The following is a 57,671-nucleotide window of genomic DNA, read 5'->3' as shown; positions in this document are numbered from 1 at the left end:
TCATTGAAGCCGATGATGAGGTTTTCTTTGTGGCAGCGAGTAACCACATCCGCTCAGTAATGAGTGAGCTTCAGCGTCTAGAGAAACCGTATCGTCGCATCATGATTGTTGGCGGTGGTAACATTGGTGCAAGCTTGGCAAAACGCCTTGAGCAAAGCTACAGCATCAAGCTTATCGAGCGCAGCTATACTCGCGCCGAGAAGCTATCTGAAGAATTAGAAAACACCATCGTATTCTGTGGTGATGCAGCCGACCAAGAACTGCTGACCGAAGAGAACATCGATCAAGTTGATGTGTTCATTGCTCTAACCAATGAAGATGAAACCAACATCATGTCAGCGATGCTGGCGAAGCGAATGGGTGCCAAGAAAGTAATGGTGCTGATTCAGCGTGGCGCTTATGTCGACCTTGTTCAAGGTGGCGTGATTGATATTGCGATATCTCCACAGCAAGCGACGATTTCTGCGTTGCTTACTCACGTTCGTCGTGCTGATATTGTTAACGTATCCTCTCTACGTCGCGGCGCTGCAGAGGCGATTGAAGCCATTGCTCACGGTGACGAGACCACATCTAAAGTCGTTGGCCGAGCGATTGGCGACATCAAACTGCCACCGGGCACCACTATTGGTGCGATTGTTCGCGGAGAAGAGGTGCTTATCGCGCACGATAGAACCGTAATCGAACAGGATGACCACGTAGTGATGTTCCTAGTGGACAAGAAATACGTACCGGATGTTGAGTCTCTATTCCAACCGAGCCCGTTCTTCTTATAGCCTTGTTCTCGTGAGCTTCTTCTCGCAACTTTCTTTTGTGAGAACGGCGCTCCGGCACAAAGCTGTAATCAATTAAAGCTATGGTCTATTAAGCTATGGTCAACTTTCGTCCGATATTATTAGTGATAGGGTTAGTGTTATCAAAACTCGCCCTTTTCATGTACATCCCCACATTGGTTGCCTTTTTTACTGGCACCGGTGGCTTCCTCGAGTTTGGTCAATCGGTAGTGATCACGCACATTGTGGCGTTCATCTGCTTGAGCTTGGGCCGCTCCGCTAAGTTCCGACTTGGGGTGCGGGACATGTTCCTTATCACCTCTTTGGTTTGGACAATTGCCAGCGCCTTTGCCGCCCTGCCCTTTGTCTTCATTAACCACATCAGCTTTACGGACGCCTACTTCGAAACCATGTCAGGTATCACCACGACAGGCTCAACCGTATTAAGCGGCTTAGACAGCATGGCACCAAGCATTCTGTTGTGGCGTTCTATACTGCAATGGTTAGGCGGCATCGGCTTTATCGTGATGGCGGTAGCAGTTCTACCAATGCTCAACGTTGGTGGTATGCGCCTGTTCCAAACCGAATCATCCGATTGGTCAGATAAAAGCAGCCCACGAGCAAAAACCGTCGCGAAGAACATCGTAGCGGTTTATCTGGTTCTGACTGGTTTATGCATCATTAGCTATTTGTTTGCAGGCATGGGCATCTTTGACGCGATCAATCACGCGTTCACAACACTGTCGACGGGGGGTTACTCAACCTCAGATGGATCGATGAACCACTTCTCCAACAGTGCTCACTGGGTGGGAACACTGTTCATGTTCCTTGGTGGACTGCCATTCTTACTGTTTGTTAGCGCACTGCGAGGCCGAAAACTCTCAATCCTCTACAAAGACGCGCAAGTGAGAGGTTTCACGTACCTGTTCTTGTTCACCAGCGCCGTAATATCAACATGGTTGGTGGTTAGAGATGGCTACACTGTTATGGATGCGATGCGTGTTTCGATGTTCAACATCGTATCAGTCGTCACCACAACCGGTTTTGGCTTAGAAGACTTCACCGCCTGGGGTGCACTGCCAACTACTTTGTTTGCATTCCTAATGATGGCGGGCGCTTGCTCGGGTTCAACCTCTGGCGGTATTAAAATCTTCCGTTTCCAGATCGCGATGACCATGCTCCACAAACAAATGATGAAGCTAATTCACCCATCAGGCGTGTTTGTTCAACGCTACAATCAGCGACCGGTGAATGACGATATTGTGCGTTCACTCGTGGCATTTGGTTTGATGTTCTTTATCACGATTATCTTAATTGCAGGCGGCTTGAGCGCGATGGGACTTGATCCTGTGACCAGTATATCTGGCGCTATCACAGCCGTTGCCAATGTAGGCCCAGGCATGGGCAGCGTGATCGGTCCAACCGGGAACTTTGCTCCACTGCCAGACGCCGCTAAATGGTTGCTAAGTTTAGGAATGCTAATGGGACGACTCGAGATACTGACGCTCATTGTTCTATTTTTCCCAGCCTTTTGGCGACGCTAACCAAGCAAAAAAATCAAGGAAACACAGATGAAATCATACGTACTTCTCGCTAGCGCATTGCTCGCAAACTCAGTATTCGTAAGTTCTGCCTTTGCTGATCAAATGGTCACATTGCCTGATGGCAAGCAAGTGTTACTAAAAGACGATTTTACTTGGCAGTATGTGGCAGAAAATAAAACAGAAGAAACAACAACGACAGAGATAACTTCAGCGGTAGCGACGGCGCCAGTCGCAGCTGTACCCGTAGTCGCAATCCCAGTTGCAACCAGTACACGTGGTACTACGATTGTGGTTAATAGTAAAAAGCCAAGCTTGCAACTGTCTCAATCAGGAGTGGATGTCGTATTAGGCGCGAGCCGCTATGAAGGTGGTGAGCTTATCATTCCGACAGCCATCACCAACCAAGGCACTCAAGCTGTCATTTTGGTATCACTTAACATCAGCGTATTTACCGCAGAAGGTGAGTTACTGGCACAACAAGAAGTCGCGGTCTGGAAATCAATCAAACGAATGGCTGACACTTACCTGCGACCAAAGACAGCTGAAGAAGGTAAGTTGATAGAACTCGACCTAGCAGAGCACCCTGAATATCAGATTAAAGCCGAGATTATCGAAGTCGTTGCCCGCTAAACTGGTGTCACGAACAGATAGATAGCGAAGAAGTGGCAAGCGCAGCCCGCCAACACAAACAGGTGCCAGATGGCATGGTTATAAGGGATGCGTTTTGCCACATAGAAAATGACACCCAGCGAGTAAATCACCCCGCCAACCGCCAGTAACACCAAACCACCTATATCGATGTTCATCGCTAATTGATAAACAACAATCAAAGATAGCCAACCCATCGCTAAGTAAATGAACAGCGATAAGCGCTTGAATCGGTAAACAAAGGCAATCTTCATGATGATGCCCACCAGCGCAATCCCCCAGATCACCGCCATCAAGCCCATCGCTAATGGGGTTCTTAAGCCCACCAAAAGAAACGGCGTGTAACTGCCCGCGATCAGCAAATAAATAGCACAGTGATCGAGCGTTTTGAGTAAGCGCTTGGTTTTCTCAGTGGTGATCGAGTGGTACAACGTGGAAGCAAGAAAGAGCAGAATAATACTGCTGCCATACACCGCCATACTGGCAACAGTAAGCATGTCGGCTTGGTAATCAAACGCACGAATCAGTAACAGGATCAGGCCCACTACGCCAAGTACGACGCCCAAACCATGGGTTATCGCATTAGCGCGTTCTTCGATGTCACTGTATTCGCTGGCTGATGATGCAGACATGAGTATCCTACTAGAGTAAATGTTCGATTGACCCAGTATTACACATTAAGCTTACACGTGTAAGCTTAAATTTTTATGACAAAATGACTTATAAAATGTGCGATTCAGCTAAGACGCGTTTTCTAAATACTCGACCACCATCTTACCGGCGTCTTCTGGTGAGGTATCAAGCGGGACACTCAATTGACGCTGTAGTTGACCCATTCCCAGCAAGCTCGCCAACATACCTTTTGCGCCATCGCGATTGCGGTCTATCTCAAACCACAACTTAAGTTCGGTCTCACCACGATGAGCAACAACCTCAAGCTCACGCCAGCGACCATGATAAGGGCCAGTAGTCGGCACAAACTCAAACTCTTGGACAAACGGCAGTTCAAAGCCATCGACCGCTTCACACTCCACTTGGCGTATCCGCAACCCTTGAGCTTCAAGCTCGTTAAAGATGCCGTCGAGGAGTGCATCAGGACGAACCGTTAAGGTGTCTTTATCCGATGGGTCAATCGCCATCGCAATATCCAACCCGGTTTCCAGCCACACCTTTGAATCACCAATCGTGACTGGTGTATTCAGCGGTACATCAAACTCACATTCAAAGTCACGGGTTTCTCCCGGCTGAATCACAAAGGCATACGGCAGGCTCCATTTAGCCAACGAGTACGTCTGGTGCATTCGGCGTTTATGACCGCCCTCTTGCCTTTGCGAGTTCATGGTGACTTCTTTGACGTAACGACAGCACAAGTTGAGATCGATGTTGTCGATTTCTTGTGGCTGAGCGCCACCATAGACATACACAATAATGCTCGCCTTCTTGCCTGGGTAAAGCACTTCCTGTTGCAATACAGAATCCACTTTGGCAGATCCAATACCAAAACTAGCTAACGTTTTCTTTAAGAACGACATATGCACCTCCTTTAAAGCATCATCTTAAGCCTGAAAGAGGTTCAAACTCAAATATACTGCTCACACTATTTTAGCTCTAATATCGTTTAATTATCACTCAGGCGTCGATCGATAACTTAGATAGTGATAATCTAAGCCTTGATATGCATGCATATCATTATCCTGATTTATTTTTCGGATTGGCGAAAGCCAGACGAGTGACTCTTCAAGTAATTGAAGCGAAGCTCATGATAAGTCAGGCCATTAGATTGGCAATGGATATGCCTGACCGTTAGGTAAATTAATGCGCCCAACAGCTGTCAGGTTCTCGCACACCAACCGTAGTGCGATGCGTCGTCGTAGTGGCTTTGTTGCTGCTCCAACGGCTAAGAAATTGGCTCCTACAATGACTCTCGTTCAGAAGACTGCTTTATTAGCACCGACTGCAACAAAAGTAATTAAAGCCGCTTAACGAAAAGCGCAGTTTTTACTGCGCTTTTTTCTTGCCCAGTCCCGTCTTGAAATGCCTTTACACATTGGTATTCCCTACCCGATTTGATACCTTAACCACAAATCATTATAAAATTTGTGGAGAAGTAAAGTATGAAGTGTCACCGCATTGAGGAACTGCTTGAACTGATGGAGCCTGAGTGGCAGAAAGATCAAGAGCTTAACCTATTAGAGTTCATCATTAAGCTATCAAACGAAGCAGGCTACCAAGGCAAGCTAGAAGAGCTGACTGACGATGTTCTTATCTACCATCTAAAAATGCGTAACAGCGAAAAAGATGAAATGATCCCAGGTCTTAAAAAAGACCAAGAAGATGATTTCAAAACGGCAATTCTAAAAGCGCGTGGCCTTCTTTAATCGCCTATTTGGTTAGAACTCAATTGCCGTATAAATAAAACAATCAATTTCGAAAAGCGACCACTCGGTCGCTTTTTTGTTTCTGTTCGCTATTTTTTCGTCACAACTGTTATGACTTTTGTTGTTAAAGGTTGATAGCGTTAAAGAAATGAGAACAAGATTGTCGTTATAATCGCCATCCATAAGAATCTTCTAAAATAATAAGAGTGAGTGCGATACCAACAAATGCACCAAGCTCAATTTCTACAGGTTCTCTAAACCATACTTTCAAGTAATGTCGTCATGCCCGACTTAACCGGGCAAACAAGCCACAAAAAGGATAGTCCATGAGTCAGGATAAAATCGACATCAAAGATGTGACTCCTAAAACCTTTAACCCAAAAACACATAAAGGTAATGGAGATCGATTTAACCCAAGTAACCGAATCTATGTTCGAGAAAGCAAAGGTAAATTCCAACAACTTCGTCGTTACGGCGGTTGGTTCTTACTTTTACTTTTTGCGCTTATCCCATGGATTCCATTTGGTGAACGACAAGCGATCTTGCTCGATATCGGTAGCCAGCAGTTCAACTTCTTTGGCACCACGTTATACCCACAAGATCTGACCCTACTCGCCATCCTATTTATGATTGCTGCGTTTGGCTTATTCTTCATAACCACCTTCTTAGGGCGAGTCTGGTGTGGTTATTTATGCCCGCAAACCGTCTGGACCTTCATGTACATCTGGTTCGAAGAGAAACTGGAAGGTGCAGCCAATAAGCGAAGAAAACAAGACTCGGGCAAACTGACGAGCAATTTAATTCTAAGAAAAACCATCAAACACATCGCGTGGTGGGCGATTGCGATTGCGACGGGCTTAACCTTTGTCGGTTATTTCATCCCGATCAAAGAGCTGGTGGTTGGCTTCTTTACCTTTAACTCGACTTTCTGGCCGGTGTTTTGGGTATTGTTCTTTGCTGGGTGTACTTATGCGAATGCGGGATGGATGCGTTCTATTGTTTGTCTGCACATGTGTCCTTACGCGCGTTTCCAATCGGCAATGTTCGATAAAGATACCTTCATCGTGGGTTACGACACTGAACGAGGTGAAAGCCGCGGCCCTCGCTCTCGTAAAGCCGATCCAAAAGAACTTGGTCTAGGCGACTGTATTGACTGTAATTTATGCGTTCAAGTGTGCCCAACGGGTATCGATATCCGTGACGGCCTGCAATACGAGTGTATTAACTGTGGCGCGTGTATTGATGCCTGCGACAACACCATGGAACGTATGGGTTATGACAAAGGCCTGATCAACTACACCACCGAACACAGGCTCGATGGTCACACAACCAAGGTGATGCGTCCTAAGCTGCTAGGTTATGGCGCTATATTGATCGTCATGCTGGGTTTGTTCTTCGCACAGATAGCGAGTGTTGATCCTGCAGGCTTAAGTGTTCTACGAGATAGAAACCAGCTATTTAGAATCAATAGCCAAGGGCTTGTCGAAAATACTTACAACTTGAAAGTAATCAACAAAACTCAGCAAGAGCAAGAGTACAAGCTTGATGTCAGCGGGCTACCAGATTCTATCTGGTACGGTAAACAAACGATTACCGTAGACCCAGGTGAGGTTTTAAACCTTCCTATCAGCTTAGGCGTCGATCCAGAAAAACTGAGCTCACCAGTTTCGACAATTCAGTTTATACTCTCGGATAATGAAGAGTTTACGATGGAAGTCGAAAGCCGCTTTATCAAGAAGCTCTGATACCAGCCACCTTAGTGCTTGGTATAACACCCCAATAAATGGAAAAAGGCTCAGTAATGAGCCTTTTTTATTCTATGACGATGCAAGCCTTTAACTTTGATAACCTGACTCCTGACTTCATGTGGTACGCACTGGAGAGCATTGGAGTTCGTGCTGAATCCGGGCTTCTCGCTCTCAACAGCTACGAAAACCGGGTGTATCAATTCACCGATGAAGACCGTAAACGCTACGTCGTTAAGTTTTATCGTCCGCAGCGTTGGAACACCGCACAGATCCAAGAAGAGCACGACTTCGCGTTAGAGTTGATCGAACAAGAGTTACCGGTTGCTCCACCTATGCGAATCAACGGCGCAACCTTGCATGAATATCAAGGCTATCTATTTGCACTGTTTGAAAGCGTCGGTGGCAGACAATATGAAGTCGACAATCTAGATCAATTGGAAGGCGTTGGACGCTTCCTTGGTCGTATTCATAAAGCCAGTGCTGGAAGAACATTTCAGCATCGCCCGACCATCAGCTTAGATGAATACCTTTATCAGCCACGTAAGATTCTAGAGAACTCTCAGTTTATCCCAACGCACCTAGAGAACGCGTTCTTCAATGACGTCGACCTTCTGATCAAAGAGCTAGAGAGCCAGTGGCCAAGTAACATTGACAACATTCGTCTCCATGGCGACTGCCACCCGGGCAATATCTTGTGGCGCGACGGGCCAATGTTCGTCGATCTTGATGACGCGCGTAATGGTCCTGCTGTTCAAGATCTGTGGATGCTGCTTAACGGCGAACGCCAAGATAAAATGATGCAACTGGATATTCTGCTAGAGAGTTATCAAGAGTTTTGCGATTTTAATACCGCGCAACTGAAACTAATCGAACCTCTGCGCGGTCTACGTATGGTGCATTACATGGCATGGTTGGCGAAACGATGGCACGATCCGGCGTTTCCTTTGGCCTTCCCATGGTTTAATGATCCGAAATATTGGGAGCAACAAGTACTTGCTTGTAAAGAGCAAATTGCTACCCTGCAAGAGCCACCACTTTCGTTAATGCCTCAGTGGTAACAGCAATCGCAACATACAACTAGATAAAAATTCAAACATAATGGAGATTGGATAAATGAAAAAGCTATTCGCATTTTTCTCATTGATCATGTTGAGCCTTTCAGCTCACGCTGCGAAATTTAACGAAGGTGAACACTACAAAGTTCTCGATCTAGAAGCATCAAAAAAACCAATGGTGACAGAGTTCTTCTCTTTTTACTGCCCACACTGTAATAGCTTTGAGCCAATCATCCAGCAGCTAAAACAACAGCTACCTAAAGACGCTAAGCTACAGAAGAACCATGTATCATTCATGGGTGGCAACATGGGTCTGCCAATGAGCAAAGCTTACGCGACCATGATTGCACTGAAAGTTGAAGATAAAATGGTGCCAGTGATGTTTAACCGCATCCACACCATGAACAAGCCACCACGCGATGAAGCAGAACTGCGTCAAATCTTCCTAGATGAAGGCGTTGATGCTAAGAAATTCGATGCGGCATACAACGGCTTTGCAGTAGATTCTATGGTTCGTCGTTTCGACAAAGCATTCAAAGACAGCGGCTTGTCAGGCGTTCCAGCAGTTGTAGTAAACAACCGCTACCTGATTGACGCTCAAGGCATTAACTCTCTCGATGAGTACTTCGAACTGGTTAACTTCTTATTAAAGAAGTAAGGTAATGATTAAAGGAAGCTTCGGCTTCCTTTTTTTTGCTTGTTCAAAAATCATCATTGATAAATAATTAACCTGGAAATTTAAAGCTTTACTGCTATTAATAACCCGTCCTAAGAACCGGTGGGCAAGGAGCCCTTGAATGAAAATAAAAATAACTCTTCTCGCATTGAGCGTTGCAGCCTCTCCCGCTTTTGCCAAGCTTGCAGACGAACAAGGTTTCAGTGGTGAAATATCTATCAATACCGGGGTTGCCTCTTCCACCTCAAACTTTAATACCGATGCTGATAGCACCATTTCGTCAAATACACAGAAAGCCTCATCTGAGAGCTCATTTCTTGTCGCACCTTTAGGCAGTGTCGCTTACACCTTTGGTGAGAAGCTAAATCACCAGGTGTACACAGGTACTGCTCGTGATGATGTGGCAACCGGTACTGTAGTGCTGGAGGTTGGCTATAAATACCAACTAGAGTCAGGCATGACCATCGACGCGTCACTTCTGCCAACCATCATGTCAGGTGAGACTTGGGCAAACCCTTACGCTGAAGGCATTTCTCGCACCAAAACTGATGAGACCGGCAACGCCTTTCGTTTGAAATTAAGTAGCATCGCAGGTTCTGCATTCTCGCTAGACATGGCTTACGCGACTAAAGACGTGGAAGAAGATCAGGTTGAAGAAGCTCTCAAACGAGATGCCAATACGCTCTACTTGAAAGGTCAATATCGCCTGCCACTCAGTCGTACCATGATGCTTATTCCATCCGTTATCTATCAAACACGTGATGCTGATGGTAAAGCTGAGTCTTACGACCAATTCGGTGGTGAGGTAAGCTTATTTGGTGGCATGGGGCGTCACCAGTACGCACTAACAGCGGGTTACAACCAACGCTCTTACGATGCCAGCAGCATTACTTTCCAAAAGAAACGCAGCGACGACAATATCAACCTATTCGCCGCGTATGAATATGAGCAATTCATGAACTGGGACAACTGGTCATTTGTTTCACTGGCGGGCTACGGCACCAGCGACTCGAACATTACCTTCTACGACGAGTCTCAATATATCGTTTCAGTTGGCCTGAACTACAAGTTCTAGTTAGGCATCACTACTCGCTCATAACCATTAGTTCATAACAATTGGTTCATAACAACGAAAGCCTGCATAAAAAGCAGGCTTTCTTGTTTTTATACCAATCACAGTAAATAAATGACCCGTTGTTTACTACGATTGGTATGACTACACAGCTTGAGCTGAAAGTTGTTTCAGCAAGCGATCCATCGCTCGATAGCCAAGCGCCTCCGATAAATGCTTCTTTTCAATCTGCTCATTACCCTCTAAGTCTGCAATAGTTCGCGCTACCTTGATGATTCGATGATAGGCACGAATCGATAAACCTAATCGATGCAGTGCGGTCTCGAGAAACTCCGCATCTTCGCGTCGCAATGGGCAATACTTTTCAATTTCTCGGCTACCTAACAGTGCATTCGACTTATGGTTTCGAGATAACATCAACTCACGAGCATGCTTAACCCTTTGCTTCACGACTTGAGTGGTTTCTCCACGATCGCCTCCTTCGGCTAACATACCTTTGGGCAATAGAGGGATCTCCAATGACATATCGAATCGATCCAGCAAGGGGCCGGATAAACGATTGAGATAACGCAGGATAATTTGCGGGTTCGCTCGAGCTTGATTGCCCTCGTAATAACCTGTTGGGCTTGGGTTAAGTGCACCGACTAATTGAAAGCGAGCCGGAAAACGAGTCTTACCCGCGACACGGGAGATAATGATTTCACCCGACTCTAGCGGCTCTCGCAGTGAATCAAGCACCTTACGCTCAAACTCTGGCATCTCATCAAGAAACAATAAGCCATTATGCGCCAAAGATATCTCACCGGGGCGAGGTATCGAGCCACCACCGACCAATGCTGCCATCGAACTCGAATGGTGTGGAGAACGGAAAGGTCGTTGTTTCCAGTTGTATTGATTGATCTCTTGTTGCGTTAAAGAAGCCACCGAAGCCGTTTCCATCGCCTCGTCATCACTCATCTCAGGTAACAAATCGCGCAATCGAGAAGCCAACATGGTTTTTCCAGTTCCGGGCGGGCCGAGAAAAAGCAGGTTATGGTTGCCCGCTGCGGCGATCTCCAGTGCTCGCTTACCTTGCTGCTGGCCAATAATATCTTGTAAGTCACGATTATCAGACACATCGACATGATGATGCTCGGTTCGATATAAACCAAGCTGAGCCTGGCCACACATATCCGCACAAACCTCTAGCAAGGTTTGCGCTGATTTATGAGCCCCCTTGCCGACTAAGGCTGCCTGATCACCATTGTGGTGTGGAACCACTAAGCATCGTTCGACACTATCGGCGGCTAACGTCGCAGGCAGAACGCCCTTTACCGAGCGAAGTTCTCCTGACAATGCCAACTCACCGATAAATTCATGTTGAGCTATTTTTGATGTCGGAAGCTGATCTGACGCCACCAAAATCCCAAGCGCGATTGGCAGATCAAAACGGCCTCCCTCCTTAGGTAAATCAGCAGGCGCGAGGTTGACCGTGATCCTTTTCGATGGAAATTCAAAGCGAGAATTGATGATGGCACTCCTGACTCGATCTTTAGATTCCTTGACCGTCGTTTCAGGTAGCCCCACCAATGTAAACCCAGGCATACCGTTGCTTATATGCACTTCAACGGTCACTTCTGGTGCCTCTACTCCCACACTAGCCCGGCTGTGAATTATCGCGAGTCCCATAACTTTCCTTTGTCTTTGATTTAAAAGTATTCGCTCTGGGTATTCGTTGCTCACCAAAGCGATAAGGTTGTTATATAGCTTGGTGGAATGGTGTTTTAATGTGAAAAAAGAATGACATTTTCCTTGTCATACTGCAGATTTGTGTGATAACACTAGAGATGTAGACTTTTACTGAAGACAATAAACGAGAAAACTCGAATATTATGATTTTTAACGCTCGCATTTACGCACTGATTAACCTGATTATCGTAGTCATTATTAAGACTGCGCGGGGGCGAGTGGGAAGAAAGTAACCACGAATTAGAAAAAACCCCCGCACTGAAAAGTCCGGGGGTTTTTTCTAATTTAGCGATTCGATTTTTATAATTTTTATTATTTTCGGCCTTGCCGATTTACAGGAAGAATGGGAGCACAAGATGTGCAAAGACAACGGAAACAATGACCAAAATAAAGGTAATACGGAGGGATTACGATGAAAGGCGCAGAACTAGTCGTATCCGCACTCAAGCAACAAGGCATTGAGATCGTATTTGGTTACCCAGGTGGTGCCATCATGCCAATCTACGATGCACTTTATGACGGCGGTGTTGAACACATCCTTTGTCGCCATGAACAAGGTGCTGCAATGGCTGCCATTGGTATGGCGCGTGCAACACAAGACGTGGCTGTTTGTATGGCAACATCAGGCCCAGGCGCGACTAACCTAGTAACAGGTCTTGCTGATGCCTTTATGGACTCCATCCCACTCGTCGCTATCACTGGTCAAGTTGCTAGCTCCCACATCGGTACCGATGCATTCCAAGAAATGGATGTGATTGGTATGTCTCTGTCATGTACTAAACACAGCTACCTCGTTACCGATATTGAAGATCTTGCGCCAACATTGGCTGAAGCATTTATCGTTGCAAAAGCAGGGCGTCCCGGTCCGGTTATTGTCGATATCGCTAAAGATGTTCAACTAGCCGAATCCCCTGTAAAAATTCTTCCTGAATTTACACCACCAGCCATTCCTGTTGTGACAACGGATGCTATTGAACAAGCTCAATACTTCCTGTCTCAAGCGACTCGTCCTGTTTTATACGTAGGTGGTGGCGTTCAACTGGCGAAAGCAACCGATGCAGTTCGCGAGTTTTTACGCCTTAACCCAATGCCGGCCGTAAGCACACTGAAAGGCTTAGGCACTATCGAACGTGACGACCCGCACTACCTTGGCATGCTTGGTATGCACGGCACTAAAGCCGCTAACCTAGTGGTTCAAGAAAGTGACCTGTTGATTGTTGTTGGCGCTCGTTTTGATGACCGAGTAACAGGTAAGCTTGATACTTTTGCTCCTCACGCAAAAGTTATCCATATCGATATCGATGCGGCAGAGTTCAGTAAACTGCGCCTTGCTGATGCGCCAATTCGCGGTGACATCAACAAGATCCTGCCTCAACTAGAACTGAGCCAAGACATCTCATCTTGGGTTCACCACTCAGAAGGCCTTCGTAGCTCATTCAAGTGGCGCTATGACCACCCTGGTGATCTGATCTTTGCTCCACTACTGCTAAAGCAGTTATCAGACATGATGCCAGCAAGCTCTATCATTTCGACGGATGTTGGCCAACATCAGATGTGGGCCGCTCAGCACATTCAGCCTCGCGATCCTCAAAACTTCATCACCTCAGCCGGTCTAGGCACTATGGGCTTTGGTTTACCAGCCGCTATGGGTGCATCGGTTGGCCGTCCTGATGACCAATCGATTCTTATCTCTGGTGACGGTTCATTCATGATGAATATACAAGAGCTTGGCACGCTAAAGCGTCGTCAGATCCCAGTGAAGATGGTGCTTCTGAATAACTCTCGCTTGGGCATGGTTCGCCAATGGCAATCTCTGTTCTTTGATGGCCGACACAGTGAAACCATCTTGGATGACAACCCTGACTTCGTCATGCTCGCGAAAGCATTTGATATCCCGGGCAAAACCATCACGCGTAAAGAAGAAGTAGAGCCAGCATTGAAAGAGATGCTAGAAAGCAAAACCGCTTACCTACTTCATGTTCTTATCGATGAAGAAGAAAACGTATGGCCATTAGTACCGCCAGGTGCTTCAAACAGTGAGATGTTGGAGAACACATAACATGAAAAGATACCTATTAGACATCAAAGCCGATGATAAGCCAGTACTACTAGAGCGTGTTCTTCGTGTTATCCGTCACCGTGGCTTCATCGTTAAGCAAGTCGCGGGCACTCAAAACCACGAAAGCAAGGTGGCGAGTGTAGAGATCATTGTCGACAGTGACCGTCCGATCTCTTTTTTGGTAAACCAAATCGAAAAGCTGTGGGATGTACGTTCCGTTGACGTTATCTCTATCAGTCGTAATGAATTGCCAAACAACAACTTACAGCAAAAGATAAACGCATAAGGAACCGCAAACATGACAGCTAAAACAGCAGACTATATTTGGTTTAACGGTGAAATGGTTCCTTGGGCAGAGGCGAACGTTCACGTCCTGACTCACGCAATGCACTACGGTACTTCTGTGTTTGAAGGCGTTCGTTGTTACAACACGCCAAAAGGGCCGGTAATCTTCCGTCACCCAGAGCATGCAAGACGCCTAAAAGACTCAGCGAAAATCTACCGCTTCCCTATTCCTTTTACTGAGGAAGAAATTATGGAAGCGACTCGCGAAACGCTACGCCAAAATAAGCTACAGTCTGCGTACATACGCCCACTGGGCTTTGTCGGTAACGTTGGTTTGGGTGTCTGCCCGCCAGAAAATACTGAGATGGATCTGATCATCGCTGCGTTCCCTTGGGGTTCTTACCTAGGTGAAGAAGCGCTAGAGAATGGTGTAGATGCGATGATTTCAAGCTGGAATCGTGCCGCGCCAAATACTATCCCTACCGCTGCGAAAGCTGGTGGTAACTACCTATCTTCATTACTGGTTGGTGGTGAAGCTCGTCGTCATGGTTACGATGAAGGTATCGCACTGAGCGTCGATGGTTACCTTTCAGAAGGTGCTGGCGAGAACATCTTTGTGATTCGTAATGGTGTGTTATCAACGCCACCAGCAACCAGCGCGATTCTACCGGGCATCACCCGTGATTCAATCATGACACTAGCAAAAGACATGGGTTACGAAATCCGTGAAGAGAACATTGCTCGTGAAGCGCTATACCTTGCCGATGAAGTATTCATGACAGGCACAGCTGCAGAGATCGTTCCGGTTCGCAGTGTAGACAAAATTACAGTAGGTGAAGGCAAACGCGGTCCTATCACTGAAAAAGTTCAAGCAGCTTACTTTGGTTTATTCAATGGAACCACTGAAGATAAATGGGGCTGGTTAGACTACGTTTATCCAGCAGACCATGCGTCAGAAAGCCAAACACAAACAAATAAGTAAGCAACAGCCAAATATTTTATAAGGATTTAAACAATGCCAATCTATCGTTCAGCAACGACAACCCACGGACGCAACATGGCTGGTGCGCGCGCTTTATGGCGTGCAACTGGCGTTAAAGATGATGACTTCGGTAAGCCGATCATCGCGGTTGTAAACTCTTTCACTCAATTTGTTCCAGGCCACGTTCACCTTAAAGATATGGGTCAGCTGGTTGCGGGTGAAATCGAGAAAGCGGGTGGTATCGCAAAGGAATTCAACACCATCGCAGTCGATGATGGTATCGCAATGGGCCACGGCGGCATGCTGTACTCACTGCCATCACGTGAGCTTATTGCAGACTCAGTAGAATACATGGTCAATGCACACTGTGCGGATGCAATGGTGTGTATCTCTAACTGTGACAAAATCACTCCGGGAATGATGATGGCAGCAATGCGCCTTAACATCCCAGTGATCTTTGTATCAGGCGGCCCAATGGAAGCAGGTAAAACCAAGCTTTCAGATCAAATCATCAAGCTCGACCTTGTTGATGCGATGATTCAAGGTGCCGATCCAACGATTTCAGACGAGCAAAGTGAGCAAGTAGAACGTTCTGCATGTCCAACCTGTGGTTCATGTTCAGGTATGTTCACAGCAAACTCAATGAACTGTCTAACAGAAGCTCTAGGTCTATCTCAACCGGGTAACGGTTCTATGCTGGCGACGCACGCAGACCGTGAAGAGCTATTCATCAACGCCGGTAAACGCATCGTTGATCTAACTAAGCGTTACTACGAGCAAGATGACGAGTCAGCACTGCCACGCAACATCGCAAATCGCGCTGCCTTTGATAATGCGATGGCGCTTGATATCGCAATGGGTGGCTCAAGTAACACAGTACTTCACCTTTTAGCAGCCGCTCAAGAAGGTGACATTGATTTTGATATGGATGATATCGATGAGATGTCTCGTCGCGTTCCGCACCTTTGTAAGGTTGCTCCTTCAACACCGAAATACCACATGGAAGACGTTCACCGTGCTGGTGGTGTAATGGCGATTCTAGGTGAGCTTGATCGTGCTGGCCTACTGAATAATAAAACTCGCACCGTACTTGGCCTAAGCATGCAAGAGCAGCTCGCTCAATACGACATCATGCAAACAGAAGACGAAGCCGTGCTTAAGTTCTTCCGTGCAGGTCCTGCGGGCATCCGTACCACCAAAGCTTTCTCACAAGATTGCCGTTGGGATCGTCTAGATGACGACCGCAAAGAAGGTTGTATTCGTACCAAAGAAAACGCGTTCAGCCAAGAAGGTGGCCTAGCGGTACTTTCAGGTAACATCGCCGTTGATGGTTGTATCGTTAAGACCGCGGGTGTTGATGAAGAAAACCTTAAATTCCAAGGCCCTGCAATCGTATTCGAAAGCCAAGATACGGCAGTAGAAGGCATCTTAGCGGGTAAAGTAAAAGCAGGCGAAGTGGTTGTCATTCGTTACGAAGGTCCTAAAGGCGGCCCGGGTATGCAAGAAATGCTCTACCCAACGACTTACCTAAAATCGATGGGTCTAGGCAAGTCTTGTGCTCTTCTAACCGATGGTCGTTTCTCTGGTGGTACATCAGGCCTTTCTATCGGTCACGCTTCTCCAGAAGCAGCAAGCGGCGGCGTAATTGGTCTAGTGAACACAGGCGATATCATCACTATCGATATCCCTAACCGCTCAATCACGCTTGATGTGGCTGAAGATGAACTAGCAGCACGTCGTGAAAAACAAGATGCATTAGGCTGGAAACCAGAAAACCGTCAACGTGAAGTGTCTTTCGCACTGAAAGCTTACGCAAGCATGGCGACCAGTGCCGACAAAGGCGCTGTGCGTGATAAGTCTAAGCTTGAGGGCTAACTATGAGTGATGACACCTCCAGTCCCAAAAAACAAAGTGGCGCAGATTATCTGCGCCAGATCCTGAGAGCACCGGTTTACGAAGCGGCAATCGTGACACCTCTGCAAGATATGCCACGCTTAAGCGCTCGTATCGGTAATCAGGTTCAGCTAAAACGAGAAGACCGTCAGCCGGTACACTCGTTTAAGCTGCGCGGTGCTTACAACATGGTTTCAAGCCTTTCTGAACAACAGAAAGCAGCCGGTGTTATCGCAGCATCCGCAGGGAATCACGCACAAGGTATGGCGTTATCTGGCTCTAAGTTAGGTATTCAAACCACAATCGTGATGCCGAAAACGACACCGGATATCAAGGTTGATGCAGTACGCGGATTTGGCGGTAAGGTCGTTTTACACGGCAGTAATTTCGATGAAGCGAAAGCGGAAGCGGAACGTCTGTCGGCTGAACATGGCTTCACCTTTGTTCCTCCTTTCGATCACCCACTGGTGATTGCTGGGCAAGGCACTATGGGTATGGAGATGCTGCAGCAAAACGGCCACATGGATTATATCTTTGTGCCGGTTGGTGGTGGTGGCTTAGCCGCTGGTGTTGCAGTGCTTATCAAACAACTGATGCCAGAGATTAAAGTGATTGCGGTAGAGCCTGAAGACTCGGCTTGCTTGAAAGCAGCACTGGATGCGGGTGAACCAGTGGTACTGGATCAGGTCAGCATGTTTGCTGATGGTGTTGCGGTTAAACGCATTGGTGAAGAAACCTTCCGTCTTTGCCAACAGTACATTGATGGTCATATTACCGTCTCTAGCGATGAAATCTGCTCTGCGGTAAAGGACATCTTTGAAGACACCCGTGCGATTGCTGAGCCTTCAGGAGCGCTTGCTCTGGCTGGCCTTAAGAAGTTTGCAGAACAAAACCAACTGCAAAATAAGCAACTAGCAACGGTACTGTCTGGTGCGAACACCAACTTCCACGGTCTACGTTATGTCTCTGAGCGTTGTGAATTGGGTGAGAAGCGAGAAGGTCTACTTGCGGTAACTATTCCAGAGCGACAAGGTGCGTTCCTAGAGTTCTGTAACATTATTGGTGGTCGAGCGGTGACTGAGTTTAACTACCGCCACAACGACGAAAGCCTGGCGAATATCTTCGTTGGTGTACGTCTACAAGGTGGACAAGAAGAACTCGAACACATCATCAATGACTTACGTGAGGGTGACTACGCGGTTGTCGACTTGTCTGATGACGAGATGGCAAAGCTGCACATTCGTTACATGATAGGCGGTAAACCATCGAAGCCATTGAAAGAACGTCTTTACAGCTTTGAGTTTCCTGAATACCCAGGTGCATTGATTAAATTCCTTGATACCTTAGGGACTCACTGGAATATCAGCCTGTTCAACTATCGTAACCATGGTGCCGACTACGGTCGAGTGCTGTGTGGCTTCGAACTCGGTGATGATGATTTAGCTCAGTTCTCTACACACTTAGAAGAACTTGGCTACCAGTGCAAAGATGAAACAGACAACCCTTCCTACAAGTTCTTCTTGTCTTAAGAGTTAAGCTATCGAACCAAAAGAGCGAGTATTTACTCGCTCTTTTTATTTGAACGCTTTCAGGTAAAACCTCACACGATCCTATTTCAAATAGATCATTAAAGTGCTTTACGATGATCCAACCAATCTTGGTGCAGCTGTTCACTTGATCCTAGATATTTGACCATCCATTCGATCAATTTATGGTTGTCATCTTTTCTCCAAACCAAACAACAGTGACTCTGCGGGCTAGGCTCCGGTAGTATTTTTTCCACAAGCAAGCCTTGCTCGATAATAGGCGCGGCAATATGCCTTGGCATGTAACCCACCCCAACACCATTCTTGAGGCACTCTATCGCACTGTACCAATTAGGTAATAGAAGACGTCTCTGACTCGCATAGTGGCCAGTATGACGCTTAGGCAGTACGCTAGAAGTATCATCCAAACAGATCGCGGGATACTGGCTAACAAAGGCTTCATTAAGGTTTTGCTCTCGCACACACGGGTGACTGGGTGACATCACAAATGCCCAATCTAACCGCCCCATATCCTTAACTTCAAAGTCACCGCCAACCGGAATCGCCGAAGTGGCTCCAATGACGACATCGGCCCTGCCCTGTGCAATGGCTTCCCAAGAACCATTAAACACTTCCATGTTGATCTGCAGCTCAGCGAACTCAAAGGTTTGATAAAACTCTTCAATCATCGGCTTCATCTTGTCGAGCTTAACCACGTTATCAAGGGTTAGACGTAAGGTTTTCTTCCAACCACGCGCAGCTCGGCGAGTTTGCGCACTGAGTTCTTCCATCTGTCTCAGCAGTTGACGAGCCTCTTCAATAAACAACTCCCCAGCAGGCGTCAGCTCTACTTTTCTTGGTAAGCGTCTGAAAAGTAGAACATCAAGCTCTTGCTCTACCTGCCTAACCCCATAGCTGATCGCCGATGGTACTTTGTGCAATTGCTCTGCAGCCGCAGTAAAGCTGCCCAAGCGAGCAACGGTATCAAGCATTTCTAACGAGGATTTAGAGAACATAAGCCTTCAAATTTTTTGATTGATAACTACATATTTTAGCGTTTTATTTTATCAGCTCTGAAAAATAGAATGTCAGCATAAATAAACAGGGGTTCTTACTCCTGATTATCTAACAATTTTTTTGATGATAAAAACATCACTACCTTTAGTTTAATGGCATTTTATGAATATTTCTAAATTTCAATTGGTCTACCTTGCAGTTCTTTCCATGCTTGGCTTTATTGCGACCGATATGTACCTTCCTGCATTTAAGGCAATGGAAGTCGATTTTGCAACCGGCCCTGAGCAGATTGCTCTGTCTCTAACCGTATTCCTTGGTGGTATGGCAATGGGTCAGCTTCTTTGGGGTCTGGCGAGTGACAAGTATGGTCACCGTAATACGCTAGCGGTTGGTCTTGTTATCTTTACTGCAGCTTCATTCGGCTTAGCATTCAGTACCGAAGTATGGCACCTACTAACGCTGCGCTTCATTCAAGCGATCGGTGTGTGTGCGCCTGCGGTAATCTGGCAAGCAATGGTTATTAAGCGTTACTCTCAAAGCAGCAGCCAGCAAATTTTTGCGACTATCATGCCTCTAGTAGCGCTATCTCCAGCATTAGCACCGCAACTGGGTGTGTTACTAGCGGACAGCTTTGGTTGGCACAGTATCTTTATCACACTGACGCTAATGGGTGCATTGTTGATCGCAACGACCATGGCTCAACCAAAAGAAGCGCCAGAAGTAAAACAAACGTCGATCAAAACCGATATCAAAGCACTGCTTCATTCAAAGCCTTACATGGGTAATGTGTTGATGTTTGCTTCAGCGTCAGCAGCGTTCTTCGCTTACCTAACCGGTATGCCAGAGATCATGGCTCAACTGGGTTATGAAGCAAAAGACATCGGCTTGAGCTTTATTCCACAGACAATTGCATTCATGGCGGGTGGTTACTTCGGTAAGCAGGCAGTGAAGAAGTATGGCGATGGTGTCGTACTAAGAAATCTTATTGGTTTGTTTAGTGTTGCCGCATTACTGATTTTCATTGCATCACAATGGGAACTGACTTCGATCTGGCCTCTACTAGCACCTTTCTGTCTAATTGCCGTAGCGAATGGCGCACTTTACCCAATCGTAGTAAACCGTGCCCTATCAAGCGCGAAACAGAGCCCTGCGACAGCGGCTGGCTTACAAAACAGCCTGCAAATCAGTATTAGTGGCCTAGCAAGTGCATTGGTTGCAGCAATGGCAAGCCAAGCACTAAGCGCAACAGGAATTGCGGTAGTGATTTGTTTAGGTGCATTGTGGGTTGGCTATATTGTTTCGAACAAAGAGCTTTCTGAACACTTCGCAACGCCGGATAACTCTCGAGTGGTTGCTGACGATAAGCAAGACTAGTTTATCGTTTAACGAAAACAAAAAAAGAGCGAGTAATCTCGCTCTTTTTTTATATCTAAAGTTATTTAGAAAGCAGCCAGTAGCATTGCTACTGGCTTGTATCAGAATATCTTTTGGACGTTAGTACTTACTTCTTAGTTGGACGTTTCCAATCAGCAATCTTACGTTCTTTAGCACGACTGATAACTAACTCATTTTCAGCAACATCACGAGTTACTGTAGAGCCAGCACCAACGGTAGCGCCATTACCAATAGTAACTGGAGCAATTAATTGACTATCTGAGCCAACGAATACGTCATCGCCGATGATGGTCTTAAACTTGTTTGCGCCATCATAGTTACAAGTGATAGCACCAGCACCCACGTTTACGCGCTGACCAATTTCAGCATCGCCTAAGTACGTTAGGTGATTCGCTTTAGAGCCCTCACCAAGGCGAGTGTTCTTCACTTCAACGAAGTTACCAACGTGCGAGTTATTACGCATGTCAGCACCAGGACGTAGACGAGTGAAAGGACCAACCGTACAGTCTTCACCGACCGTTGCACCTTCAATTACACTGTATGGACGCACGATGGTGTTGTCATCGATCTCACAGTCTTTCAATACACAACCGGTACCGATAACCACGTTGTCGCCAATGCTTACGCTGCCTTCGATGATAACGTTAGTATCAATCTCAACATCCATACCGCACTGCAATTCACCGCGTAGATCAAAGCGGCTTGGGTCACGTAGCATAACGCCTTGCTTCAATAGTTTGTCTGCTTGCTCAGCTTGATAAGCGCGCTCTAGACGGGCCAGTTGAGAGCGGTCATTCACGCCTTCAACTTCAATTGGGCTTACTGGGTGTACAGCTTCTACAGCACGACCTTCATCGTGAGCCGCTGCAATAACGTCAGTCAGGTAGTATTCACCTTGTGCGTTATCGTTGCTTAAGCCAGACAACCAACGCTTCAGGTCACCACCAGTAGCCACCATAACGCCAGTGTTGATCTCTTTGATAAGCTTCTGCTCATCCGTTGCATCTTTCTGCTCAACGATAGCCACAACAGGGCCATTACGACGAATAATACGACCGTAGCCCATTGGGTTGTCTAACACGACCGTAAGTAGCGCGATGCCACCGTTTGGTTGAGCGTCTAATAGGTTTTCAATGGTTTGAGGTGAAATCAATGGAACATCACCGTATAGCACCAGGACTTTTTCATCATCAGCGAAATGTGCAGATGCCTGATCCACAGCGTGGCCAGTACCCAACTGCTCAGCTTGCAGTGCCCAGTTTACCGATTCTTCAGCTAAAGTAGCCTTCATCTGATCACCACCGTGACCGTAAACCAAGTTGATGTTTTGAGCGCCTAAGCCGTTACAAGTATCAATAACATGTTTAACCATCGGCTTACCTGCAAGCGTGTGCAGAACCTTTGGTGTGTTTGAATACATGCGAGTGCCTTTGCCCGCTGCGAGAATTACCGCGCTAAACTTCATTGTAAACCTATCCAACATTATTTTTATTAAGCCGATATTGTAACCGTTTTTAGCTAACAAATTAAATTGTAATAGCTATTTAACCAGTACTGATACGTAAAAGGGTCATCATTAGTCCTCAATGTGTAACCACATTTCAGGGCGGGATAACCTAAAAATGCAAAAAGGCGACCCTTAGGTCGCCTTTATCTCAGAGTCAGTAATCTTATAAAAGATTAACGACGCTGTTTTGTCAGTTCGATAACTCGTAACTGAGCAATGGCTTTAGCCAGTTCACCGGCCGCTTGTGCGAAGTCTATATCGCCATGCTGATTTTGGATATTCTCCACAGCCTTGCGTTTAGCTTCTTCCGCCTTTGCTGCGTCTAGTTCTTCACCACGGATAGCCGTATCAGCCAGTACAGTCGCTGTACCAGGTTGAACTTCTACCATACCACCAGAAACATAAATAATTTCTTCGTGGCCGTGCTGCTTAACAATACGCACCATACCAGGCTTGATAGCGGTCAGCAGTGGAGTGTGACCATGGAAAATACCAAGCTCACCCTCACTACCGGTCACCTGAAACGTCTCAACAAGGCCTGAGAAAATTTGTTTCTCTGCACTTACAACATCTAGGTGAAAGGTTATTGCTGCCATATCGCCTCCTAGTTAGCCTTATAGCTTCTTAGCATTCTCAATAGCTTCGTCAATTGCACCACAGTACATGAACGCTTGCTCTGGAATGTCATCGTATTCACCAGATAGAAGACCTTGGAAGCCACGTAGAGTCTCTTTAAGAGGTACGTAAACGCCTGGGTCACCTGTAAATACTTCCGCTACGTGGTAAGGCTGAGTTAGGAACTTCTCAATCTTACGAGCACGAGATACAACTTGCTTATCTGTTTCAGATAGCTCATCCATACCTAGGATAGCAATGATATCTTTCAGCTCTTTATAGCGCTGAAGAGTAGACTGAACGCCACGAGCGATGTCGTAGTGCTCTTGTCCAACTACCAATGGATCCAGTTGACGTGAAGTAGAATCTAGCGGGTCGATCGCTGGGTATAGACCCATAGATGCGATATTACGGTTAAGTACTACCGTTGCATCTAAGTGAGCGAACGTTGTTGCTGGAGACGGGTCAGTCAAGTCATCCGCAGGTACATATACCGCCTGTACAGACGTGATAGAACCAGCTTTAGTTGACGTGATACGCTCTTGTAGAACACCCATTTCTTCAGCTAGTGTAGGTTGGTAACCTACCGCAGAAGGCATACGACCTAGAAGTGCTGATACTTCAGTACCTGCTAGTGTGTAACGGTAGATGTTATCAACAAACAGTAGAACGTCACGACCTTCGTCACGGAAGCGCTCAGCCATTGTTAGACCAGTCAGTGCAACACGTAGACGGTTACCTGGTGGCTCGTTCATCTGACCGTAAACCATCGCTACTTTTGATTCTTCAGGGTTTTCGATGTTTACAACACCAGCTTCCTGCATCTCAAAGTAGAAATCGTTACCTTCACGAGTACGCTCACCTACACCTGCAAATACAGATAGGCCTGAGTGTTGAAGTGCGATGTTGTTGATAAGTTCCATCATGTTAACGGTCTTACCTACACCAGCACCACCGAATAGACCGATTTTACCACCCTTAGCGAATGGACAAATCAAGTCGATTACTTTAACACCAGTTTCTAGAAGAGAAGTCTCGTTAGACTGCTCTTCGTAGCTTGGAGCTTCGCGGTGAATTGCGTAATGCTCTTCAGCACCGATTTCACCACACTCATCAATTGCGTCACCTAGGACGTTCATGATACGACCAAGTGTCTTAGTACCTACTGGTACCGAGATTGGAGCGCCAGTATTTTCAACTGTCAAACCACGACGTAAACCATCAGAGCTACCCATTACGATTGCGCGTACTACGCCACCGCCAAGTTGTTGCTGAACTTCAAGAACTAGACGTTCTGTCACTTCATTAACATTCAGAGCATCGTATACACGAGGTACTTCGCCCTGTGGGAACTCTACGTCGACTACCGCACCAATGATCTGTACGATCTTACCTGTAGCCATCGTTAATCCTCTAACTATTTAGTTTTACCTAAGCTTAAACCGCAGCTGCGCCTGAAACGATCTCAGAAAGTTCTTGTGTAATCGCCGATTGACGGGCTTTGTTATACACAAGTTCTAAGTCATCAATAATGTCACCAGCGTTATCTGTTGCTGATTTCATTGCAATCATTCGAGCTGCTTGCTCACAAGCAAGATTCTCGACCACACCTTGATACACTTGAGATTCGACGTATCGAACTAATAGTGCATCTAGTAGTGGTTTTGGCTCGGGCTCATAAATGTAGTCCCAAGAATGACTGCGTTTCATTTCTTCGCTGTCTGATTTAGGCAAAGGAAGTAATTGATCGATCGTTGGTTCTTGAACCATAGTGTTTTCAAATCTGTTAAACACTACGAACAGGCGATCCAATTCACCTTCATCATATTTCTTCAGCATAACGCTTACAGAGCCAATCAAGTCTTCAAGGCTTGGACGATCGCCCAGACCAGAAACTTGAGCTGCTACTTTCGCGCCGCTGTTATTGAAAAATGCTGTTGCTTTAGTACCTACAATTGCAAGTTCTACATCAGCACCTTTCTCAGACCAATCTTTCATGTCGTTCATAGCTTTTTTGAACAAGTTAATGTTCAAACCACCACAAAGACCACGGTCTGTAGAAACGATGATGTAACCAACACGTTTGGCTTCACGTTCCTCAAGATAAGGATGCTTATACTCGAGGCTACCATTAGCCAAATGACCGATCACTTTACGCATTGTTTCTGCATATGGACGAGTAGCTTCCATTGCGTCTTGAGAACGACGCATTTTCGAAGCTGCTACCATTTCCATTGCTTTCGTAATCTTCTGTGTGCTTTTAACACTACCGATTTTATTACGTATCTCTTTTGCGCCGGCCATCGTTACTCTCCGTTAATGGTATGAGGTGGCCCTAAGACCACCTACCAATTACCAGGTCTGGGTTGCCTTGAAATCGTCAACAAGCTTCTTCAGCTCAGCTTCGATTTCTTTGTTGAAAGCACCCGTTGCGTCGATCTGTGTTGCTAGATCAGCGTATTGACCACGAGCAAACGACAGTAAAGCAGCTTCAAAATCTAGAACTTTTGACAGTTCTACGTCTTGAAGGTATCCACGCTCTGCAGCGAAGATTACTAGAGCTTGGTCAAATACAGACATAGGAGCATATTGTTTCTGCTTCATCAGTTCTGTAACTTTTTGACCGTGGTCTAGTTGCTTTTTGGTCGCTTCATCAAGATCCGATGAGAACTGTGCAAATGCTGCTAGTTCACGGTATTGAGCTAGAGCAGTACGGATACCGCCAGATAGCTTCTTGATGATTTTAGTCTGCGCCGAACCACCTACACGAGAAACTGAGATACCAGGGTCAACAGCTGGACGTACGCCCGCGTTGAATAGTTCAGTTTGTAGGAAGATCTGACCATCAGTAATCGAGATTACGTTCGTTGGTACGAATGCAGATACGTCACCAGCTTGCGTTTCGATGATAGGAAGAGCGGTTAAAGAACCAGTCTTGCCTGTCACTTCACCGTTAGTGAACTTTTCTACGTATGCTTCGCTTACACGAGCAGCACGCTCTAGTAGACGAGAGTGAAGGTAGAAAACATCACCAGGGAACGCTTCACGGCCAGGTGGACGCTTAAGTAGTAGTGAAATTTGACGGTAAGCTACCGCTTGCTTAGATAGATCATCATAAACAATCAGTGCATCTTCGCCGCGATCACGGAAGTATTCACCCATCGCACAACCAGCATACGGTGCAAGGTATTGCAGCGCAGCAGATTCAGAAGCAGATGCAACAACAACAACAGTGTTAGCCAGTGCGCCGTGCTCTTCTAGTTTGCGAACTACGTTAGCAATAGTCGACGCTTTTTGGCCGATAGCTACGTAGATAGAGAAAATACCAGAGTCTTTCTGGTTGATAATCGCATCGATCGCCATTGCTGTTTTACCAGTCTGACGGTCACCGATTACTAGTTCACGTTGACCACGACCGATAGGGATCATTGAGTCAACTGACTTGTAACCAGTTTGAACAGGTTGATCTACCGATTTACGGTCGATTACACCTGGTGCGATAATTTCTACAGGCGAAGTTAGTTTCGCTTCGATAGGACCTTTACCATCAATTGGCTCACCTAGCGTGTTTACAACACGACCAAGCATTTCAGGACCTACTGGTACTTCAAGAATACGACCAGTACCTGTAACTTTCATGCCTTCCTGTAGGTCAGCATACGGGCCCATTACAACAGCACCAACCGAATCACGGTTCAAGTTTAGTGCTAGCGCGTAACGGCCACCCGGTAGTTCGATCATTTCACCTTGCATCACGTCCGCTAGGCCGTGGATGCTAAGGATGCCATCGCTTACAGAAACGATAGTACCTTCATTGCGAGCTTCACTAACAACGTCGAAAGATTCAATACGTTGTTTAATTAGATCGCTAATTTCAGTGGAATTAAGTTGCATGCTCCAATCCCCATTAAGACTGCAATGCATCGCTCAGGCGGTCTAAACGACTGCGCGCTGAGTTATCGATGACTAGGTCTCCGGCTCGAATAATAACTCCACTAAGTAGAGTCTCATCTATACTGCAATTCAGCTGAACTTTGCGCGCTAGGCGCAGTTCCAATTTGCTGATGATGCTTGTGCGCTGTTCTTCAGAAAGTTCAACCGCTGAAGTAACGTCAACGTCGATTTCTTTCTCGTGCTCTTGTTTAAGCAATAAGAACTGTTTACAAACATCAGGAAAGGCCATTAAACGACCATTCTCTGCCATCACTTTAATTAAGTTTTGGCCGAATTCATCAAATTGTTCGCCACAAATTACAATGAATATTTCAGCTAACTTTTCAGCAGTCATTGAACTGCTTAATAAATTATGAACATCATCATTTTGTGCCACTTCGGCAGCAAAAGTAAGCATTTGACCCCATTGGTCTAGCTCACCTTTATCTACCGCAAAGTCAAACGCTGCTTTAGCATAGGGGCGTGCGATTGTAGTCAAATCAGACATATACAGCCCCTTGCTTTAAAGTTTTGCAGTAATGTTGTTAAGAAGATCATTGTGTACATCTTTATCGATTGTACGCTCAAGGATTTTCTCAGCACCAGCTATAGCCAGAGTTGCGACTTGTTTGCGCAGGTCATCACGGGCACGTGTGCGTTCAGCTTCAATTTCAGCTTCAGCTTGCGTTAAGATCTTCTGGCGTTCTGCCTGAGCCTCTTCGCGAGCTTCATCAATAATTTGAGCTTTACGTTTGTTTGCCTGATCAATAACCTCAGTTGCAGTGCGCTTCGCTTCCTTCATTTGCTCAGAAGCGTTGGCTTGTGCCAGGTTCAAGTCTTTAGCAGCGCGTTCAGCGGCTACAAGACCGTCAGCAATTTTCTTCTGACGTTCTTCAATTGCTTGCATGATTGGTGGCCATACATATTTCATGCAGAACCAAACAAACAGCGAAAAAGCAATTGCTTGACCTAACAGAGTTGCGTTCATATTCACAACAGCTACTCCTCGTTAAGAATCAACTACAAAAATTTAATTAACTATTAAGAGTTAATTAGCCTGCTAGCTGACTTACAAATGGGTTAGCAAACGTGAATAGTAGTGCGATTACGATACCGATCATTGGAACAGCATCCAGTAGACCAGCGATGATGAACATCTTAACTTGTAGCATTGGAGCCATTTCAGGTTGACGCGCAGCGCCTTCTAGGAATTTACCACCAAGAATAGCAAAACCAATTGCAGTACCTACGGCACAAAGACCAACAATGATAGCAACAGCGATTGCTGAAAAACTTAGTACAGTTTCCATTTACGTTCTCCGATTAACATTAATAGTTAGAATAAAGCTTAAAAATTTTTTTAGTGATCACTATCTTCATGGGCCATTGATAGGTAAACGATTGTCAACATCATGAAAACAAACGCTTGAATCAAAATAACCAAGATATGGAAGATAGCCCAAGGTAGTGCACCTACCCATTGTAAGTACCACGGTAGCATTGCCGCGATAAGAATAAACACCACCTCACCCGCAAACATATTACCAAATAAACGCATACCTAGAGATAGTGGCTTCGCTAATAACGAAATTACCTCAAGCACCAAGTTAAATGGAATCATGATTGGGTGATTAAATGGATGCAGTGCCAATTCTTTAGCAAATCCGCCTAAGCCTTTTACTTTGATGCTGTAGTAGATCATCAGAGCAAAAACACCTAAAGCCATTGCCATTGTTATATTTACATCAGCTGTAGGAACCACTTTCAAGTAAGGGATACCTAGCCAATGCTCTGCAGGATACGGTAAGAAATCGATAGGCACTAAGTCCATCAAGTTCATTATGATAATCCAGCAGAATATAGTCAGTGCTAATGGAGCTACCAGAGGATTGCGGCCATGGAAAGTTTCTTTAACGTTGTCGCCAACGAATTCCACTACCATTTCAACAAAACACTGAAGCTTACCAGGTACACCTACTGTTGCTTTCTTAGCGACTGAGCGAAAAACCCAAAGGAATAACACCCCTGTCAGCACAGAAAAAAACAGACTGTCTATATGTACGTTCCAGAAACTTGTTTCCTCTACAAGACCAAACTTAGCTAAAGAAAGGTTTTGTAAATGGTGTTCAATGTATCCGGATGCTGTTGGCGCAGCCATAACTCATCCTATTTTTTATTGTTAATGAAAAGCACTGGCGCAAAGATATTAATACCTAGAACCAGTAAATAGGTCAGTTTGAGGGGAATTAATTCCACCTGCATATACATGTAGACAATAGAGAATAGTAAAACTGTGATTAAGATTTTGAGCACTTCGCCAGCATAGAACGACGCCGCAACTAACTTAGTTGCACGAGCTCCACAAAATAGGAAAGCACACACACAAAAAACTACATTCGCGATGACAAAAATACCGCCACCGATTAATGCAGCAAAACCCCAATCAGGATTAACAGCTAAACCTAACCCTATCGCCACTAATATAACCGCGCTAAGCTCGATCAATAACATTTGCTTTGCAAGCACTCGTCCTGGTCTTGCTAACGCCGCTACCATGTATTCGTTCCTCTTTAAGCCCACTTTACCACTCGCTTATAAGCGTGCTGAGAAATTGGCGAAAATTATACGTTCAGCCAAATTGATTGCAATCACAATGCAGCAATCTTTTACATTTTTGCATACAAACCGACAACTTTTGTACGAAATTACTTGTTTATTACATAATTGACCTAAATCAATTATCTCATTTAGTACTCTAGTTTAGCAATAAGTTGCTCTAATTTGTGAGGCTCATCAAGAGTAATCGTCACTTTTGACTTACCGCTAACAGAACGAGTAACTGAAACGTTTGCTTGCAATTTTTCCGTGAGTCTTCGTGAAAGTTCGATAGCTTCTGTGTCTTCAGGCTTCGATTCTGGTTCAACGTCTGGTTTTAAGCACTTTTTGACAAGCTGCTCAGTTTGACGAACGGTCATTTTTTTGGTTGCCGCAGTGTTTGCTGCTTCAATCTGGGTATCACCTTCAAGCGCAAGCAATGCCCGAGCATGACCCATTTCCAGTTGTTTATTAGAAACTAAACCTTTTACTTCATTTTCTAGCTGATTTAGACGTAATAAGTTACTAACCGTTGCTCTCGATTTACCGATCACTTCGGCGACTTGTTGATGTGTCAGCTCGAACTCGTTCTGTAAGCGCTCTAGCGCTTGTGCTTCTTCGATAACATTCAAGTCTTCACGCTGAATGTTCTCAATCAATGCCATCGCAATCGCAGCTTTGTCTTCAACCTTCTTGACCAAGCACGGCACCTGTTTTAAGCCAGCTTGACGCGCAGCTCTCCAACGGCGCTCACCAGCAATAATCTCATATTGTCCATACGCTAAAGGGCGCACTACGATAGGTTGAATAATACCTTGAGATTGAATAGATGCGGCCAGCTCTTCTAACGCTTCTGGCGCCATATCCTTACGCGGTTGATATACGCCTGGCTTCAAGCTACCAATGGCAATCTCTGTGAACTCGCCTTCTGCAGACAAAGCCTGACTATGAGAAGCAACTTGTTGTTTTTCACGAGCCAATGAGCTAGTTGCAAGCAATGCATCTAACCCTTTTCCTAAACCACGCTTAGACATTGAGCGAATTCCTTTGGTTAGACCTATACTGGGACTTCTTCACGACGCAACATTTCGCCTGCAAGAGCAAGATATGCCTTAGCACCTGCGGAATACTTGTCGTAGTACATTGCTGGCTTGCCATGACTCGGCGCTTCTGCCAAACGTACATTTCGAGGGATCACAGTTCGGTAAACTTTGCTACCGAAGTGTTTTTTGAGTTGATCAGAGACTTCATTCGATAAGCGGTTACGAGGATCATACATTGTCCGAAGAAGACCTTCGATCTTCAGATTCTCGTTTACTACCGCAGCGAGCTTACTGATGGTATCCATCAACGCAGTCAAACCTTCCAAAGCAAAATATTCACATTGCATTGGAACCAATACGGAATCGGCCGCAGCCATCGCGTTGATTGTAAGAAGGTTTAATGAAGGTGGGCAATCAATAAAGATGAAATCATAGTTGTCGCGAATGGATTCGAGTGCGTTTTTTAAACGAACTTCACGAGCAAATACTTCCATTAACTTGATTTCTGCCGCAGTCACATCACCGTTTGCGGCGATGAGGTCATAGTTGCCAGATGTACTTCGGCAAACTACCTCATCAAATGGGGTGTCTTCAACCAGCAAATCGTAAGCAGTTGCTTCAACTTGATACTTGTCGACACCGCTCGCCATAGTGGCATTACCTTGAGGATCGAGGTCAACAACCAATATCTTGCGTTTTGTTGCCGCCATTGATGCTGCCAAATTAATGCAAGTTGTTGTTTTTCCTACGCCGCCCTTCTGGTTGGCAATTGCTACGATTTTACCCACTATGGCCTCGCTGATTATCCCTGACGCGATAAAGTAACTAGATGACGCTCTCCATCAAGCTCTGGCACTTGCAAAGCTTTAATGTCTGTCACTGAACACCATTCAGGTAACAGGTCGATTTCGTCTCTAGGATGTTGTCCCTTAAGAGCCAAAAATACACCGGATTGCTCTTTAGGTAAATGGTGACACCACTCTACCATGTCTGTCATTGACGCAAATGCGCGACTGAGCACGGCATCAAACTTTTCTTCGGGTTGAAATTCTTCAACACGACTTTGAACCGGTACCACGTTGTCGATGCCCAATTCATGAATCACTTGTTTAATAAAACGAATACGCTTACCTAGGCTATCGAGCAAGTAAAACTCGCAGTCAGGGTTCATGATTGAGAGCGGAATCCCAGGAAGACCAGGGCCTGTACCTACATCAATAAAGCGCTTGCCTTGTAAGTGAGTGCTAACAATGATGCTATCTAAGATATGTTTCACCATCATTTCTTGCGGGTCACGAACTGACGTTAGGTTGTAAGCCTTGTTCCACTTGTTCAGTAACTCAACGTAGCCAACCAATTGGCCACGTTGCTTTTCAGATACTTCAAGTTCAGTCTGGCCAATCAGGTGATCCAGTTTTTCGCGTAATGCGCTCATTATGATTATGCTTCCTCACCTTTTTTCAGCAGGCCGTGTTTTTTCAAATAAACCAACAGAATTGAGATTGCTGCAGGCGTAATACCTGAAATTCGAGAAGCAATACCAATTGAGTCAGGCTTAGCAGTCGTTAGTTTAAGAACCACTTCGTTAGAAAGTCCTTTCACCTTGCTGTAATCGATATCAGCAGGCAATTTGGTGTTTTCATGACGCAGTGATTTTTCAATTTCGTCTTGTTGACGCTGGATATAACCATCGTACTTCACTTGGATCTCAACTTGCTCGGATGCTTGTTGATCTTCCAATGCCGGACCAAAACGATCCAATGCCGTTAGTTGTGAATAAGTCATTTCAGGGCGACGAAGAAGATCTTCACCGCTTGCTTCACGAGACATAGGTGTTTTAAGAATTTGGTTCAGTTGATCAACATCTTCAGATTTTGGATTAATCCATGTTTCTTTTAGACGTTGACGTTCCTTCTCCATGTTTTCTACTTTCTCGTTGAATCGAGCCCAACGAGCATCATCCACCAAGCCAAGTTCACGCGACTTCTCAGTCAAGCGGATATCAGCGTTGTCTTCACGAAGTAACAAACGGTATTCCGCACGAGACGTGAACATACGGTAAGGTTCTTTGGTACCCATCGTCGATAGATCATCAATAAGAACGCCCATGTAAGCTTGGTCACGACGCGGGCTCCAGCCTTCTTTGCCTTGTGTGAACAAACTTGCATTCAGACCGGCCATCAAGCCTTGTGCTGCCGCTTCTTCGTAGCCAGTGGTACCGTTGATTTGACCGGCAAAGAATAGACCCTTAATAAACTTAGTTTCGTAAGTCAGCTTAAGGTCGCGAGGATCAAAGAAATCATACTCGATCGCATAGCCAGGGCGGACGATATGAGCATTTTCAAAACCTTTCATTGAGTGAACGATTTTTACCTGAACATCAAATGGCAGGCTTGTCGAGATACCATTCGGGTATAGCTCATGTGTCGTTAGACCTTCAGGTTCAATGAAAATCTGGTGACTGTTCTTGTCAGCAAAACGCATCACTTTGTCTTCAATCGATGGACAGTAACGCGGGCCAATACCTTCAATCACGCCCGCGTACATTGGGCTGCGATCGAGATTGGCACGAATAACGTCATGCGTATTTTCGTTAGTGTGCGTGATGTAGCATGGAATTTGGCGAGGCTGTTGAGCTCGGTTACCCATGAACGAGAATACAGGTGTTGGGTTATCACCGTGCTGAACCTCTAACTCTGAAAAATCAACGCTACGTGCATCGATACGAGGAGGTGTACCCGTTTTCAGGCGATCAACTCGGAATGGAAGATCACGAAGACGGTCAGCCAGTGCGATCGATGGTGGATCACCAGCACGACCACCTGAAGAACTTTCCATACCAATATGGATCTTTCCACCTAGAAATGTACCCACCGTCAGTACCACAGCGTTAGCACGGAACTTAAGGCCCATCTGTGTAACAACACCCACCACTTGATCCTGTTCAACGATCAAGTCATCAACCGATTGTTGAAACAGAGTTAGGTTTGGCGTGTTTTCAAGAACATTTCGAACAAAGGCTTTGTAAAGCGCGCGGTCAGCTTGTGCACGAGTTGCACGTACCGCAGGACCTTTTGATGCGTTTAACGTTCTGAACTGAATACCTGCATGATCAATAGCTTGCGCCATTAATCCACCCATTGCATCGACCTCTTTTACCAAGTGGCCCTTACCGATCCCGCCAATAGCAGGGTTGCAAGACATTTGTCCCAACGTATCGATATTATGAGTGAGTAGTAACGTACTTTGACCAGTACGTGCAGATGCGAGTGCGGCTTCCGTTCCTGCATGGCCACCACCAACAACGATGACGTCAAATTTTTCGTGATAAAGCATGAACCGACCTCGGGTATTCAAACGTTTTCTAGATTGATAAAAAGGAGCGATATTCTACCTGTTTTCATAGCTTGAGAAAACGTTTTTGGGATTTTTCGATAAAGCTGTTTTTAATTAATATAGATAAGATCTTTATAGAGATCTTTTATTATATCTATTATTAGGATCGAGGGTATCTGTGGATAAGTCAAAAATGATCAACAAGATCATGGATCTTTTTTGGATCAAAGTATGTGATCTAACTTTGATCATGATGAGGATTAGCTGGGATCAAAATGGCTACTTATTCACAGGGGAGAATTGGCTAGAAAGTTGTTATTTGGATAACTATAGGTTAATCACCGTATATGTATGATCTTATCCACAGAGAAAATTGAGGTTTTTGCTTTAATTTTCGAATTTTTTTCAAAAAAGTTATTCACAATCACGATATTCAGAGACAAAAAAAGCGGCATAAGCCGCTTTTTGGGGAAACTGAGGGACTAGAACTGGTCACTATGATCGTTAAACCACTCTTCAGCTGCATCCTCAGGTACCGGAGTTTCCAATACATCGATGGTAAAGCAGTCTGAAATAGGCTGTGCACCGAGTTTTGTCAGTTGGCTGTGGACTGATTTTCCCGCAGAACAGAAGGTATCGTAACTTGAATCACCAAGTGCGATAACAGCATAACGAAGAGCACTTAAATCTGGAGACTCTTGGGTCAATGCGTTGATCAACGGTTGGATATTATCGGGAAAATCACCCGCACCATGTGTTGATGTCACCACTAACCAAGTACCTTGCTGAGGAATATTATTGTACTCAGGCTGATTGTGAAGTTCTATCTCGTGCCCTTGAGCCTCTAGAAGATCGTTAAGGTGATCGCCAACGTATTCAGCGCCACCTAAGGTGCTGCCTGTAATAATGTGGATCATTAAGCTGTCCTTACAAAAGAAAAGGCCAGCGTAAGCCAGCCTTTATGGTTATTTACCGATACAGAATGAAGAGAAGATTCGACCTAAAAGATCATCGGAACTGAACTCGCCTGTGATCTCATTGAGGTGTTGTTGGGTGATACGAAGCTCTTCCGCTAATATCTCTCCGGCCATGTAGCCTTCAAGCTGTTGTTGCCCGATATCAAGGTGTTCCGATGCGCGTTCTAGTGCATCCAAGTGGCGGCGGCGCGCCATAAAGCCACCTTCATGACCACCAGCAAAACCCATGCAATCCTTGAGGTGGCTACGCAGAGCGTCGACACCTTGGCCTGTTTTTGCTGATAAGCGAATCAGGGTTGGATCGTTAACATGACAAATGCCTAACTCTTCACTGGTTTGATCCGCTTTATTACGAATTACCGTCATTCCGATGTTGTCCGGTAGACGATCAACGAAATCTGGCCAGATATCTTTCGGGTCTGTTGCGTCTGTTGTCGTGCCATCAACCATAAATAAAACTCGGTCTGCTTGAGCAATTTCTTCCCAAGCGCGTTCAATACCGATTTTTTCTACTTCATCAGAGGCATCACGCAGGCCAGCGGTATCGATAATGTGCAGTGGCATACCGTCAATATGGATATGTTCACGTAATACATCACGTGTGGTGCCGGCAATATCGGTCACAATCGCAGATTCTTTGCCAGACAGCGCATTCAATAGGCTCGATTTACCGGCATTTGGGCGGCCTGCAATCACGACCTTCATGCCTTCACGCATGATGGCACCTTGATTCGCTTCTTGGCGTACAGCTTCGAGGTTATCGATGATAGCCTGTAAGTCAGTACTGACTTTACCGTCAGCAAGAAAATCAATTTCTTCTTCTGGAAAATCGATCGCTGCCTCAACGTATATTCTTAAGTAAATAAGAGAATCTACAAGCGTATTAATGCGTTTAGAGAATTCGCCTTGTAGCGATTGAAGCGCCGATTTAGCCGCTTCTTCTGAGCTGGCATCAATTAAGTCAGCAATCGCTTCGGCTTGAGTTAAATCCATCTTATCGTTCAAGAAGGCACGTTCTGAAAACTCACCTGGACGCGCTGCACGCAAGCCTGAAATGGCTAGGATGCGTTTGATTAGCATATCCATAACCACTGGGCCGCCGTGGCCTTGCAACTCTAATACGTCTTCGCCGGTAAACGAGTGCGGGTTAGGGAAGTAAAGCGCGATGCCTTGGTCGAGTTCGATGCCATCGTCAGATTTAAACGGTAGGTACTCAGCGTAGCGAGGCTTGAGTGTTTTTCCTGTTACTTCTAGGGCAACCTGAGTCGCCAATGGGCCGGAAACGCGGATAATACCGACGCCACCACGGCCGGGCGCGGTCGCTTGAGCAACAATCGTATCTGTAGTCATAGTTGTGCCTGCTAGCATGTGAGAGCCAAAAAGGGGCGCTCACGATTAATCAATTAGCTGAATTGTAATCAGCTAAAAACAAAAAGGCGACCTTTTGGTCGCCTTTCTTTATCTCTTTCTATTATCGAACTTACTTAGAATGTAAGCCTTTCTTTTCCAGCGCGCGGTAGATAAGCGTTTGCTGAATCAGAGTTACGATGTTCGATACTAGCCAGTAAAGAACCAGACCTGAAGGGAAGAACAGGAAGAAGAATGTAAACATAACCGGCATAAAGGTCATGATCTTCTGCTGCATTGGATCCGTTACAGTTGTCGGGCTCATCTTCTGGATTAGGAACATTGAAGCACCCATCAGAAGTGGCAAGATGTAGTATGGGTCTTGTGCTGAAAGGTCAGTAATCCAACCGAAGAACGGTGAGTGACGCAGTTCAACAGACTCCATTAGTGCCCAGTATAGCGAAATGAAGATAGGCATTTGCAAGATGATAGGTAAACAGCCACCAAGTGGGTTTACTTTCTCTTTCTTGTACAGCTCCATCATTTCTTGGCTCATGCGTTGACGGTCGTCGCCAATACGCTCACGCATTGCAGTCAGCTTAGGCTGAAGCATACGCATTTTCGCCATAGACGTGTACTGAGCTTTCGTTAGTGGGTACATAGCACCACGAACGATAAACGTTAGACAGATGATTGCTAGACCCCAGTTCACAACGATGCCTTGAATGAACGAAAGCAGAGTATGAAGTGGTTTAGCAATGAACCATAACCAACCGTAGTCAACTACTAGGTCTAGGTTCGGTGCAACAGCAGCCATTTGGTCTTGAAGTTTAGGACCAACCCAAAGCGTTGCTTTAAAGCTTGCTTCGTCGCCAGTAGCGATGGTCTTGTTCGGCATGCGAACACCGATGTCGCCAAGGTTACCAATGACACGAGTGTAAAGGTTGCTGCCTGCTTCGTCGCGTGGGATCCAAGCACTTGCAAAGTAGTGCTGAATCATCGCTGCCCAACCTTGACCGTTGGCTAGGTTAAGAGACAGGTTGCGATCTTGCATGTCGTCGAAGCTGTATTTTTTGTAACGCGTATCTTCCGTAGAGTAAGCACCACCACGGTAAGTTGGCATTGTTAAGCTACCGCCGTCATCCATAACGTTTTGACGTAGGTGAGCGTACATGCCGAATGTCGCGTTAGTACCAGAGTTGTTGACTACATCGTATTCAACATCCATTGCGTAGCTGCCACGCTTAAGGACGAATGTTTTCGTGTAATCAAGGCCGTTCGCTTGGTAAGTCATCGGGATGCGTAGTTCATCCTGACCATCAGCAAGCGTGAAGCTGTCTGCTGAAACCGTGTAGCTAGGGCGGTTAGTGCTGCTTAAATCGATACCTTGAGGGCCAACTAGACCGCTTTGTGCGATAAATTGGTGACCAGGTTCGTTCTTAAGAAGAACAAATGTATCTTCAGAATCAAACTCAGCAGAGTAATCATTTAGGTTTGCTTGAACGACATCACCACCAACCGTATCAATTGACAGAGTCAGTACATCAGTTGTTACTGTGATAGTTTTTGCAGAAGCGACTTGTTGGCCCGGAGCTGGGTCTAAGTCATCTGCATAAGATGGCGCTGGTAGGGTGCTGCCAGATTGTGCCTGCTCAATCGCTTGTGGAGCTGGGTTCTGAGCTACGTTCCATTGTTGGAACAGTAGGAAAGAAACCAAAGCCAATGCGATTAACAGGATATTACGTTGAGAATCCATCGTTATTTATCTCTGTCTTGTTTTTGGACTGGTGGAACGGGGTCAAAGCCCCCTTCGTTCAAAGGATGGCATTTTAATAGACGTTTGCCTGATAACCAACACCCTTTTACAAAACCGTGAGCTTTCAACGCTTCTATCGCATATAAAGAGCAGGTTGGAGTAAATCGGCAGCGTGGGCCGATGAGTGGACTAATAAACCATCTATAAAAATAGATGGGTATTAGCGCTATCCACGCGAAGGGCGAGACAGGCGAAGCCATAATTTGTCGAGTAGCTTGAACATTTCTTCATTGCTTAAATCTTGCGCGCTCTTCTTAGCGATTACAACATAATCTTTGTTAGGAAGTTTGTGTTGAGTGTTACGAAAGCTTTCACGAGTAAGACGCTTGAATCGGTTACGACCCACGGCGGTTTTAATCTGCTTTTTCGGAACTGCTAATCCAAGGCGAGGATTTGAAAGAGAGTTATTTCGGGCAATGATGGTGAAATGAGGGGAGCCTGCTCGATGAGCTTGCTTGAAGACATTCTGATAATGTTCGGGAGTTAACAAGCGTAACTCCCGACCGAAGGCTAGCTTATTCAAAATAATCAAAGATTACTTAGAAAGACGCTTACGGCCTTTTGCACGACGTGCATTGATTGTTGCGCGACCGTTCTTAGTAGCCATGCGAGCACGGAAACCGTGTGTACGCTTACGCTTTAGAACTGTAGGTTGAAAAGTGCGTTTCATTGTAATTACCTTACTGATCAGTAGTTTTAGGTTTTTGTTAAACCCGGCGTGGGCATTTTTTCTCTTCTTTATATAAGAAAGGAAAACCGACGCCTCTCAACAAAGAGGCGGAATTGTAATCACTGTCACAAAAAGTGTCAATGATTGGGTTAACTAAAATTCCGGTCGGGGGATTATACGTAGAATAACTAAAATCACAAGGATCCTTATTCGATCCCGACCTTATTTAAGAATTTCTTTAATTTAGGATCCTGTGGATTACCAAAAATATCCTGTGGAGATCCCTGTTCGACAATGTGACCATCAGCCATGAAGATCACTCGGTCTGCGACCTCTCTAGCGAACTGCATTTCATGGGTAACCACCAGCATGGTTTGATGCTGATTTGCCAGTTTTTTCATTAAGTTAAGCACTTCGCCAACCCACTCAGGATCGAGCGCTGAAGTAGGCTCATCAAACAATAAAAGCTCTGGTTGTAGAGCCATCGCACGGCCAATACCAACACGTTGCTGCTGGCCACCAGAGAGCGCTGCTGGATAGCTATCTGTTTTCTCTCCTAGGCCAATATCATCGAGTATTTGTTGCGCTTTTTCATGAGCTTGCTGCTTTTTCCAACCACGAACGGTAATCAAACCTTCCGCAATATTCTGCCTTGCCGTTTGGTGAGCGAACAGTGCATAGTTTTGGAACACAAAACCGGTCTTACGGCGCAGTGCAAGCACCTCTGCTTTAGTGTGTTTCTGAGTATCAACCTTGATATCATCAATCGAAATCGTACCTTGATCGGCTTGCTCTAGAAAATTCACACAACGCAGCAGGGTAGACTTACCCGTACCACTTGAACCTATGATGACAATTATCTCACCTTGCTTGATTTCGAGGTCGATCCCTTTCAATACTTCGGTGTCACCAAACTGCTTGTGGATATTTTGTAATTTGATCATCGTACATACGCCTTATTCAGTTTCACTTCGGCCCAAATTTGAATACGAGTGAGGATAACCACCACGCCCCAGTAAATCAGCGCGACTGCTAAGAAAGCCTCGAAGAAGCGGAAACTTGAAGAAGCTTCCATCTGAGCTTTAGCCATGATTTCGGCTACACCTAGGGTGAATGCAAGTGAAGTCGACTTAATCATATCGATGAAATAGTTCATCAAAGAAGGCAGTGCCACACGTGTCGCTTGCGGCAAGATCACTCGACGCATGGCTTGGCTGGTTGTCATACCGACTGACAGGCTTGCTTCCATTTGGCTACGATCGATACCGATAATCGCGGCACGAATACTTTCAGCCATGTAAGCAGCAAAGTGTAAGGTTAAGCCGATAACCGCGGCGCCAAACGCATCAAGTCCAACCATCCACGGAAACACTTGTGGTAGGCCATAGTATAGAAGGAACAGTTGCACCAGCAGTGGCGTGCCTCGGAAGAAGCTAATATACAGCTGGCTAAGCTGGTCGAGTACTGGGATTTTGAATACACGAATGTTCGCCAGTATCAAAGATAGAATTAGGGCGAAAAATAAGCCCCAGATTGCCATCTCCATAGTGGTGCCCAAATACTTCAGCAGTATTGGCAACAGACCTAGCATGTAATTAAAGTCAAATCCCATAATCTATCTCATATTTTTATTGGAAGTATTGTTTGGAAATACTGTTATATCAGGCTTTTTAATCAGTGCACAAAAGCAAAAAGCCCACCGCTGTGTAAAGCAGTGGGCCTCAAATGGGAAAGTGAGTCGTTACTTCTGAGTAATGTCCGCACCAAACCATTTCTGAGAGATACTTTCTAGCGTACCATCTGCGCGTATTGCTGCTAATGCTTCGTTTACTTCTGCTTGCAGTTTTTGACCGTTGTCATTGTTAACGAAAGGCCAAGCATTTTCGATTGTCTCGAATGGTTGTCCTGCTAGCTGTAATGGTAGACCAGTCTTCTTGATAAGCTCTAGTGCTGATAGGCGATCCATTACGAACGCGTCGGCACGACCAAGAGCGACATCATGTTCAATACCGGTATCGTAGGTTTTGACATTGATTTTGCCATCTTTGTCGTAGCTGCGCAGCAGTTGCTCAAAGTTTGAGCCGAGGTTTACCGCAACCGTCTTACCATCTAGGTCTTCGATACCTTTAATGCTGTCATTACCTTTACGAACGGTAATTTGTGCGCCGTCTACTACGTAAGGGTCTGCGAATAGGTATTTCGCTTTACGTGCATCCGTTATTGTAATTTGGTTTGAAATGGTATCGATTCGACCCGTTTCAAGAAGACCAAACAGACCAGAGAAGTTTGCCGTTACGTATTCAACCTTGTAATCGTTACGTTTACCGATCTCATCCCATAAATCCACTTCAAAACCTTGTAGTTGGTCTTGTTTAACGAACGTAAATGGGAAGTAGCGACCAGACATGCCGACTTTAACTTCAGTCGCGGCTTGAACAGTAGCAGCAGAGAGTGCGATAGCCGCAATTGCAGCCTTAATCCAGTTATTCATTTGGTAACTCCTTATATTTATAGGGTTGGATGTTACTGGGAAAATGCTCAATAGAATAAATAACCAGATGTTATTAACCATAACCAGATCGTATTCTCGATTTGGGGATAACTAGCAAGGATCCGGGCATAAGTGGATCGTTATGTGAGTAAAGTAGGGGCAAGATGTGTGGATCCATCCAGTTTTGCCCTATTTATTGTGAATAACTTGGATCTTATTCACTGGATCTGTGATCAATTGCTGGTGATCTGACTTATCAACAGGTAAAATTAGCGGTCATTTCATATAACTTAAATAGAGTGGGGCACCGTGTCATCTTCGCTTTGGTTGCAATGCTTGCAACAGCTTCAAGAAGAGTTACCAGCTACAGAATTCAGTATGTGGGTACGTCCGTTACAAGCGGAGCTCAATGGTAATACTCTAACTCTATTTGCACCAAACCGATTTGTACTCGATTGGGTGCGCGATAAGTACCTAAATAGCATTAACCGTTTGCTACAAGAATATTGTGGTAATGATATCCCGCATCTTCATTTTGAGATTGGAAGTAAACGAGTCATTGCTCCAAGATCTGAGGCTATCGCCCCTGCTCGTACTCGTACTGCTGCTGATGTAGCTGCTGAGTCGTCTGCACCTGCGCAGCTACAAGCACGTAAACCAGTACACAATATCTGGCGTGATGAAGAACCTGTAGCGGTTGATCTTAATCACCGTTCAAACGTGAACCCAAAACATAAGTTCAATAACTTTGTTGAAGGTAAGTCGAACCAACTGGGTTTGGCTGCGGCACGTCAGGTTTCTGATAACCCAGGAACCGCTTACAACCCGTTGTTTTTGTATGGCGGTACTGGTTTAGGTAAAACGCACTTGTTGCATGCGGTGGGTAACGCCATTGTTGATAATAAGCCGAATGCTAAAGTGGTTTACATGCACTCAGAGCGCTTTGTTCAAGACATGGTGAAAGCGCTCCAAAACAATGCGATTGAAGAATTTAAGCGCTACTACCGTAGTGTTGATGCATTGCTTATCGATGATATCCAATTCTTTGCTAATAAAGAGCGTTCTCAAGAAGAGTTCTTTCATACCTTTAATGCGCTGCTTGAAGGCAATCAACAGATCATCCTAACGTCTGACCGTTATCCAAAAGAGATCAACGGGGTAGAGGATCGTCTTAAATCCCGCTTCGGTTGGGGTTTGACGGTTGCGATTGAGCCACCTGAGCTTGAGACTCGTGTGGCGATCTTGATGAAGAAAGCAGAAGACCACCAAATTCATCTTGCGGATGAAGTGGCGTTCTTTATTGCGAAGCGTTTACGCTCTAACGTTCGTGAGCTAGAAGGCGCATTGAACCGTGTTATTGCGAATGCAAACTTCACTGGTCGTCCGATCACGATCGATTTCGTGCGTGAAGCACTGCGTGACTTACTTGCCCTGCAAGAAAAACTGGTCACCATTGATAACATTCAAAAGACAGTTGCTGAATACTACAAAATCAAAGTCGCTGATCTATTATCTAAACGTCGTTCTCGTTCTGTTGCTCGTCCGCGCCAATTGGCGATGGCACTGGCTAAAGAGCTGACTAACCACAGCTTGCCTGAGATTGGTGATGCATTCGGTGGCCGTGACCACACGACCGTGCTGCACGCTTGTCGTAAGATTGCTCAGCTGCGTGAAGAGAGCCACGACATTAAAGAAGATTATTCGAACTTGATTCGTACCCTTTCTTCTTAATACACAGTATTCTTAACCTTAATAAGCAGAATCTTGGCCACGTACTATTACGCAGTGCCATTTAGACCGTAAGAGCAAGATATGAAATTTACCATTGAACGTAGTCACCTGATAAAGCCATTACAACAAGTATCTGGCGCACTCGGTGGCAGGCCAACGCTTCCAATTCTAGGAAACCTACTGATTAAAGTAGAAGATAACGTGTTGTCGATGACAGCGACGGATCTAGAAGTTGAATTGATCAGCCGTGTAACGCTTGAAGGTGATTTCGAAGCGGGCAGTATTACCGTACCTTCACGTAAGTTCCTAGATATCTGTCGCGGTTTGCCAGATAGCTCAGTGATCACTGTGGTATTGGATGGTGACCGTGTTCAGGTTCGTTCTGGTCGTAGCCGTTTCTCATTGGCAACATTACCTGCGGCAGATTTTCCAAATATTGAAGATTGGAGCAGTGAAGTTGAAGTGTCAGTGACACAAGCTGAATTGCGCGGTCTTATCGAGAAAACACAATTCTCAATGGCGAACCAAGACGTTCGTTACTACCTCAACGGTATGTTGTTTGAGATTGAAGGTTCTATCTTACGTAGTGTTGCAACTGATGGTCACCGTATGGCGGTATCTCAAGCGCAACTGGGTGCTGATTTTGCTCAGAAGCAGATCATTGTTCCTCGTAAAGGTGTGCAAGAGTTAGTGAAGCTACTGGATGCTCTTGAACAGCCAGTAACGCTGCAGATTGGTAACTCTAACGTTCGTGCTGAAGTGAACAACTATGTCTTCACTTCTAAGCTTGTTGATGGTCGTTTCCCGGATTATCGCCGCGTAATGCCACAAAATACCACTAAGACACTAGAAGCTGGCTGCGATGAGTTACGTTCAGCGTTTTCTCGTGCTGCGATTCTGTCGAATGAAAAATTCCGTGGTGTTCGCGTTAATCTTGTAGATACCGAGATGCGTATTACAGCGAACAACCCAGAACAAGAAGAAGCGGAAGAAGTGCTAGACGTCACCTTCGACGGTGACGCGCTAGAGATTGGCTTCAACGTAAGCTACGTATTGGATGTATTGAACACACTGCGTTGTGAACAGGTTCGAATCTCAATGTCAGACGCGAATGCGAGTGCCTTGATTGAAAACGCACAAGATGACAGCGCGATGTACGTTGTTATGCCGATTCGTTTGTAACTGTGTTTATTTATACATTATGTTTGCTTATCAACAACGTTTGTCTATCGAGCCGTGATTGAAGATTAATATGAAGACGTTATGCCTTTATCGCGCTTAATCGTAAAGCAGTTTAGAAATATTGAAGCCTGTGACATTCAACCGTCATCAGGCTTTAACTTTCTTATAGGGGCTAACGGAAGCGGCAAAACCAGTGTCCTTGAAGCGGTGTATCTGCTCGGACATGGTCGCTCGTTCAAAAGCTCCTTAACCGGTCGTATCATTCAAAATGAGTGTAGCGAACTGTTTGTCCATGGCCGTTTTATGACCTCGGATCAATTTGAGCTGCCAATTGGCATTAATAAGCAGCGCGATGGCACCACAGAGGTTAAAATAAGCGGTCAAACTGGGCAAAAATTGGCTCAGTTAGCTCAAGTCTTACCTTTGCAGTTGATTCACCCCGAAGGGTTTGATTTACTAACCGATGGACCTAAGCATCGCCGCGCATTCATTGATTGGGGAGTCTTCCACAGTGAGTCGGGTTTTTATGATGCTTGGGGCAGGGTAAAGCGCCTCAATAAACAGCGTAATGCATTATTGAAAACGGCGACGAACTATCGAGAACTGAGCTATTGGGATCAAGAATTGGCCCGTTTAGCCGAAAGCATCAGCCAGTGGCGTGCCACGTACGTTGAACAGCTTAAAGAAGTCGCCGAAGAAATCTGTGCAACCTTCTTACCTGAGTTTGAGATAAAGATTAACTACTATCGAGGCTGGGATAAAGACACCCCATACGCCGAGATATTAGAAAAGAATTTTGAAAGGGATCAGCAGCTTGGTTACACCTTTAGTGGGCCAAACAAAGCGGATCTAAAGATAAAAGTGAACGGCACTCCAGTGGAAGATGTCTTGTCACGAGGTCAATTGAAGTTGATGGTGTGCGCGCTACGAGTAGCACAAGGGCAACACCTCACTCAAATGACAGGTAAGCAGTGCATCTACTTGATAGATGACTTTGCTTCCGAATTAGATAGCCAACGCCGAGCACGTCTTGCTGAGTGTTTAAAGGCGACCCAGGCTCAAGTTTTTGTAAGCTCTATTACCGCTGATCAGATTGCAGATATGCATGACGAAAATAGCAGGATGTTTCATGTGGAACATGGCAAAATAGAGCAAGGATAATTAGTCAGAGAGTAACTATGTCAGATAATTACGATTCATCGAGTATTAAAGTACTGAAGGGTCTGGATGCGGTACGTAAGCGTCCTGGAATGTACATTGGCGACACGGATGATGGTACCGGTCTGCACCACATGGTTTTTGAGGTGGTAGATAACTCTATTGATGAAGCACTCGCTGGTCACTGTAATGACATCATCGTAACTATCCATGAAGATAGTTCTGTGTCAGTAAGCGATGACGGACGTGGTATTCCAACTGAATTGCACCCAGAAGAAAAAGTATCAGCAGCAGAAGTAATCATGACGGTTCTTCACGCTGGTGGTAAGTTCGATGATAACTCGTACAAAGTATCTGGTGGTCTGCACGGTGTTGGTGTTTCAGTAGTTAACGCACTTTCTAAGCAAGTTACTCTTACTATCCATCGCGGTGGCAAAATCCACACTCAAACATACTGCCACGGTGAGCCTCAAGCGCCACTAGCGGTTGTAGGTGACACGGACAAAACAGGTACAGAGATTCGTTTCTGGCCGAGTGAAGAAACCTTCAATAACATCGAGTTCCATTACGATATTTTAGCTAAGCGTCTACGCGAGCTATCATTCTTGAACTCAGGTGTATCAATTAAGCTAATTGATAAGCGCGAAGAAGACAAAATGGATCACTTCGAATACGAAGGCGGTATCCAAGCGTTTGTTGAGCACTTAAACACCAACAAAACACCTATTATCCAGAAAATATTCCATTTCGATCATGAGCGTGAAGACGGTATTACCGTTGAAGTTGCTATGCAATGGAATGACGGTTACCAAGAAAACATTTATTGTTTCACCAACAACATCCCTCAACGTGATGGTGGTGCTCACTTAGCGGGTTTCCGTGGTGCTCTAACACGTACATTGAACAGCTTCATGGACAAAGAAGGCTTCTCGAAGAAAGCGAAGACTTCAACATCAGGTGATGATGCTCGTGAAGGTTTGACAGCGATTGTTTCGGTGAAAGTGCCAGATCCTAAGTTCTCAAGCCAAACTAAAGACAAGCTGGTTTCTTCAGAAGTGAAGTCTGCGGTTGAGTCTACGATGGGGGAGAAACTGTCTGAGTTCCTAATTGAGAACCCAGGTGAAGCGAAAATCGTTTGTTCTAAAATTATCGATGCAGCACGTGCTCGTGATGCGGCGCGTAAAGCTCGTGAGATGACACGTCGTAAAGGCGCATTAGATTTAGCGGGTCTTCCAGGTAAACTAGCTGACTGTCAGGAAAAAGATCCTGCACTGTCTGAACTATATATTGTGGAAGGAGACTCTGCTGGCGGATCAGCTAAGCAGGGGCGTAACCGTAAGAACCAAGCAATCCTACCGCTTAAAGGTAAAATCCTTAATGTAGAGAAGGCACGTTTCGATAAAATGCTGTCTTCTCAAGAAGTCGCAACGCTAATCACAGCACTTGGTTGTGGTATTGGTCGTGACGAATACAACCCAGATAAACTGCGCTACCACAACATCATCATCATGACCGATGCCGATGTCGATGGTTCTCACATCCGTACTCTGCTACTGACGTTCTTCTACCGTCAAATGCCTGAACTGATTGAACGTGGTTACATCTACATTGCTCAGCCACCGCTTTACAAAGTGAAGAAGGGTAAGCAAGAGCAGTACATCAAAGATGAAGATGCGATGAACCAGTATCAAGTATCTTTGGCTTTGGATAATGCAGAATTGCACGTAAACCCTGAAGCACCTGCGTTTACTGGTGAAGGCTTAGAGAAGCTTGTTCATCAATACAATGCAGGTATTAAGCTGGTTGATCGTATGAGCCGTCGTTACCCACGAGCACTGATTCACGAACTGATTTATGTACCTCGCCTAACCGCTGAGCAGTGTCATGATGAAGCGGCAGTTGAAGCTTGGGGTAAGCAGCTTGTAGAGCAGCTAAATGGCAAAGAAGCGGGTGCGAGCCAATATTCTCTTGAAGTTGAAAAACACGAAGAGCTAGGTTTAAGCGTTCCTAAGATTGTAGTACGTACACACGGTGTAACTCATGAGCACGTACTCAGCATTGACCTTATCAACTCGAAAGAGTTTGGTAAGTTAGCAGACCTTTCTGAAGCGCTTGACGGCTTGATTGAAGAAGGCGCTTACATCAAGCGTGGTGAGCGTACTCAAGCGGTTTCTAGCTTTGTTGAAGCTCTGAACTGGTTAGTGAAAGAGTCTCGTCGTGGTCTGAGCCTACAACGATACAAAGGTCTAGGTGAGATGAACCCTGATCAGCTTTGGGAAACAACAATGGATCCTGAAACTCGTCGTATGATGCAAGTGACGATTGAAGATGCTGTTGGTGCTGATCTGTTGTTTACAACGTTGATGGGCGACCAAGTAGAACCGCGTCGTAACTTCATCGAAGAGAATGCATTGAAAGTAGCAAACCTAGACGTTTAGTATCTTTGATACTTCGCTCTTTCGCTTAATTTCTGTGTCAGAGGTGCTCACATACATTCGTATGCTCCGCGCCTCTTCCTTGAACTAAAACGAAATAGCTTCGTCTCAAAAAACTCAATATCTTATTGAAAAGACTGTCAGAAATGACGGTCTTTTTTGTTTTTAAGTGATTGAAAAATATTGGATTGGAAAAATAATTGAAAATAGACGCTTGAAACCGATTTGCTCAATCCACATATCTAGTTGTGAAGAGGATGACTGTCTTGCTCTACAAGAGAAGAAACAGAACCTTCATTACCGCTAACGAAGTATCGCTCAATAGAGGATAACTTTGGCAGCACACAATTTAAAAATTGATTCATTGCCATGTCCCAGCGTTGTCGCCAATAGAGGTGAAACCCGAGGAATGCGAACTGAATCCCTTAGCTGTTTACTGGGTCACACACAGGTTCGATCTCAGTAAAATTCACGGCTAAGACTATTGCTTACTAAAAGGATAGCATTATGAGAACTGTAGATTTCACTCCACTTTACCGCAACGCAATCGGCTTCGATCGTCTATTCAATATGATGGAAGCGAACACATCAAAAAATGCTTCTGGCGGTTACCCTCCGTATAACATCGAGCAAAAAGACGAGAATAACTACCGTATTACTATGGCAGTCGCTGGTTTTGCAGATGACCAATTAGATCTTACTCAAAAAGAGAACATGCTAATTGTGAAAGGTGAGCGTAAAGCAGAAGCAGAGAAAACCTTCGTATATCAAGGTATTGCAGAGCGCGATTTCGAACGTAAATTTCAACTGGCTGACTACGTAAAAGTGGTAGGTGCAAGCATGGAAAATGGTCTTCTTCACATCGACCTAGAGCGCGAAATCCCAGAAGCGATGCAACCACGTAAGATTGCTATCAACGGTAATAGCCTACTAGAAGGTTAATTACTGCTAGCTCCTTAGAGCTAAAAAATATCGGGAAGTAAAAGTGAAAGAGCACCAGTACCTTGAAGAAGGTCGGTGCTCTTTTTGTATTTGGGTTACAGTAACCTAAAAGGTTTTATTACTGTTCTGAGTAAGCCTTTTTTACTTCTTCAGCAATGATTGAAATGCCTTTCTGCATCGCCTCATCATCTTGCACGTAGTTCATGCGTAGACATTGATGGGCATGATCCCACTCGTCTTCTTGGCCGATAAAGAAGTATTCACCCGGAACAATCAATACGCCACGAGCTTTGAGGCGGTCGTACAGCTCCATGGTGGTAATCGGCAGTTCATCAAACCATAGCCATAAGAAAATCGCGCCTTCAGGCTTGTGGATACGGAAGCGAGGGTCATCGATCGCTTCTTGTAAAAGCTCAACTGCACGTAGAGATTTATCTTTATAGAAAGGTTTGATTACCTCGCTGCTTAAGCGCAGTAAATCGCCTTTTTCAATCATGTGGTTAGCAATCGCAGGACCAACACTATTGGGTGCTAGGCTGATGATGCCATTCATGTTGGTCAGAGCTTGTGTTACTTCTTCGCTCGCAATCACGATACCGCAGCGCACACCAGGCAAACCAAGCTTAGATAAGCTCATGCACAGAATGGTATTTTCATTCCAGAACGGCTCGACATCTTCAAAGATGATGTTTGGAAACGGCAGGCCATAGGCATTATCGATCAGTAGCGGGATGTTGTTTTCACGCGCCAGTTTATCCAGTTTACGTACTTCTTCGTCGGTCAGCACGTTACCGGTTGGGTTGGTTGGGCGAGAGGCACAGATAGCGGCAACCGAGTCATCAACCTTGAGCTTTTCAAAATCAACGTGGTATTTAAACTGGCGGTTTTCTAGCAGTTCGATCTCTGGGTGGTAAGAGATAAAAATATCGTCATCAATGCCAGCATCGCCGTAGCCGATGTATTCAGGCGCGATCGGTAACAATATTTTCTTGTGTGATCCGTCTGGCTGTTGGCCTGCTAAAAGATTGAATAGGTAAAAGAAGCCACTTTGACTGCCGTTGGTAAGGCTGATGTTCTTTTCGCTAATGTCCCAACCATAAGTTTCTTTCAGCATCGCCGCTAACGACTTAATGAAGCTGTCTTTGCCTTGCGGACCATCGTAGTTGGCGAGGGCGGCGATGAGTTCTCCACTGGCGAGCATGTCGGCACTGGCTTGGTTAAAGTAATCGAGCATGGCTGGGATAGCGGCTGGGTTGCCACCTCCGAGCATGATTGCACCAGGAGTGCGCAGGCCATCATTCAAATCATCCATTAAACGAGTGATTCCAGAGTATCGATTAAACTTTTCACCAAACTTAGAGAACTGCATTACTTATTTTACCTAATTCATTGTGATTGCTTGTTATGTGTCATTAAGGCAGACCTTATGTCTACCATCAGTGTGTTCCTTGAACATACCGCAATGTTTTTGCGACGCATAGCGCCAAATGCGCTAACACGAAAAAAACTTCTATAAAGTTTAACTAATGAGTGTCTGCTTTCTTATTGAACGAGTGTTTCGTGATCAAAAAAGGAGAAGCCTAAGCTTCTCCTTTTAATTCCTGTGGGTTATTTCAATCAGCGCTTACTTTGAGCCAGTATAAACGACTAATACCTTGTCATCTTGGTATTGGCGTTCGAACGCATAGTAGCCCTTGCTGTTACGGATGATGTGCTTACCTTGGGCTACCGCTGGGTGGCGTTGGCGGAATTGACCAAGCGCTTGCCAGTGTTCCAGCAACTCTGCTCGTTCACCTGTGATTTGATCCCAAGGCATGTCAGAGCGAGTGCCTTGCATTGGGTCGGAGCCTGTTGGGCCGAAATCACGAGCGATTTCATCACCGTAATAGATCTGCACCGCACCGGGAGCCAGCATCAACGCGTTTGCAGCTTTGGTTTGTTTTGCAAAGTCACTGCCGTGTTGTGTCCAGAATAACGAGGTGTCGTGAGATGAAAGGTAACTCAACACGTTGAACTCGCTGTCACTGTTGATCTTGTCTGCGTAGCGCAGGTAGTCAGCATCGAGATCGGATAGGCATTTAAGTGCCTTGGGTGCGATGTCGCTTTGGAATTCAAAGTTGATGATCGAATCAAACCCGTTAGCGAAATAGTCTGATTTCACCACGCTGTGTGCCCATACTTCACCCGTCATCCAGAATGGTAGGTCATCCAACGCTTTGTCTGGGTTGTTTTGCTTCCATTCTGCAAGCGCTTGGTTAGTGCTCTCTTTAAGCTCTGCCCACGCATCTAACTCAACGTGCTTGGCGGTATCGACCCTAAAACCATCAACGCCATATTCACGTACCCAATCCGATAGCCAAGTGATGAGATGTTCACGCGGAGTTTGGAGTTCATCTGTAGCGCTGGTGGACTTGTTGCGATAGAAATTAGGTAGCCCGGTTGTCTCTGTCGATTCTGTTTTGAAATCGGGTAGGTGTGCCAAAGACATGGTGAGGTTGTTGTAACCCGGAGAGTCATAAGCACCAATGTCGCTGCGTAACCAAGCTTTGCCCCACCACTTTTCCCATGCTTCGTTATCGCTGTATGAGATGTAGTTGTTGAAGTAGTGCCAGTTCTGACCTTTAGCGGGTTGCCAATCTGTCCAGTTTTCGCCAAGTGTTTGTTTGGCTTGTTCATCCGTGAGGTTGAGTTTGCCGAAGTCGAACTTCTGCATGTCGGCAAGCGTGGCGTAGCCAGTGTGGTTCATCACTACGTCCCAAACAACACGAATGCCTTTGCTGTGCGCGGTATCGATGAAGGTTTTCAGCTCGTCTTCGGTACCCATGTTGTCATCAAGCTTGGTCCAGTCTTGATGGTAGTAGCCATGGTAGCCGTAATGTTTGAAGTCACCGCGATCACCGCCGCCAACCCAGCCGTGGATCTGCTCTAGTGGAGAGGTAATCCAGATAGCATTAGCACCGAGCGATTCTATGTAGTCGAGTTTTTCGGTTAAACCGGCTAAGTCACCACCGTGGAAGGTGGCTATTTCATCTTGTCCGTCTTGGCTGCGATTGTAACTGTTGTCGTTATCAGGGTTGCCGTTGTGGAAGCGGTCGGTCATCACGAAGTAAACCGTGGCGTTGTCCCAACTAAAATCGGCTTTGATTTCTGGTTCTACTTTCTCTAGTAGCAGAACACCTTGGCTGTTTTCTGCAGGCTGCATGGTGACGCTGCCGTTGGTAACTGTGACTTGTTTTCCTGAAAGGGCGTCTCTTACCAAGGTGCCATCATCAAAGGTTTGAGCAACGTTGATGGTGGTTGGCTGGTCACTAGGTACTGGGCAGGCAAAGCTTTGAACTTGTTGCTGCTTTGGCTTTACCTGAACCGTGAGTTCATTGGTCTGTGGGTTGAGCGTAAACTGGTAGGTGTTAGCGCGAAAGACCTTGATGGCGATTTCAGAATTCTCGGCACAGTCGTCTAGACGAAGGGGTTTATTGAATTTGATGCGACTCTCTTCAGCCAAAGCATAGTTAGTACCACAGGTCTTTTGAGCGTCGCTGATAGAGAAGGTATAGCTACCTTTGGCGAGTTCCTGTTCTGCAATTACGGTGCCTTTACCTGATGATTCAAATACGACAGTGTCGTTATCAATTGTCAGTAATAGGTTATTGTCACTGGTTTGGCTGCATGCGCTGAGTGCGAGCATTGAAAGCGCGAGTACTGTTTTTTTCATTGTTCCCTTCCCCTGAATAAACAGGTTATTTATAGCAAACAATGCCCTCTACAGTCTGAGTGCTGTTTCATTCAGTTAATCAATAATACGCCTACAAACAAATGCTTGGTTCACAAAAACAAAAAGGGAAGCTTTCGCTTCCCTTTGGGTGTTTACCGTTAGTTACTCAGAGTATGACTTAGAGCAACTGTCTCACTCGTGCTTATTTTTGCAGTAGAGAGATGTCAGCAATCTGTAGGAACAGGTTACGTAGGTTGTTCAGTAGCGTTAGACGGTTTTTCTTAAGCGCTTCGTCATCAGCCATAACCATCACGTTATCGAAGAATGCATCTACTGGTTCACGTAGATCAGCAAGCTTGCTTAGGGCTTCTTGGTAGTTGCCTGTCGCGAATGCAGGTTCTAGTGCTTCCGTCATTACTTCAACGTTTTCAGCCAGCGCTTTCTCTGCGTCTTCTTGAAGAAGCGCTAGATCGATTTCAGCGGGTAGATCGCCATCGAATTTCGCGAGGATGTTACCTACACGCTTGTTCGCTGCTGCTAGTGCTTCTGCTGCTTCCAGTTCACGGAAGTGAGAAACCGCTTTAACACGTTGGTCAAAGTCAGCTGGCTTAGTTGGACGACGTGCTAGTACCGCTTGGATGATATCAACACTGAAACCAGCATCTTGGTACCATGCGCGGAAACGACCTAGCATGAAGTCGATAACGTCAGCTTCTACGTTGTCGTTAGTTAGCTTGTCGCCTAGTAGCTCTTTCGCTTTACCGATAAGGTCAGTTAGGTCTAGGTTGTAGCCGTTTTCAACGATGATACGTAGCACACCTAATGATGCACGACGTAGAGCGAATGGGTCAGAACCTTTTGGTGCTTGGCCAATACCGAAGATACCTACGATAGTGTCTAGCTTGTCTGCCATTGCTACAGCAGATGAAATACCAGTACTTGGTAGCGTATCACCCGCGAAACGAGGCATGTACTGCTCGTAAAGTGCTAGTGCTACTTGCTCGTCTTCACCATCGTGCGTTGCGTAGTGCATGCCCATCACACCTTGAGTATCCGTAAATTCGAATACCATTGATGTCATTAGGTCACACTTAGCTAGTAGGCCAGCACGCTTAGATTTCTCAACGTCAGCATCGATTTGCTCAGCAATGTAGCCAGCAAGTTCTGTGATGCGGTCTGTTTTGTCTTTTATTGTACCCAATTGCTTCTGGAAGATAGCTTGGTCTAGTTCAGCAAGACGGTCGATAAGCGGACGCTTACGGTCGGTGTTGAAGAAGAACTCAGCATCAGCAAGACGTGGACGTACAACCTTCTCGTTACCTTCGATAACGTGACGAGGCTCTTTAGACTCGATGTTCGATACGAAGATGAAGTTTGGTAGAAGGCTTCTTTCAGCGTCACCAATCTCATGCGAATAAACAGGGAAGTACTTCTGGTCGCCTTTCATGGTGTAAACCAAAGCTTCAGAAGGCACTTTTAGGAACTCTTGCTCAAACTTAGCAGTAAGCACCACTGGCCATTCAACCAAAGAGGTAACTTCTTCAACAAGGTCATCTTCTAGGTCAGCAATACCGCCAACCGCGTCTGCTGCTTTTTTAGCATCAGCAAGGATGATCGCTTTACGCGCATCGTAATCTGCCATTACTTTACCGCGCTCTTCTAAGATCGCAGGGTATTGGTCAGCAGAGTCGATTGTGAACTCTTGTTCGCCCATGAAACGGTGGCCACGGATAGTACGAGCAGAAGCTACGCCTAGGATTTTGCCTTCAACAAGCTCATCACCTAGTAGTACTGTCAGTGTTTTCACTGGACGGATAAATTGAATGTCTGAGTTACCCCAGCGCATTGCTTTAGGAATTGGTAGGCCAGCCAGTGCTTTCGCAGCGATGTCCATTACCAATTCTTGAACTGGTTTGCCAGCCACTTCTTGTTTGAAAAGAAGCCACTCACCTTTGTCTGTTTTCAGACGGTCAGCTTGCTCAACAGTAATACCGTTACCACGCGCCCAACCTTGTGCAGCTTTAGTCGCGTTGCCTTCCGCATCGAATGCGACAGAAATTGCAGGACCGCGCTTCTCAACGACTTTGTCTGCTTGGCCTTCAGCCAGTGCAGTCACTTTAAGTGCTAGACGACGAGGTGCTGCGTACCACTTGATGCCTTCGTGAGAAAGCTCAGCAGTTTTAAGACCCGCTTCAAAGTTAGAAGCAAAGGCTTCTGCTAGAGAACGAAGTGCTGTTGGTGGAAGCTCTTCCGTACCCAGTTCAATTAGAAAATTCTTCGCCATGATTATTTACCTTCCTTTTCTTCTACAGATCGGCACATTGGGAAGCCAAGTGCTTCACGTGACGCGTAGTACGCTTCTGCAACAGCTTTAGTCAGGTTGCGGATACGAAGGATGTAACGTTGACGCTCTGTTACAGAGATAGCTTTACGCGCATCAAGGATGTTGAATGCGTGACCTGCTTTTAGAATGCGCTCGTAAGCTGGAAGCGGCAGTGGCTTCTCAAGCTCAAGTAGCTCTTTACACTCTTTTTCGCACTGGTCGAAGAAAGTGAATAGGAAATCTACGTCTGCGTGCTCGAAGTTGTACGTTGATTGCTCAACTTCGTTTTGGTGGAAGATGTCACCGTAAGTCACGTTAGAACCGTCTGGTGCTACGTTCCAAACTAGGTCGTAAACAGAGTCTACTTCCTGGATGTACATTGCTAGACGCTCGATACCGTAAGTGATCTCACCAGTTACTGGCTTACACTCAAGGCCGCCAACTTGTTGGAAGTAAGTGAATTGAGTCACTTCCATACCGTTTAGCCATACTTCCCAACCAAGACCCCATGCGCCTAGCGTTGGGTTTTCCCAGTTGTCTTCTACGAAGCGAATATCGTGAACAAGCGGGTCGACACCAAGAACTTCAAGCGAGCCTAAGTACAACTCCTGGATGTTATCTGGAGAAGGTTTTAGAGCTACTTGGAATTGATAGTAGTGCTGCAGGCGGTTCGGGTTTTCACCGTAACGACCATCGGTCGGACGACGAGAAGGTTGAACGTATGCCGTAGACATTGGCTCTGGGCCAAGTGCACGTAGACATGTCATTGGGTGAGAGGTGCCAGCACCTACTTCCATATCTAGTGGTTGAACAATGGTACAACCGTTTTGTGCCCAGTAATCCTGCAGCGCGAGGATCATTCCCTGGAAGGTTTTGATATCGTATTTTTGCATAGTCAGGTTCGCGCGATTCTTTTAAATGAATGAGAAAAATAACCTCTGAGTATACCGAGATATTGGTAAAGCGAGTAGGGGTAATCTTGTTTAATTAGTGGTCTAAAATGTCGTTTAGTGGATTTTTTTGCCTTTAATGTTTGTTTTTCGGCACAAGTGGATATTTTGATAACTTTGACACTTGTGTTTGAAAGCGTGGGTGATTAAAATCTCGCGGTCTTTGGGGAGTAGCTTACTTATTCATATCCTATTGAATGAGTTCGTCCGTCAACATAATTGATGCAAAATCATCATGGCGTTCGAGGCAACCACCACTTTGGTGGCGCTTAGCAAGACCTTAGACAAGCATCGTGAACCGGGATGGGGCGCGAGGTTTGTCTTTGGTTAAATATAATAATCTCCGTCCCAAATGAGCATGTCGTGAGCGTTTTAGCAATTTCAATTACAACTGTCGCCTTAGCCGAGATCGGTGATAAGACTCAGTTGCTATCCCTTTTATTAGCCAGTCGATATCGCAAGCCGATACCTATAATAGCGGCTATCTTCTTTGCCACCATTGCCAATCATGCTCTTGCTGCATGGCTCGGTGTCGTTATCGCAGATTACTTATCTCCTGAAATTTTAAAATGGGTGCTGGTGGTCAGTTTCATTGCGATGGCGGGCTGGATTCTGATTCCAGATAAGTTGGATGACGATGAGCAGATCTCGAATCGAGGCCCATTTGTCGCCAGCTTTATCGCTTTCTTTATTGCTGAGATTGGCGATAAGACTCAGATTGCGACCTCCATTCTAGGGGCTCAATATTCTGATGCATTAACGTGGGTGATTCTGGGTACTACCATTGGTATGTTGCTGGCGAATGTGCCAGTGGTGATCATTGGTAAGTTATCGGCAGATAAGATGCCTCTTGATCTGATTCGCAAGATCACCGCCTTGCTATTCGTGGGTTTGGCTATCGCAGCGGCTTTCTATTAAGCGGTAGTATTGAGTCTTATTATACTCAACCAGTGGAGTAATGTGTTGTAGGTCATACTCTTACAGTATTGTCGGGTTTATCGAGCGAATGGACATATAACTGTCATACTTGTCATGATATTTTAATCTTGTGAGTTAAGAACACGAGGGCATGATTATGTTGACGCGTTATATGGGTATTACTCCACAAAGCCAAAGTTATCTATTTACCTTTGGTCTTGCACTTACACTATTAGGCATGGTGTTGACGGACATGTGGCTACCAATGGTGGCTGGTTCGATGATCATGACTGGGCTTGCGGTAGAGGCCTGGATTCGAGTGGCGCATATTATTCCTATGCGCAAAGATATCCGAGAAATTCAGCATCAGCTTGAGCATCTGCAAAACAAGTCTAGAAACGAATAAATAAAAAGCCGCTCGTACTCTGAGTTCTGTTGAAGAACATAAGGTACGAGCGGCTTTTTTGATGCTTGATACTCGGTGGGGCGTTATGCCTCCAATCCCTTTCTGATCAAATACTGGTAAGGCAACGTTTCTGTCGCTTGACCTACCAACTGGTGATCCATGAATCGACAAAAGCTCGGGATATCTCGAGTTGTCGAAGGATCGTCAGCTTTTACCAGTAACACATCGCCATCCTGCATGTTTCTAATTGTCTTCCTGACCATCATTACTGGTTCCGGGCAACGTAGGCCTTCAGCTTCTAAAGTATGGGTTGCCAGTTCAGGTTTGAATGTCATGGTTTGTATCTCTATTTCTATCTAACGAGTGAATAATACGTCTGCAGAAAAAATATGCAATAAGTGCTTGGCAAACAGAATCATTTCCTATAACTTAGTTAACAAGTTGATAACAACTTGAAACAAAGGCAACTAGCTAAGGAGTGGCGATGTTGACAGGATTAGATAGATTAACAATTTATTCAGTTCTCTGTTTTATTTCTTTCTGTGCGTTAGTTTTACGCTCATCGACAGAGACCTCACTGATGCCTATTTTTGGCATAGTAGCAACGATTATTGGTATTTGGGTAGAGATGCGCCGTTGGCAAGGTATAGCCGAAGAGCAAGAGCACTAACCCGAATACAACAAGCAAATTCCGATACGACAACATTCCGACACTATCCCCAGATTTTCTTGGGCTTCCCCGCATAATTGCGGGATTTTTTTTATCTAAAGCATGCTATAAACAACTTAGTAATACCAATTCCATTAA

The 57,671-nt window shown here is 45.5% G+C and carries 56 protein-coding genes and 1 riboswitch (1 of these 57 running past the window's edge); of the genes, 23 read left to right on the top strand and 33 right to left on the bottom strand.

The window, feature by feature from the left end; all coding sequences use genetic code 11:
* From trkA to AACT19_RS23105, 3 genes are all read left to right on the top strand, one after another.
* A protein-coding gene (gene trkA, locus AACT19_RS23115; RefSeq protein WP_004735766.1) for a Trk system potassium transporter TrkA crosses the window boundary here: on the top strand, nt 1-773 show its 3' portion. It extends 604 nt beyond the left edge of the window; the window shows 773 of its 1,377 coding nt (coding positions 605-1,377); the start codon falls outside the window, past its left edge; it ends in the stop codon at nt 771-773.
* Nucleotides 774-868: 95 nt separating this feature from the next.
* Nucleotides 869-2,314 carry a TrkH family potassium uptake protein gene (locus AACT19_RS23110; protein ID WP_017087275.1) on the top strand — a complete coding sequence of 482 codons (1,446 nt, stop codon included), beginning with the start codon at nt 869-871 and terminating at the stop codon, nt 2,312-2,314.
* A 27-nt stretch (nt 2,315-2,341) separates the two neighbouring features.
* The gene (locus AACT19_RS23105; protein WP_076648952.1) at nt 2,342-2,944 is read left to right on the top strand and encodes a DUF3157 family protein; all 603 of its coding nucleotides are present in this window, start codon (nt 2,342-2,344) and stop codon (nt 2,942-2,944) included.
* Here the strand turns inward: AACT19_RS23105 and trhA are convergent.
* Nucleotides 2,941-3,594: a PAQR family membrane homeostasis protein TrhA gene (gene trhA / locus AACT19_RS23100; RefSeq protein ID WP_004735763.1), complete on the bottom strand. Its 654-nt coding sequence runs from the start codon at nt 3,592-3,594 to the stop codon at nt 2,941-2,943. The two genes, AACT19_RS23105 and trhA, sit on opposite strands and share 4 nt — an antisense overlap.
* Nucleotides 3,595-3,702: 108 nt before the next feature.
* A complete protein-coding gene (locus AACT19_RS23095) occupies nt 3,703-4,494 on the bottom strand; it encodes a sporulation protein (RefSeq protein WP_076648950.1) in 792 nt (263 codons plus the stop codon).
* 283 nt (nt 4,495-4,777) lie between these two features.
* On the opposite strand from AACT19_RS23095, the gene AACT19_RS23090 reads away from it, so the two are divergent.
* The 6 genes from AACT19_RS23090 (at nt 4,778) to AACT19_RS23065 (ending at nt 9,894) form a co-directional block, all read left to right on the top strand.
* On the top strand, nt 4,778-4,945 hold the full coding sequence (locus AACT19_RS23090) for a hypothetical protein (RefSeq protein WP_004735761.1): 168 nt from the start codon (nt 4,778-4,780) through the stop codon (nt 4,943-4,945).
* A 131-nt stretch (nt 4,946-5,076) separates the two neighbouring features.
* Nucleotides 5,077-5,340 carry a YihD family protein gene (locus tag AACT19_RS23085; RefSeq protein ID WP_004735759.1) on the top strand — a complete coding sequence of 88 codons (264 nt, stop codon included), beginning with the start codon at nt 5,077-5,079 and terminating at the stop codon, nt 5,338-5,340.
* A 326-nt stretch (nt 5,341-5,666) separates the two neighbouring features.
* Nucleotides 5,667-7,085 carry a cytochrome c oxidase accessory protein CcoG gene (gene ccoG / locus AACT19_RS23080; RefSeq protein WP_004735757.1) on the top strand — a complete coding sequence of 473 codons (1,419 nt, stop codon included), beginning with the start codon at nt 5,667-5,669 and terminating at the stop codon, nt 7,083-7,085.
* A gap of 74 nt (nt 7,086-7,159) precedes the next feature.
* On the top strand, nt 7,160-8,146 hold the full coding sequence (locus AACT19_RS23075; RefSeq protein ID WP_004735756.1) for a serine/threonine protein kinase: 987 nt from the start codon (nt 7,160-7,162) through the stop codon (nt 8,144-8,146).
* A 55-nt stretch (nt 8,147-8,201) separates the two neighbouring features.
* Complete coding sequence (locus AACT19_RS23070) at nt 8,202-8,801, top strand: thiol:disulfide interchange protein DsbA/DsbL (protein ID WP_004735755.1); 600 nt, start codon at nt 8,202-8,204, stop codon at nt 8,799-8,801.
* A gap of 139 nt (nt 8,802-8,940) precedes the next feature.
* Complete coding sequence (locus AACT19_RS23065; RefSeq protein ID WP_065682719.1) at nt 8,941-9,894, top strand: DUF2860 domain-containing protein; 954 nt, start codon at nt 8,941-8,943, stop codon at nt 9,892-9,894.
* Nucleotides 9,895-10,035: 141 nt separating this feature from the next.
* Here the strand turns inward: AACT19_RS23065 and AACT19_RS23060 are convergent, their stop codons facing one another.
* The gene (locus AACT19_RS23060) at nt 10,036-11,559 is read right to left on the bottom strand and encodes a YifB family Mg chelatase-like AAA ATPase (protein ID WP_017095707.1); all 1,524 of its coding nucleotides are present in this window, start codon (nt 11,557-11,559) and stop codon (nt 10,036-10,038) included.
* A gap of 472 nt (nt 11,560-12,031) precedes the next feature.
* Here AACT19_RS23060 and ilvG point away from each other — a divergent pair, with 472 nt between their 5' ends.
* The 5 genes from ilvG to ilvA are packed head-to-tail and all read left to right on the top strand — an operon-like array spanning nt 12,032 to nt 18,367.
* The gene (gene ilvG, locus AACT19_RS23055; RefSeq protein WP_017107540.1) at nt 12,032-13,678 is read left to right on the top strand and encodes an acetolactate synthase 2 catalytic subunit; all 1,647 of its coding nucleotides are present in this window, start codon (nt 12,032-12,034) and stop codon (nt 13,676-13,678) included.
* A gap of 1 nt (nt 13,679) precedes the next feature.
* The gene (gene ilvM, locus AACT19_RS23050) at nt 13,680-13,964 is read left to right on the top strand and encodes an acetolactate synthase 2 small subunit (protein WP_017077311.1); all 285 of its coding nucleotides are present in this window, start codon (nt 13,680-13,682) and stop codon (nt 13,962-13,964) included.
* 12 nt (nt 13,965-13,976) lie between these two features.
* Nucleotides 13,977-14,945, top strand: a complete 969-nt coding sequence (locus AACT19_RS23045; RefSeq protein WP_004735750.1) for a branched-chain amino acid transaminase — start codon at nt 13,977-13,979, stop codon at nt 14,943-14,945.
* 33 nt (nt 14,946-14,978) lie between these two features.
* On the top strand, nt 14,979-16,820 hold the full coding sequence (gene ilvD, locus AACT19_RS23040; RefSeq protein WP_076648948.1) for a dihydroxy-acid dehydratase: 1,842 nt from the start codon (nt 14,979-14,981) through the stop codon (nt 16,818-16,820).
* Nucleotides 16,821-16,822: 2 nt separating this feature from the next.
* Nucleotides 16,823-18,367, top strand: a complete 1,545-nt coding sequence (gene ilvA / locus AACT19_RS23035) for a threonine ammonia-lyase, biosynthetic (protein ID WP_017087280.1) — start codon at nt 16,823-16,825, stop codon at nt 18,365-18,367.
* 98 nt (nt 18,368-18,465) lie between these two features.
* Here the strand turns inward: ilvA and punR are convergent, their stop codons facing one another.
* Complete coding sequence (punR, locus tag AACT19_RS23030) at nt 18,466-19,380, bottom strand: DNA-binding transcriptional activator PunR (RefSeq protein WP_004735746.1); 915 nt, start codon at nt 19,378-19,380, stop codon at nt 18,466-18,468.
* 163 nt (nt 19,381-19,543) lie between these two features.
* Between punR and punC the strand changes: the two genes are divergently transcribed.
* On the top strand, nt 19,544-20,755 hold the full coding sequence (punC, locus tag AACT19_RS23025; protein ID WP_017090728.1) for a purine nucleoside transporter PunC: 1,212 nt from the start codon (nt 19,544-19,546) through the stop codon (nt 20,753-20,755).
* 127 nt (nt 20,756-20,882) lie between these two features.
* On the opposite strand, the gene glmU is transcribed toward punC, so the two are convergent.
* From glmU to AACT19_RS22910, 23 genes are all read right to left on the bottom strand, one after another.
* A complete protein-coding gene (glmU, locus tag AACT19_RS23020) occupies nt 20,883-22,241 on the bottom strand; it encodes a bifunctional UDP-N-acetylglucosamine diphosphorylase/glucosamine-1-phosphate N-acetyltransferase GlmU (protein ID WP_065608163.1) in 1,359 nt (452 codons plus the stop codon).
* A 215-nt stretch (nt 22,242-22,456) separates the two neighbouring features.
* Entirely contained in the window at nt 22,457-22,879 is a 423-nt protein-coding gene (locus AACT19_RS23015; RefSeq protein ID WP_004735742.1) for a F0F1 ATP synthase subunit epsilon, read from the bottom strand.
* 18 nt (nt 22,880-22,897) lie between these two features.
* Nucleotides 22,898-24,301, bottom strand: a complete 1,404-nt coding sequence (gene atpD / locus AACT19_RS23010; RefSeq protein ID WP_017073834.1) for a F0F1 ATP synthase subunit beta — start codon at nt 24,299-24,301, stop codon at nt 22,898-22,900.
* Between the two features lie 34 nt (nt 24,302-24,335).
* Nucleotides 24,336-25,202: a F0F1 ATP synthase subunit gamma gene (gene atpG / locus AACT19_RS23005; protein WP_017073833.1), complete on the bottom strand. Its 867-nt coding sequence runs from the start codon at nt 25,200-25,202 to the stop codon at nt 24,336-24,338.
* Nucleotides 25,203-25,250: 48 nt separating this feature from the next.
* On the bottom strand, nt 25,251-26,792 hold the full coding sequence (gene atpA, locus AACT19_RS23000) for a F0F1 ATP synthase subunit alpha (RefSeq protein WP_004735737.1): 1,542 nt from the start codon (nt 26,790-26,792) through the stop codon (nt 25,251-25,253).
* A gap of 13 nt (nt 26,793-26,805) precedes the next feature.
* Nucleotides 26,806-27,339, bottom strand: a complete 534-nt coding sequence (gene atpH / locus AACT19_RS22995; protein ID WP_004735736.1) for a F0F1 ATP synthase subunit delta — start codon at nt 27,337-27,339, stop codon at nt 26,806-26,808.
* Between the two features lie 15 nt (nt 27,340-27,354).
* Nucleotides 27,355-27,825 carry a F0F1 ATP synthase subunit B gene (gene atpF / locus AACT19_RS22990; RefSeq protein ID WP_017077303.1) on the bottom strand — a complete coding sequence of 157 codons (471 nt, stop codon included), beginning with the start codon at nt 27,823-27,825 and terminating at the stop codon, nt 27,355-27,357.
* Between the two features lie 58 nt (nt 27,826-27,883).
* Complete coding sequence (gene atpE, locus AACT19_RS22985) at nt 27,884-28,141, bottom strand: F0F1 ATP synthase subunit C (protein ID WP_004735734.1); 258 nt, start codon at nt 28,139-28,141, stop codon at nt 27,884-27,886.
* 50 nt (nt 28,142-28,191) lie between these two features.
* On the bottom strand, nt 28,192-28,989 hold the full coding sequence (gene atpB, locus AACT19_RS22980) for a F0F1 ATP synthase subunit A (RefSeq protein WP_004735733.1): 798 nt from the start codon (nt 28,987-28,989) through the stop codon (nt 28,192-28,194).
* Between the two features lie 8 nt (nt 28,990-28,997).
* On the bottom strand, nt 28,998-29,387 hold the full coding sequence (locus AACT19_RS22975; protein ID WP_004735732.1) for a F0F1 ATP synthase subunit I: 390 nt from the start codon (nt 29,385-29,387) through the stop codon (nt 28,998-29,000).
* A gap of 191 nt (nt 29,388-29,578) precedes the next feature.
* Nucleotides 29,579-30,460, bottom strand: a complete 882-nt coding sequence (locus AACT19_RS22970) for a ParB/RepB/Spo0J family partition protein (protein ID WP_017081731.1) — start codon at nt 30,458-30,460, stop codon at nt 29,579-29,581.
* A 23-nt stretch (nt 30,461-30,483) separates the two neighbouring features.
* On the bottom strand, nt 30,484-31,257 hold the full coding sequence (locus AACT19_RS22965; protein ID WP_017077301.1) for a ParA family protein: 774 nt from the start codon (nt 31,255-31,257) through the stop codon (nt 30,484-30,486).
* A gap of 14 nt (nt 31,258-31,271) precedes the next feature.
* Nucleotides 31,272-31,904, bottom strand: a complete 633-nt coding sequence (gene rsmG, locus AACT19_RS22960) for a 16S rRNA (guanine(527)-N(7))-methyltransferase RsmG (RefSeq protein ID WP_017058801.1) — start codon at nt 31,902-31,904, stop codon at nt 31,272-31,274.
* Nucleotides 31,905-31,909: 5 nt separating this feature from the next.
* Nucleotides 31,910-33,805 carry a tRNA uridine-5-carboxymethylaminomethyl(34) synthesis enzyme MnmG gene (gene mnmG / locus AACT19_RS22955; protein WP_017077300.1) on the bottom strand — a complete coding sequence of 632 codons (1,896 nt, stop codon included), beginning with the start codon at nt 33,803-33,805 and terminating at the stop codon, nt 31,910-31,912.
* A 482-nt stretch (nt 33,806-34,287) separates the two neighbouring features.
* Nucleotides 34,288-34,722 (bottom strand): FMN-binding protein MioC, encoded by a 435-nt coding sequence (mioC, locus tag AACT19_RS22950; RefSeq protein WP_076648946.1) that lies wholly within the window; start codon nt 34,720-34,722, stop codon nt 34,288-34,290.
* A 48-nt stretch (nt 34,723-34,770) separates the two neighbouring features.
* Nucleotides 34,771-36,132: a tRNA uridine-5-carboxymethylaminomethyl(34) synthesis GTPase MnmE gene (mnmE, locus tag AACT19_RS22945; protein ID WP_076648972.1), complete on the bottom strand. Its 1,362-nt coding sequence runs from the start codon at nt 36,130-36,132 to the stop codon at nt 34,771-34,773.
* Nucleotides 36,133-36,262: 130 nt separating this feature from the next.
* Nucleotides 36,263-37,885 (bottom strand): membrane protein insertase YidC, encoded by a 1,623-nt coding sequence (gene yidC, locus AACT19_RS22940; protein WP_004735803.1) that lies wholly within the window; start codon nt 37,883-37,885, stop codon nt 36,263-36,265.
* A gap of 2 nt (nt 37,886-37,887) precedes the next feature.
* Nucleotides 37,888-38,145, bottom strand: coding sequence for a membrane protein insertion efficiency factor YidD (gene yidD / locus AACT19_RS22935; RefSeq protein ID WP_004735802.1), 258 nt, complete (start codon nt 38,143-38,145; stop codon nt 37,888-37,890).
* On the bottom strand, nt 38,112-38,435 hold the full coding sequence (rnpA, locus tag AACT19_RS22930; protein ID WP_029223763.1) for a ribonuclease P protein component: 324 nt from the start codon (nt 38,433-38,435) through the stop codon (nt 38,112-38,114). The genes yidD and rnpA overlap by 34 nt, the downstream gene beginning before the upstream one ends.
* A gap of 45 nt (nt 38,436-38,480) precedes the next feature.
* The gene (gene rpmH, locus AACT19_RS22925) at nt 38,481-38,615 is read right to left on the bottom strand and encodes a 50S ribosomal protein L34 (protein WP_004735800.1); all 135 of its coding nucleotides are present in this window, start codon (nt 38,613-38,615) and stop codon (nt 38,481-38,483) included.
* A gap of 206 nt (nt 38,616-38,821) precedes the next feature.
* The gene (locus tag AACT19_RS22920; protein ID WP_004735798.1) at nt 38,822-39,559 is read right to left on the bottom strand and encodes an amino acid ABC transporter ATP-binding protein; all 738 of its coding nucleotides are present in this window, start codon (nt 39,557-39,559) and stop codon (nt 38,822-38,824) included.
* A complete protein-coding gene (locus AACT19_RS22915) occupies nt 39,556-40,227 on the bottom strand; it encodes an amino acid ABC transporter permease (RefSeq protein ID WP_004735796.1) in 672 nt (223 codons plus the stop codon). Before AACT19_RS22915 ends, AACT19_RS22920 begins: the two co-directional genes overlap by 4 nt.
* 129 nt (nt 40,228-40,356) lie before the next feature.
* Nucleotides 40,357-41,106: an amino acid ABC transporter substrate-binding protein gene (locus AACT19_RS22910; protein WP_076648944.1), complete on the bottom strand. Its 750-nt coding sequence runs from the start codon at nt 41,104-41,106 to the stop codon at nt 40,357-40,359.
* A 309-nt stretch (nt 41,107-41,415) separates the two neighbouring features.
* On the opposite strand from AACT19_RS22910, the gene dnaA reads away from it, so the two are divergent.
* From dnaA to gyrB, 4 genes are all read left to right on the top strand, one after another.
* On the top strand, nt 41,416-42,837 hold the full coding sequence (gene dnaA / locus AACT19_RS22905; RefSeq protein WP_017081729.1) for a chromosomal replication initiator protein DnaA: 1,422 nt from the start codon (nt 41,416-41,418) through the stop codon (nt 42,835-42,837).
* An 81-nt stretch (nt 42,838-42,918) separates the two neighbouring features.
* On the top strand, nt 42,919-44,019 hold the full coding sequence (gene dnaN, locus AACT19_RS22900; RefSeq protein ID WP_076648942.1) for a DNA polymerase III subunit beta: 1,101 nt from the start codon (nt 42,919-42,921) through the stop codon (nt 44,017-44,019).
* 81 nt (nt 44,020-44,100) lie between these two features.
* On the top strand, nt 44,101-45,180 hold the full coding sequence (gene recF, locus AACT19_RS22895; RefSeq protein ID WP_017080844.1) for a DNA replication/repair protein RecF: 1,080 nt from the start codon (nt 44,101-44,103) through the stop codon (nt 45,178-45,180).
* Nucleotides 45,181-45,197: 17 nt separating this feature from the next.
* A complete protein-coding gene (gyrB, locus tag AACT19_RS22890) occupies nt 45,198-47,615 on the top strand; it encodes a DNA topoisomerase (ATP-hydrolyzing) subunit B (RefSeq protein WP_004736684.1) in 2,418 nt (805 codons plus the stop codon).
* Between the two features lie 239 nt (nt 47,616-47,854).
* Here the strand turns inward: gyrB and AACT19_RS22885 are convergent, their stop codons facing one another.
* Nucleotides 47,855-47,977: a hypothetical protein gene (locus tag AACT19_RS22885; protein ID WP_256800199.1), complete on the bottom strand. Its 123-nt coding sequence runs from the start codon at nt 47,975-47,977 to the stop codon at nt 47,855-47,857.
* A gap of 142 nt (nt 47,978-48,119) precedes the next feature.
* On the opposite strand from AACT19_RS22885, the gene AACT19_RS22880 reads away from it, so the two are divergent.
* Nucleotides 48,120-48,554: an Hsp20 family protein gene (locus tag AACT19_RS22880; RefSeq protein WP_004736683.1), complete on the top strand. Its 435-nt coding sequence runs from the start codon at nt 48,120-48,122 to the stop codon at nt 48,552-48,554.
* A 118-nt stretch (nt 48,555-48,672) separates the two neighbouring features.
* Here AACT19_RS22880 and AACT19_RS22875 read toward each other — a convergent pair whose 3' ends face one another.
* From AACT19_RS22875 to glyQ, 4 genes are all read right to left on the bottom strand, one after another.
* A complete protein-coding gene (locus AACT19_RS22875) occupies nt 48,673-49,923 on the bottom strand; it encodes a valine--pyruvate transaminase (RefSeq protein WP_017087261.1) in 1,251 nt (416 codons plus the stop codon).
* A gap of 255 nt (nt 49,924-50,178) precedes the next feature.
* Nucleotides 50,179-52,266 carry an alpha-amylase gene (locus tag AACT19_RS22870; protein WP_076648940.1) on the bottom strand — a complete coding sequence of 696 codons (2,088 nt, stop codon included), beginning with the start codon at nt 52,264-52,266 and terminating at the stop codon, nt 50,179-50,181.
* A gap of 202 nt (nt 52,267-52,468) precedes the next feature.
* Complete coding sequence (gene glyS / locus AACT19_RS22865) at nt 52,469-54,550, bottom strand: glycine--tRNA ligase subunit beta (protein WP_017081723.1); 2,082 nt, start codon at nt 54,548-54,550, stop codon at nt 52,469-52,471.
* Between the two features lie 2 nt (nt 54,551-54,552).
* Nucleotides 54,553-55,482: a glycine--tRNA ligase subunit alpha gene (gene glyQ / locus AACT19_RS22860; RefSeq protein ID WP_004736678.1), complete on the bottom strand. Its 930-nt coding sequence runs from the start codon at nt 55,480-55,482 to the stop codon at nt 54,553-54,555.
* Nucleotides 55,483-55,692: 210 nt separating this feature from the next.
* Nucleotides 55,693-55,868, top strand: a riboswitch (yybP-ykoY riboswitch).
* A gap of 34 nt (nt 55,869-55,902) precedes the next feature.
* Between glyQ and AACT19_RS22855 the strand changes: the two genes are divergently transcribed.
* Together AACT19_RS22855 and AACT19_RS22850 are read left to right on the top strand one after the other, a co-directional pair.
* On the top strand, nt 55,903-56,457 hold the full coding sequence (locus AACT19_RS22855; RefSeq protein ID WP_017077289.1) for a TMEM165/GDT1 family protein: 555 nt from the start codon (nt 55,903-55,905) through the stop codon (nt 56,455-56,457).
* A gap of 151 nt (nt 56,458-56,608) precedes the next feature.
* A complete protein-coding gene (locus AACT19_RS22850) occupies nt 56,609-56,863 on the top strand; it encodes a hypothetical protein (RefSeq protein WP_004736676.1) in 255 nt (84 codons plus the stop codon).
* An 83-nt stretch (nt 56,864-56,946) separates the two neighbouring features.
* On the opposite strand, the gene tusA is transcribed toward AACT19_RS22850, so the two are convergent.
* The gene (gene tusA / locus AACT19_RS22845) at nt 56,947-57,198 is read right to left on the bottom strand and encodes a sulfurtransferase TusA (protein ID WP_004736675.1); all 252 of its coding nucleotides are present in this window, start codon (nt 57,196-57,198) and stop codon (nt 56,947-56,949) included.
* A gap of 149 nt (nt 57,199-57,347) precedes the next feature.
* On the opposite strand from tusA, the gene AACT19_RS22840 reads away from it, so the two are divergent.
* Nucleotides 57,348-57,533, top strand: a complete 186-nt coding sequence (locus tag AACT19_RS22840) for a hypothetical protein (protein ID WP_004736674.1) — start codon at nt 57,348-57,350, stop codon at nt 57,531-57,533.
* Nucleotides 57,534-57,671: the final 138 nt, after the last annotated feature.

This window comes from Vibrio sp. 10N.222.47.A9 (assembly GCF_963872585.1).
Lineage (GTDB): Bacteria > Pseudomonadota > Gammaproteobacteria > Enterobacterales > Vibrionaceae > Vibrio > Vibrio splendidus.
The sequence above is the reverse complement of the archived record's forward strand: the minus strand, read 5'-3'. Positions and strand labels throughout refer to the sequence as shown.

What these genes read in the sequence shown, in the direction of transcription:
- AACT19_RS23110 (WP_017087275.1), top strand. Translation starts at nt 869, where the DNA reads ATGGTCAACTTTCGTCCGATATTATTAGTGATAGGGTTAGTGTTATCA.
- AACT19_RS23105 (WP_076648952.1), top strand. Translation starts at nt 2,342, where the DNA reads ATGAAATCATACGTACTTCTCGCTAGCGCATTGCTCGCAAACTCAGTA.
- trhA (WP_004735763.1), bottom strand. Translation starts at nt 3,594, where the DNA reads ATGTCTGCATCATCAGCCAGCGAATACAGTGACATCGAAGAACGCGCT.
- AACT19_RS23095 (WP_076648950.1), bottom strand. Translation starts at nt 4,494, where the DNA reads ATGTCGTTCTTAAAGAAAACGTTAGCTAGTTTTGGTATTGGATCTGCC.
- AACT19_RS23090 (WP_004735761.1), top strand. Translation starts at nt 4,778, where the DNA reads ATGCGCCCAACAGCTGTCAGGTTCTCGCACACCAACCGTAGTGCGATG.
- AACT19_RS23085 (WP_004735759.1), top strand. Translation starts at nt 5,077, where the DNA reads ATGAAGTGTCACCGCATTGAGGAACTGCTTGAACTGATGGAGCCTGAG.
- ccoG (WP_004735757.1), top strand. Translation starts at nt 5,667, where the DNA reads ATGAGTCAGGATAAAATCGACATCAAAGATGTGACTCCTAAAACCTTT.
- AACT19_RS23075 (WP_004735756.1), top strand. Translation starts at nt 7,160, where the DNA reads ATGACGATGCAAGCCTTTAACTTTGATAACCTGACTCCTGACTTCATG.
- AACT19_RS23070 (WP_004735755.1), top strand. Translation starts at nt 8,202, where the DNA reads ATGAAAAAGCTATTCGCATTTTTCTCATTGATCATGTTGAGCCTTTCA.
- AACT19_RS23065 (WP_065682719.1), top strand. Translation starts at nt 8,941, where the DNA reads ATGAAAATAAAAATAACTCTTCTCGCATTGAGCGTTGCAGCCTCTCCC.
- AACT19_RS23060 (WP_017095707.1), bottom strand. Translation starts at nt 11,559, where the DNA reads ATGGGACTCGCGATAATTCACAGCCGGGCTAGTGTGGGAGTAGAGGCA.
- ilvG (WP_017107540.1), top strand. Translation starts at nt 12,032, where the DNA reads ATGAAAGGCGCAGAACTAGTCGTATCCGCACTCAAGCAACAAGGCATT.
- ilvM (WP_017077311.1), top strand. Translation starts at nt 13,680, where the DNA reads ATGAAAAGATACCTATTAGACATCAAAGCCGATGATAAGCCAGTACTA.
- AACT19_RS23045 (WP_004735750.1), top strand. Translation starts at nt 13,977, where the DNA reads ATGACAGCTAAAACAGCAGACTATATTTGGTTTAACGGTGAAATGGTT.
- ilvD (WP_076648948.1), top strand. Translation starts at nt 14,979, where the DNA reads ATGCCAATCTATCGTTCAGCAACGACAACCCACGGACGCAACATGGCT.
- ilvA (WP_017087280.1), top strand. Translation starts at nt 16,823, where the DNA reads ATGAGTGATGACACCTCCAGTCCCAAAAAACAAAGTGGCGCAGATTAT.
- punR (WP_004735746.1), bottom strand. Translation starts at nt 19,380, where the DNA reads ATGTTCTCTAAATCCTCGTTAGAAATGCTTGATACCGTTGCTCGCTTG.
- punC (WP_017090728.1), top strand. Translation starts at nt 19,544, where the DNA reads ATGAATATTTCTAAATTTCAATTGGTCTACCTTGCAGTTCTTTCCATG.
- glmU (WP_065608163.1), bottom strand. Translation starts at nt 22,241, where the DNA reads ATGAAGTTTAGCGCGGTAATTCTCGCAGCGGGCAAAGGCACTCGCATG.
- AACT19_RS23015 (WP_004735742.1), bottom strand. Translation starts at nt 22,879, where the DNA reads ATGGCAGCAATAACCTTTCACCTAGATGTTGTAAGTGCAGAGAAACAA.
- atpD (WP_017073834.1), bottom strand. Translation starts at nt 24,301, where the DNA reads ATGGCTACAGGTAAGATCGTACAGATCATTGGTGCGGTAGTCGACGTA.
- atpG (WP_017073833.1), bottom strand. Translation starts at nt 25,202, where the DNA reads ATGGCCGGCGCAAAAGAGATACGTAATAAAATCGGTAGTGTTAAAAGC.
- atpA (WP_004735737.1), bottom strand. Translation starts at nt 26,792, where the DNA reads ATGCAACTTAATTCCACTGAAATTAGCGATCTAATTAAACAACGTATT.
- atpH (WP_004735736.1), bottom strand. Translation starts at nt 27,339, where the DNA reads ATGTCTGATTTGACTACAATCGCACGCCCCTATGCTAAAGCAGCGTTT.
- atpE (WP_004735734.1), bottom strand. Translation starts at nt 28,141, where the DNA reads ATGGAAACTGTACTAAGTTTTTCAGCAATCGCTGTTGCTATCATTGTT.
- atpB (WP_004735733.1), bottom strand. Translation starts at nt 28,989, where the DNA reads ATGGCTGCGCCAACAGCATCCGGATACATTGAACACCATTTACAAAAC.
- AACT19_RS22975 (WP_004735732.1), bottom strand. Translation starts at nt 29,387, where the DNA reads ATGGTAGCGGCGTTAGCAAGACCAGGACGAGTGCTTGCAAAGCAAATG.
- AACT19_RS22970 (WP_017081731.1), bottom strand. Translation starts at nt 30,460, where the DNA reads ATGTCTAAGCGTGGTTTAGGAAAAGGGTTAGATGCATTGCTTGCAACT.
- rsmG (WP_017058801.1), bottom strand. Translation starts at nt 31,904, where the DNA reads ATGAGCGCATTACGCGAAAAACTGGATCACCTGATTGGCCAGACTGAA.
- mnmG (WP_017077300.1), bottom strand. Translation starts at nt 33,805, where the DNA reads ATGCTTTATCACGAAAAATTTGACGTCATCGTTGTTGGTGGTGGCCAT.
- mioC (WP_076648946.1), bottom strand. Translation starts at nt 34,722, where the DNA reads ATGATCCACATTATTACAGGCAGCACCTTAGGTGGCGCTGAATACGTT.
- mnmE (WP_076648972.1), bottom strand. Translation starts at nt 36,132, where the DNA reads ATGACTACAGATACGATTGTTGCTCAAGCGACCGCGCCCGGCCGTGGT.
- yidC (WP_004735803.1), bottom strand. Translation starts at nt 37,885, where the DNA reads ATGGATTCTCAACGTAATATCCTGTTAATCGCATTGGCTTTGGTTTCT.
- yidD (WP_004735802.1), bottom strand. Translation starts at nt 38,145, where the DNA reads ATGGCTTCGCCTGTCTCGCCCTTCGCGTGGATAGCGCTAATACCCATC.
- rpmH (WP_004735800.1), bottom strand. Translation starts at nt 38,615, where the DNA reads ATGAAACGCACTTTTCAACCTACAGTTCTAAAGCGTAAGCGTACACAC.
- AACT19_RS22920 (WP_004735798.1), bottom strand. Translation starts at nt 39,559, where the DNA reads ATGATCAAATTACAAAATATCCACAAGCAGTTTGGTGACACCGAAGTA.
- AACT19_RS22915 (WP_004735796.1), bottom strand. Translation starts at nt 40,227, where the DNA reads ATGGGATTTGACTTTAATTACATGCTAGGTCTGTTGCCAATACTGCTG.
- AACT19_RS22910 (WP_076648944.1), bottom strand. Translation starts at nt 41,106, where the DNA reads ATGAATAACTGGATTAAGGCTGCAATTGCGGCTATCGCACTCTCTGCT.
- dnaN (WP_076648942.1), top strand. Translation starts at nt 42,919, where the DNA reads ATGAAATTTACCATTGAACGTAGTCACCTGATAAAGCCATTACAACAA.
- recF (WP_017080844.1), top strand. Translation starts at nt 44,101, where the DNA reads ATGCCTTTATCGCGCTTAATCGTAAAGCAGTTTAGAAATATTGAAGCC.
- gyrB (WP_004736684.1), top strand. Translation starts at nt 45,198, where the DNA reads ATGTCAGATAATTACGATTCATCGAGTATTAAAGTACTGAAGGGTCTG.
- AACT19_RS22885 (WP_256800199.1), bottom strand. Translation starts at nt 47,977, where the DNA reads ATGAATCAATTTTTAAATTGTGTGCTGCCAAAGTTATCCTCTATTGAG.
- AACT19_RS22880 (WP_004736683.1), top strand. Translation starts at nt 48,120, where the DNA reads ATGAGAACTGTAGATTTCACTCCACTTTACCGCAACGCAATCGGCTTC.
- AACT19_RS22875 (WP_017087261.1), bottom strand. Translation starts at nt 49,923, where the DNA reads ATGCAGTTCTCTAAGTTTGGTGAAAAGTTTAATCGATACTCTGGAATC.
- AACT19_RS22870 (WP_076648940.1), bottom strand. Translation starts at nt 52,266, where the DNA reads ATGAAAAAAACAGTACTCGCGCTTTCAATGCTCGCACTCAGCGCATGC.
- glyS (WP_017081723.1), bottom strand. Translation starts at nt 54,550, where the DNA reads ATGGCGAAGAATTTTCTAATTGAACTGGGTACGGAAGAGCTTCCACCA.
- glyQ (WP_004736678.1), bottom strand. Translation starts at nt 55,482, where the DNA reads ATGCAAAAATACGATATCAAAACCTTCCAGGGAATGATCCTCGCGCTG.
- AACT19_RS22850 (WP_004736676.1), top strand. Translation starts at nt 56,609, where the DNA reads ATGATTATGTTGACGCGTTATATGGGTATTACTCCACAAAGCCAAAGT.
- tusA (WP_004736675.1), bottom strand. Translation starts at nt 57,198, where the DNA reads ATGACATTCAAACCTGAACTGGCAACCCATACTTTAGAAGCTGAAGGC.
- AACT19_RS22840 (WP_004736674.1), top strand. Translation starts at nt 57,348, where the DNA reads ATGTTGACAGGATTAGATAGATTAACAATTTATTCAGTTCTCTGTTTT.